The organism is Psychrobacillus faecigallinarum, assembly GCF_014836595.1.
Lineage (GTDB): Bacteria > Bacillota > Bacilli > Bacillales_A > Planococcaceae > Psychrobacillus > Psychrobacillus faecigallinarum.
In genome coordinates this window covers 1-57,671 of record NZ_JACSQO010000012.1, presented here as the reverse complement: position 1 = coordinate 57,671, position 57,671 = coordinate 1, and the positions used below count along the sequence as shown (strand labels likewise).

The window sequence follows — 57,671 nt, the reverse complement described above, 5'->3', positions numbered from 1 at the left end:
TCATGCTAATTTTGGGGCCAGTCATTGTGCTAGGCGGAGTTTTATTAGGGGAAAATCTTTTAATATACTTAGGTTCTTTACTATTTTTATTTGGAGCTATCTTTTTTATCCTGAAAATCGAGCTTTTGGAATGGAATGTTAAGCCACTAGTAATATGCAAATATATGATTATTTTTGGAATGATTATTGTGGTGAGTACAATTATAGGATTGCAAAATGAAAGCTTAAGGTACTTTGGGTTCATTCAGTTAGTATTAGGCGTTATTTTTGCCTTGATTGAAAGCGTGAAGGAAATAAAACCGCCTGCTAAGCAAATGCCATCTAAAGCAAAATAATATATTTTTTCTCCGAATGAGGGTACGCTAAATGTGTAAGGAAAAATGTGTACATAAGGAGAGATTCGCATGCAAGCAATTAAAGGGAAAACGGCATTGATTACTGGTGCAGGTCGAGGCATCGGTCGTGCAACAGCCTTAGCATTCGCTAAAGAGGGGATCAACCTTGGACTTTTGGGAAGATCAATAGAAAATTTAGAGGCAGTTGCAAGTGAATTGCAATCGTACGGTGTGAAGGTTTCTTTAGCTACTGCAGACGTTTCCAATATGGAATCTGTGAATGCTGCAGTTGAGAAAATTCGTGGCGAGCTAGGTCCAATTGAAATTTTAGTAAACAATGCTGGGATTTCAAAGTTTGGCAAGTTTCTTGAAGTAGACCCAGAAGATTGGGCTAAAATCATTCAAGTGAATGTCATGGGTGTTTACTATGTAACAAGAGCAGTATTACCAGATATGATTGAAAAAAATGCAGGAGATATTATCAATATTTCTTCTACTGCTGGCCAAAAAGGTGCTCCAGTCACAAGTGCTTATAGCGCCTCAAAAGCAGCAGTTATCGCACTAAGTGAATCATTAATGCTAGAAGTAAGAAAGCAAAATATCCGTGTAGTAACATTGACACCAAGTACTGTCGCAACAGATATGGCAGTTGAATTAAATCTTACAGATGGCAATCCAGAAAAAGTTATGCAGCCAGAAGACATTGCTGACTTCATGGTAGCCCAGCTGAAGATGAATCCAAGAATTCTACTGAAATCAGCTGGATTATGGTCAACTAATCCATAAATCTTAAATGAAGATCGTGATGAAAATCACGATCTTTTTTGTTTACGACAATATTGATATGGATTACTATAATCCCCCAATAGATTACGACAATACAGGCTTGAATTACTACAATCGCCCAATGGATTACTACAATCATTGCTTGGATTACGACAATCACTCCTCGAATTACTACAATCCCCTCAAAGTGAATTTCATTAAAACTATTTCTTTATTAATGTATAAAAAAAACATAAATATGGAATATTCTGATTCTATCTAGCATATAAATAAGTAGGTTTGTGTTTTTCTATAAAAGGGAGGAGACTTAAGAGCTAAATTATGTTCAAGCAACCTATTCCATAGGGGAAATTAATAGACAAGCATAGGGAAGATAGATAAAAAATATGAGATTACAAAATGGGGGACAATCTTGGTTAAATTAAATAAGCTTGGGATCATCTTGACTTCATCTGCATTGACCGTTGGATTATTTTCTACTACTGCTAGCGCGGCAACTACGGGATTGGGGCAGCCGGATAAACCGTTAGTTCAGGTAGCATCTTCAGAGGTTGTTTATACGAAGGAAGATTTGATTAAAAAGTTTCGCTCGTATTTTCCAAAGCAATTTGATTCATTAAAAAGTAGTGACTTTCAAATGAGTAGTGGCAGCTATTACTTCCCAGAGGATGAGACAACTCGATACAATCTAAGCTTTACTCAAACGGTTGAAGGAAAAAGAGTATATGGCAACGTGGGATTTGTTGGTGAAAATTTAGACATCGAACATTACTCGTACTCACCACCAATTGGATCGGATGCCTTATTTCCAGCGAAGGTTTCCAAGGATGAAGCAAGAAAATTAGCAGAAGACTTCGTTAAGAGTTTGTTGAAGGAAGACTCATACAAGTTAGAAAGTGATAACAATTATTATTATCCAACTCGCATTTTAACAGAGCCTATTAATTATTCCTTCTCCTTCTCAAAAACCAAAAATGATATTTCAATATCGGATAACCGCGTGGAAGTGACGATTCTTGGAAATGGTCAAATCACTAATTTTTACAAATATCCATCCAAACAAGAAAAGAACACTTTTGACGAAGTAAAAAACATTAAGTCTGAAAAGGATATATTAAGTAAATTAAAAGAAAATGTTAAAGTAGAGCTTCAATATCAGGTGAATGTGGATTACCAGTCAGGAGAGCGCACGGTTAAGCTGATTTATCAACCAACGGGTAATTTTATTGGGGTCCATGCTTCAACTGGCAAATGGTTAACTGCAAATGGATTGACAGATAAATTTCCTTCAAAGACAAAGGTTACAAAGATTGTAGAGAAACCTCTACCTGCAAAACAAAAGGGAATAACGGTAGAGGAAGCTAAAAAAGTTGCAGAAAAGCTCCTACAAAATAAATCAGATAAATTGAAGCTAAGCATCCAATCAATTGATGAGATTGAAAATTATAATGGTCAGACTGTTTACAGCATTCAGTACATGTATAACCACAAAAATGGTGGAAGTGGTGCTAGTATTGAGATTAATAAAGCTACTGGAGAAATTGTTCAATATCATAATATGATGGGATATTTACTTCAAGAGCTAGGAGAAAAGCAAGCGGTAGCAAAGCCAATTTCTCAAAAGGAAGCCTTAGCGAAAGCAACAGCTTTTATCAAAGAATGGATTCCTTCTTCCTTGCATAACTTTAGCATGCCAGTTGACGAGCCATACTATGATGAAGGAATGGGAACATATAACTTCTCCTTCCCTCGAGTAGTAAATGGAATACTAGTAAATGGAGATATGATTAATGTAGGTGTTTCTGCAGATGGCTCACTAAGCAGCCTATATGTAAATGAACAAAAAATAGATGAGTGGCCTTCTGTAAAGGATGTACTTCCTGAGAAAGAGGCAATGGCAATCTTAAGTAGTTCTTTAAAGGTAAAGTTAAATTATACAAAGCAAATGCAAAAGAAGGATAATAAGCATTATGATTTACTGTATGTGCCTGTCTACAACGATAGCCTTTACAGTACACTAGATGCTAAGACCGGTAAATGGAGCAGCCTATATGGAGAGCAAAGCTCAGTGGTTGTTTCACACCCGACTGCTGAGGAAGAACTCAATTACTTAATTAGCACGAAGATTTTAGATGTGAAGGATGCCAAAACCTTTAATGGAGATGCTGCTATTTCAAAAGGTGATGCACTTAAAATTCTGATGAATTCTCTCACCTACTTCTATGAGGGAAGATATTATTATGAAAATGAAGCAATGGAGCAAACGTTTGATAATATCGATCCAAAGCATCCATTATATCAAGTAATTGAAAGAGCGGTTGGATCTGAAATTCTGAACGTAGAAGGCAAAAAATTTGATGTAGACTCACCAGTAACAAGAGAAGAACTTTCTACATGGTATATTAGAGTACTCGGCTTAGAGCATGCTGCAAAGCACTATGATATATACAAGGTAGACTTCGCTGATACAAAAAATATAAATCCTGATTACATTGGATATGTCGCTCTAGCAAATAAATACGGGCTATTTGAGACATCTAAAAATCAATTTAATCCTAAGCAAGAAGTGACATATGCGGAAATGTCGGTTTCTACTATTCGTCTAGCTCATGAGATTGCTAAAAAGGGAAGATATATTAATTATTAAATAATGCGAGCCCTCGTGTAAGCGAGGGTTTTTATTGTGGTCAGAGGTTTAAAATATTTACAATTGGGGTTGTTATAAAATGAATAAATGGATTACTTTTGATTTGGATGGAACCATTATGCAAAACCCTTTTGTTAGTCATGTGTTTCCAGAGATACAGCGTATCATCCATGAGAAAAAGAGAGATTCTGTAGATTGTGTAGAAGCATTTATCCTAGAGCATCAAACTCTATTGAGCCAGGGAAAATTTGTTGAGGCATATGACTGGGAACAAATTGTGAATTCATATACTAATAGCATAAACCTGAACCTCCCGATTAATGTGGAAGAGATAGTGAAAAAATATTGTATGCCAACCTCAATCTATCTCTTAGAAGAAGGAATTATAGAAGTTCTGCAGGAGTTAAAGCGAAGGGGATATTCACTGGCAGTTATAACAAATGGTTATTTAAAGTATCAGCTGCCTGTATTGGATGCTTTAGGGCTTACTGCATGTTTTGATAAAATAATTACCCCTGATACAGCTGGCTATGCTAAGCCAGATACAAGGGTGTTTAAGGAGCTTCAAGCAGTTGTAGCACATATAGGAGATCGAATTGATCACGATATTATTCCAGCAAACCAGACGGGAGTAAGGACTGTATGGATCAATAGGAGCCTACCAAACCACTTCAAGCAAGTAAAGTCCAATGCAAGAGCGGGATCTGAAGGAATGGAGGATATTCTCCTAGCTAAGCTCGCAAAGGAATCAAATAATAATGTAATATCTCTCCCAAGCGAAGCTATCCCAACACACGTAATTTTTAGTATTACTGAGCTTTTGGATATTTTGACATAAGCCTCACTGTATTTGAAAAATTAATTAATTGCACTTATTAACAAAGATTGGTAATTTATATATTAGAAAATTAGAGTGGGGAGTAAGGGATATGGAGCAATTCATTCAACCGATTCAATACAACATCCTAAAGGAACAAGCAAAAAAGTTAGTGAATGGGCTTGGAGTTACTAAGGATAAAGCAGTTATCAAAGCTTTAAAGGAACTTGTCCAAGAAAAAAACAGTGAGGCCTTTACGGATTTAAACAAAGAACAGAAGCTATTAATCGATAAAATTTTAGACCTAGAGAACAAGGAACAGTTAGAAGCCTTTTTAAAAGAACTAAGAACTTTAGTAATTCCTTTTCCAGAGGTTTCGGAGCATACGATAAAAAAATTCTTTCCAAAGGATAAAAAACTAAAGGCCCCTAAACAAAGCGTAGAAGAAAGAATTGGTTCAGTCTATTTCTGTATCACCGATAATGGTACTAATCGAAAGTATATAATATACGAAAAAGATGGCCAATTACATGGAAGACGTGGAACATATGGTAACCAAGTGAAGAAAGGAATTTGTGCCATCTGTAATCACCTCGAAGACGTCACTATGTTTATGGTGAGTTCGAAAAAAGGAAATGAAGGAACATTTACGAAACAAGGAAATACCATTTGCGTGGATAGCATACGATGTAACGAAAATATTACAGACGCCTCTAAGCTAACAGAATTTTTAAGTGGTTTGAAATAATTTGAAATGCTCTTTGATGGAAGAAACTTTGTCAAAGAGCATTTTTTAGATGAAGGAGTAAGAGAAAAGATAATTCTTTTTAGGAGTTGGCATGAATTTCATTGCCTGCTCCTTTTTTCTGTTCTTTAATGTGGGACTAGACAATATACATGGTGTATAGGAATTATTGAGTGTGATAAAAGAGGTGCAAAGGGGATAAAAAGTATGTTTTCTAGGTTTTTTTCTAAGCAGAAGTTACGCATCTTCGCCCCTGTAAGTGGGGAGGTACTTTCTTTAGATGATGTTCCAGATCCGGTGTTTAGTCAAAGGATGCTAGGAGATGGAGTAGCCATCATGCCAAGTGGAGGAAATATTCATGCTCCTTGTAGTGGGACAATTATACATCTTGCTAACACAAAGCATGCTATTGGTCTACGAACAGACGATAATACAGAGCTTCTGATCCATGTTGGATTGGAAACTGTTTCCTTAGGGGGACAAGGCTTTACTGCTTGTGTAAAAGCAGGGGAAAAGGTGGAAAAAGGTCAGCTGCTACTAAAGGTGGATTGGGATTTTCTACAGGAGAATGCCGCCAGTCTGGTGACACCTCTTGTCATAACTAATAGTGCAGAAAAGACTGTTCAATTAGAACAAGTACAACATTGCGAACAGGGGAAAACGGTTTTGATGACCACTTTCTCCAATTGAACAAATTAAAAGAAATTTGGAGGTGAGCAGAGCTAGTTAATTGTTTTGGCTTAAGCAATCATTTTAAAGATTCCCTAAATCTATAAGGAGAATAGGAGATGTTAAACAATGAAAAGCTATATTCAAAGGCTCGGTCGTTCATTAATGCTTCCAGTAGCTGTATTGCCCGCTGCGGCTATATTGCTGGGGGTAGGTTATTGGCTGGATCCAACTGGCTGGGGAAGTGGTAATGTAGTTGCAGCTTTCCTTATTAAAGCAGGAGGAGCAATTTTAGATAATTTAGCAGTCCTGTTTGCGGTCGGAGTTGCAATTGGACTTTCCAAGGAAAGAGACGGCGCAGCAGCGCTTAGTGGTTTGGTTGCATTTTTAGTCGTAACGACTATGCTATCTCCAGGTACAGTTTCCTTGCTCCAAGGAATTGATGTAGGCGAGGTAGATGCATCATTTGAAAAAGTGAATAATGCATTTATAGGGATACTTTCAGGAATTATAGCTGCAGCTATGTTCAATCGCTTCAGTCATGTAAAGCTGCCGGACTTCCTTGCTTTCTTCAGTGGTAAGCGAATGGTGCCAATCGTTACTTCGTTTGTGATGCTTGCTGTTTCCGTAGCACTATTCTTTATTTGGCCAATTGTTTACGGAGGATTGGTTTCATTTGGAGAAACTATCAGCGGATTAGGTGCAGCAGGAGCAGGGCTGTATGGATTCTTTAATCGCCTTTTAATCCCAACCGGCTTACATCACGCGTTAAACGCTGTTTTTTGGTTTGATACGATTGGAATAAGTGACATTAAAAATTTCTGGTCGAGCTCTGGTGTCAAGGGCGTAACAGGAATGTATCAAGCGGGCTTCTTCCCAATTATGATGTTCGGTTTACCAGCCGCCGCTTTGGCTATGTACCATACTGCTAAAACAAAGCGTAAAAAACAAGCTGCCTCTTTAATGCTTGCAGCTGGATTTGCCTCATTCTTTACAGGCGTAACAGAGCCTCTTGAGTTTGCCTTTATGTTCTTAGCACCAGCATTATATGTGGTTCATGCAGCTTTGACAGGTTTGTCTTTATTTATTGCAGCTTCCTTCCAGTGGACAGCAGGCTTTGGATTTAGTGCTGGATTTATCGATTATTTCTTAAGCTTGAGCATTCCAATCGCAAATCAACCTTATATGCTGATTGTCCAAGGGCTAGTATTTGCGGTGATCTACTACTTCTTATTCCGTTTCTTAATCGTCAAATTCAATTTGAAAACTCCAGGAAGAGAAGATGATGAAGTTGAACAAGTTGAGGAAATATCAACTACTGACAATAAATTTGCAACGATGGCGACTAAAATATTCGCTGGTCTTGGTGGCAAGTCAAATGTATCATCAGTAGAGCATTGTGCTACTCGCTTACGCGTTGAAGTTAGAGATATGGACCAAGTGGATCAAATGAAAATAAAGTCATCAGGTATACATGGTATTAATGTTGTCGGTCCGAAAAGCATTCAAGTAATTGTTGGAACGAGCGTGCAGTTTGTCGCTGATGAAGTAGATAAACTTCGAAAATAAAGGTTGAAATTTGGCGTATCCAGTAAATTAGAAGTTGATTCACCTAAGTGTCTAGATGAGTAAACTCACATAGTAATAAATTGAAGACTGGCCGACTTCCTTTTGGGTCTGCCTCTCTTTTTTTCTATAAACCTAACGGGGGTGAGACGATGAAAAAGCGTTTTAAAATTACAGCTCAGGAAGGTATTCATGCTAGACCGGCTGCGTTATTAGTTTCAAGTGCTGCGTCTTGTCGGTCATCAATGGAATTGAGTTTCAATGGTAAGTCAGTAAGCTTGAAGTCAATACTTTCAGTTATGACCTTATCTATTCCTGTAAATTCAACCATTACTATTTCTGCTGACGGCGACGATGCTGCTGAGGCACTAGAAAAGCTAGCTGAAGTCATACTTTCTCATGGGATTGGTGAACTATGCGAGAGTTAAAAGGGATTCCAGCTTCAACTGGTGTCGCGATTGCAAAGGCGTATAGCTTTGTAGAACCAATTCTTTCATATGATCAAAACCATATCCAGGAGGCAGAAATAGAGGTAAATAGACTTAAAAACAGCATTGCTAGTACAAAGGAACAGCTCCAGTTAATATATGCAGCAACTCGTCAACATTTGGGAGAAGAAAAGGCTGCTATTTTTTCTGCCCAGCAGCTCGTTTTAGAGGATCCTGTTTGGATTGCGGCTATTATTGAACAAATCAATGAAGGGAAAAATGCAGAGACAGCTTTAACTGAGATTACAGACATGTACAGGGCGATGTTCCTCGCACTAGATAATGATTACATGAAAGACCGAGTTATAGATATTCAGGATGTCTCAAAGAGACTACTTGCCGACTTATTAGGAGTAAAATTGCCTGATTTGAGCTTGATAGATTCTGAAATAATTATAGTAGCAGAGGACTTGACTCCCTCGGTAACTGTTCATTTGAACAAGCAATATGTTAAGGGAACTATCACTAACATTGGGGGCACTACTTCTCATTCAGCAATATTGGCTCGTTCATTAGGAATTCCAGCAATTGTAGGTACAAAAACAGGGACCTTAGATATCGAAGATGGTACATTGCTTATTATAGATGGTGAAGAGGGAAGAATAATAATCGATCCACCAGAAGACGTAAAAATGTTTTATCTTACTAAACAAAAGGTATTAGAAGAAAGAGAAGAATTGTTGAGAAATTACTTTTCCATGTCTAGTGTTACGATGGACGGGCATCAGGTTCATCTTGTTGCAAATATTGGAGCTCCTGAGGATGGAGAAACAGTTCTTTCTGAAGGTGGGGAAGGTATTGGTTTATTTCGCACCGAATTTATGTACATGAATCGCAATAGACTACCAGATGAGGAGGAACAATTTGAAGCTTATCAAGCTGTAATTTCCAAGATGGAATACAGACCTACCGTGATTCGAACAATGGATATTGGTGGAGACAAGGCATTGCCTTACTTAGAGCTCCCAAATGAAATGAATCCTTTTTTAGGTTATCGAGCTATCCGGATTAGTCTAGATAGGCAGACAATTTTTCGTACACAGTTGCGAGCTCTCTTAAGGGCAAGCAAATTCGGAAAGTTAAAAATTATGTTTCCTATGATTTCCACACTGGAGGAGTTTAGGACTGCGAAGTCAATTCTATTTGAAGAAAAAGAAAAGCTTTTAAATGCAGGAGTTATTGTATCGGAAGACATAGAAGTTGGGATGATGGTGGAAACGCCTGCAGCTGTAATGATTGTGGATTTATTCGCTCAGGAGGCTGACTTTTTTTCTATCGGAACAAATGACTTGATACAATATATGTTTGCGGCGGATCGTTTGAATGAACAAGTATCCTATTTATATCAACCATATCATCCTGCAATTTTAAGAGCAGTTCAAAAGGTTGTAGAGGCAGCACATCTTAACGGAAAATCGGTAGGTGTTTGTGGAGAAATGGCTGGTGAGCAAATTGCTATACCTCTTTTACTTGCATTAGGCGTGGATGAGTTGTCGATGGATCCTTCGGTTATTTTGAAAGCTAGGTCACAAATAGCTAAATTGAATCACGAAGAATTAAGGAAGCATATGCAGCACATATTAACATTGGCAACGGATAAGGATGTAACAGAATATGTAAAATTACATCTCCTGTAATCTTACTTCTTTTCTTTTGCCTCTAAATATGTAATGATGAAATATCAGGTGGAAAAACTTGAACAGATTAGATCATTGTTAGGAGGAGATTGGAATGGAAGAAAACACTGGTAAAGTTGAGATTGGCGATATTTTTACTGTTATAGATGAAAATGACCAAGAACAAGATATTGAGGTATTAGGTTTGTTGGAAATTGAAGGAGATACTTATGCAGCTGTTGGCTTTGCGGATGAAGTACAAAAAGAAACAGATGAAGATTTCGATGTATTTTTCTTACGTATTGAAGGCGAAGACGAGCTAGCTAACATTGAAAGCGATGAGGAATTTGAAAAAGTATCTGCGGCATTTATGGCTGCTGAAGCTGAATAATTTTCTTTTCTGCCCCCACTTAAACAGTGGGGGTTTTTTATTTATAAAATTATTGATAATAGTACCTTTCAAATAGCAGTATTAACTATACTCTATCCAAATATTGTTTATTCACTTATTGGATTAACTTATCATAATCCCCACGGAAAGCGTCCGCCTAAAGCGTAAATCAAATTATATAATAGAAATTATGAAAAATAATTCTTAAATGTAATTTCTTGCAATTTGATACAATAAAAATAGAATTGTATATATTTTCAATTGTTTAAGGAGGAGAACCGATGAAACATGCACTTGTAATTGGTGGCACAGGAATGCTAAGAGAAGCAACTCTACGACTTCAAGAAAAAAAATTCAATGTAACCGTGGTCGCAAGAAATCAAACAAAGATGCAAAAACTTTTAGAGCAATCCTCTGGAGCACACACAATTACACCTATATATGTGGACTATAGCAATGAACAGCAATGGGAAGAAGAGATACAAAAGCTTATAAAGGAAAAAGGAGAAATTGGTGTAGTTATTGCATGGGTTCATTCATATGCAAGCAAAGCTTTACCAACTTTAATAAAAGCAATGTCTAAGTGGGAGCACAACTGGAAACTCTATCACATATTAGGGAGTAGTTCGAATGTGGAAGAGACTAGAAACGGCCTTCCAATTTCACAAAATTGCTCGTATTATCAAGTCCAGCTAGGTTTTATGCAAGAAGGCAATACATCCAGATGGCTAACACATTCAGAAATTTCGAAAGGTGTAATAGAAGCGATTACGAGCGATCAAGAAAAACGCTCATTTCAAATAGGTCAGATAGAGCCGAACTGAGAACATAAAGCATAAAAAAACAAAGAAGAAAGAGAAGAAGTGTTATGTCTAATAACTCTAATCAAATACGAGCAGACCTAGTTCCAGATTGTCAAAATTGTTTTGGACTATGCTGTGTCGCTTTACCATTTGAGGCTTCCTCTGATTTCGCCTGCAATAAAGACGGAGGAAGACCTTGTCAGTATTTACAGTCTGAATATCGTTGTGCTATTCATAGTGAGTTAAGAAACAAAGGATATCGTGGCTGTACGGTTTTTGAATGCATTGGAGCAGGACAGAAAGTATCTCAGCAGACCTTTAAAGAAATGGATTGGAGAGATAATCCTAACATAGCTAATCAAATGTTTCTTGCCTTGCCAATTATGCATCAGCTACATGAAATGCTTTTATATTTGTCGGAAATTCTTTCTTATGATAAAACATCTTCTTTACACAAGGATGTCCAAGTATTGATAAATAAAACAGAAGAGTTAACATCCTTGGAAATAGAAAGTCTTTTAACGGTGAATATTCCTTTATATAGGGTGCTTGTAAATGAAATCTTGATAAAAGCAAGTGAATTAATACGCTATGAAGCAATGAGAAATGGCAGCAAAAACAAAAAAAATTCCCAGCTTTCAAAAAGAGGAGCAGATTTAATTGGGGCTAAGCTTAAGCGTGCGAATCTAAGTGGTGTCAGTTTTAGAGGCGCATACCTTATTGCTTCTGACTTACGGGAAGCAAATTTACGAGAAGTCGATTGGATAGGAGCAGATTTAAGGGATGTAGATTTAAGTGGAGCCGATTTAACTGGTTCGTTCTTCCTCACTCAAATGCAAATTAATGCGGCAAACGGAGATATTTCTACTAAGCTACCCGACAGACTAAAAATTCCTACTCATTGGAGAAAATAAAATTGTTTGAAGAGTATAATTTGAGATTGATTGATAGGGTTACCATGTTAATGTTATGTCGGTGCAGTATATAGCTTTATTGGGATGTATCAATAAATATACAAACAAGCCTTTTAAAAAAATAGCTGCTGTTAGAAAACTAATGATACGATGCATAAATCATTGAAGAAAGGTGATGATAAATAGAAAGAAAGGATGATCCATATGGAAGATTATAAATTTGCGGAACTAGATAGCGAGCAATTAAAAGAGCTAAGTGAATTGGAAGAAAGGCTTGGCGTTACTTTGATCGCTTATAATGCTGCTTTACACGAACCTACTATTATAAGTGATCAATCATCTCCTATAACTTAATAACATGGTAAATGAAGGGAACATTTTCTAACTAGAATTTGTTCTTTTTTTATATAAGTCAAAGGATATAATATTTTTTTAGTAATAAATAGAACGTATGTTTCATACAATGCTGTAAAAGGAGGAAACGGGCTTGCGTATTTTGGTATTAAAAGCTTTAAAATATCATCAATTAGTAGAGATGATTTATATAAATGAAAATGGGGAAATTAGCAAAAGAAGAATAAAGGTAATAGGTTTAAAAGCTGATTCATTTCAAGCATATTGCTACTTAAGAAAAACAAAGAGAACCTTCAAAATGAACAATATTTTGGCATTTGTCCCTCTAACAGAAAAAGAAAAGTATGTAATATAAGAAATGCTTAAACGATAGTATAAATGGCTTTCAAAAAACAAAAACTAGAAATAGGAGCAATTAAAAAAATTGCTCCTATTTCTAGTTCTTACTTTAAAAAAGTAGAGTGCATATTGAATGCACTCAGTCAATATTTGGATATAAGTGAAGCGTTTACGTTTGTTTGTCTATTTCCGTCATCGTTTGATAGTGTAACGGGCAGGTCAAAAATTTGGTTTCTTAAGGTTAATAATGCATCTCTATTCAAGAAAACAATTGCCAGACCGCTATTTTGCCTTGTACTACGTGTCTCATAGTATTTTGGGATTGGTTTTCCATTAACGAATATTGCAGTCGGTTAATTTTATTTACTTTAACCGATTAAGCTCTGCATTATCCTCTTTAGACTATGCCTGCTTAAATCTGTTTAATGTTGTGTAAGAAAGACTTAAGTAGACCTCTTATTAGGAACTGTTCGTTCCGGGAGTATAAGCAAGCATGTGTAAAGTAGAATAACACAGCCTCATTTTTTTCCTTAACATCAGTAGCCGCAGAAGTGCCAGTAGTTCCTCGACTACCTTTGAAACAGCAGCAAGGATAATTATCACATCCTAACAGCATTTCCATTAAAGGAACTTGTTAATTCATTTTCACCCCCTCTATCACATCCTATTATTTTTTAATGTGTTGATAGAGGTCAAAGGACTACTTGTCTAAATTATTTTAAAGAATAAAGACCTTTTTTAATAAACTCCATACATTAGTTTATATTTTTTGATATTTCCTTATAGAAAGTACCACTTTAAATTATTTAAAGAACTAATCATTTTATGCTTTTATGCTCTTTGATAAATTCTTTTTGAAACATTTACTTACTATTCCTTCCTCTTCCCTATATTTAGAAGTCGTCGAGTGTAATGGTATTGCTTTGACATAAAACAATACATATAATAATATTCTTTTATAATAGATGGAAAATTCGGTAAAAGGAGGGCGTGTAATGGACATCACAAAAGAGTACGCTAGAAAGCTAGATAAAGAGGACACCCTGAAAAAATACCGTACAGAATTTTATATTCCTTCTGGAACTGTCTATATGGATGGGAATTCATTGGGGCTGCTTTCGAAAAGGGCTGAATCAGCAGTATTATCTCTTCTCGACTCATGGAAGAATTCAGGCATTGATGGTTGGATGAAGGGACAGCATCCTTGGTATTATTTTGCGGAAAGGCTGGGAGGGATGTGTTCACCGTTAATTGGTGCTATGGATGAGGAGGTCATCATTACCGGTTCTACCACCTCAAACCTTCATCAATTGATAGCTAGCTTTTATAAGCCCCATGGCAGCCGAACGAAAATATTAGTGGATGAATTGAATTTTCCTTCCGATTTATACGCGGTTAGTAGTCAGCTGGCGCTTCATGGATATGATCCAAGCGAGCATATGAAGATAGTAAGAAGCCAAGATGGCATGCTATTGGAGGAAGTGGATATTATCCAAGCAATGACAGAGGACGTGTCATTGATTGTTTTGCCGAGTGTACTTTACCGCAGTGGACAAATATTGAATATGAAGCTGTTAACAGAAGAGGCTCACAAAAGGGATATTTTAATTGGTTTTGATCTTTGTCACTCCATCGGAGCTATTCCACATGCCATGGATGAATGGGAAGTTGATTTTGCCTTTTGGTGTACATATAAACATTTAAATGGAGGACCAGGGTCAGTCGGAGGATTATATGTTAATCGTAAACACTTTGGAGTTGGCCCAGGACTTGCTGGTTGGTTTGGGTCAGATAAGGATAAGCAGTTTGACTTAGACATTAAAATGACGCCTGCTACTCAGGTCGGCTCATACCAAATAGGGACACCACATATTTTGAGTGCAGCCCCATTGTATGGTTCTCTTCAAATATTTCAGGAAACTGGCATAGCACGAATTAGGGATAAATCATGGAAACTAACAGAATATATGCGTTGTTTAATAGATGAACTGCTAAGTGAATATGCATTTCAGAATGTCTCTCCACTGGAGCAGGAAAGAAGAGGAGGACACTTATTTCTAATACATGAGGAAGCGGCAAGAATTTGTAAGGCATTAAAGGAAAAAGGCGTAGTTCCTGACTTCCGTTCCCCTAATGGCATTCGTTTGGCTCCGGTTGCTCTCTATAATACCTTTGAGGAAGTATGGGAGACCGTTCAATTTTTAAAGGAGATTATGGAAAAAGAGGAGTATTTGAAATTCGAAAATAAACGAGAAGTAATTGCCTAGGAAGGAGTGAGGAATTGTCCGAACAATTTGCTAAACAAGAGGATAATAATTCAAATGAAAAGGGGATTCATACTAACTTTCAGCAGGATATGACCTACGGTGAATATCTTCAGTTAGATACTATTCTGGCTAGCCAAAAAACCTTATCTACTCATCACGATGAAATGCTATTTATTATCATTCATCAAGTAAACGAGTTATGGATGAAGTTAATCCTACATGAGCTAACTAGTGCTATACAGGCTATTCAAGCTAATAATCTACAATCCGCCTTTAAAATGCTAGCGAGAGTAACGAAAATACAATCACAACTTATCCAAGCATGGGATGTGCTGTCTACATTGACCCCTGCTGAGTATTTAGAGTTTAGGGATCATTTAGGTAAGTCCTCTGGATTTCAGTCATATCAATATAGGCAGATTGAGTTTGCTCTTGGCTATAAAACAGCACATATATTGAAAATTTATGAAAAGGACACGAAGCTGCATGAACAGCTAGAGAAGGCATTTCATGCACCGAGCATTTATGATGTCTCGATTGAAGCTTTGTCGAGGGGCGGTTTTTTCATAAATCCTGCCCTTCTGAATAGAGATTATTCTATAACGTATTCTGGAGACAAGTCAGTGGCAGATGCATGGAAGACTGTGTACCAAAATGTCAATCAGTATTGGGATCTTTATCAATTGGCTGAAAAGCTTGTTGATATTGAGGATTGGTTACAGCAATGGCGTTTTCGTCATATGAAAACAGTGGAGAGAATAATAGGCTTTAAGGTTGGGACTGGTGGTTCATCAGGAGTCAATTATTTGCGCAAGGTACTCGATCATCGATTTTTTCCGGAGCTTTGGGAACTTAGAACTGACTTATAGGAGGAAGAAAGATGTCTAAAAGATGGATAGACATTACACAACCGTTAACGAACCAAATTGCAACATGGCCGGGAGATACTCCTTTTCATTTTGAAGTGGCTCACACAAAGGAGCAGACAGGCTCTGTTAATATAGGTCAGATAACAGCTAGTGTGCATACTGGAACTCATGCGGATGCACCTTTTCATTTTAATAGTAGTGCGGCTACGATCGAACAGTTAGATGTTAATCATTACATTGGACCAGCCAAAGTAATAGATGTAACTGGAATACCATGGGTTGGTCAAGAAGAGTTAATGAATTTTGACCTAGATGGAGTTAGGCGGCTAATCTTAAAAACAAAAGAAAAGGTTCAAGTTGAAAAATTTCCAGAGGATTTTACCTTGTTAAAAGAAGATATTGGTGAGTTTCTACAGAACAAAGGAATATTCCTGTTAGGCTTAGATATTCCCTCAGTAGATGCAGCTGATAGTAAAGATTTACCGATACATCATACGCTATATAAGAATGGGGTACACATTCTAGAGAACTTATATTTGCAGGATGTATCTGCTGGAGACTATGAACTGATCGCTTTGCCATTAAAAATTGTTGGAGCAGATGGAAGTCCTGTTCGTGCTGTTTTAAGAAAAATGTAAGTGGATAATGTTTATATGTAGTAAAAAAAGGATGGATAAAGCTGTTCCGCTTTTATCTATCCTTTTATTTTCTCGTAACGACAGTAAAATGTATGAACAATGGATGGCTGATTTCCGCTTTAGGTGGGCGCTTTCCGTAGGGTGAGCGATAAGCCCACTGAAGTCGTAGTCAGTCGCTACAATCATAGAGTGTAGCAAGAAGAAAGTAAGAAGGTTGCTTAATTATTTAAAGATTTTTCTTAACAATCCTGACTTAAAATTTATTAGGAAATTGTTTTACGACTCCATTTGATAATGTATCAGCTAGCTGGATGATATTATCTAACCCCTTATCTAAAGCAACAATAGATGCATCCCAATCTTTTGCCAGTCTTGCCGTAACATCCTCTGTTATTAAAGCTAAATGCATTTCCAACATTTCCTTTAATTCTTCTTTTGGCCAATTTGGGTTGGCTTTGCTAAGGAACTCGGCTATGTCGTCAGCATTTTTATACCACTCTTTATTGTATTTTTCCAAATCAGCTTGGTTACCTCTTTTTGCCGCATCCACTACGTTTCCGGCGATGAGGATATGGTCCTTTAACAGCGCAGTCAATTTATTGCCTGCAGCTTCTCCATAATAAGTCTTGAAAGCATTCCCAATATCCTCCTGATTTTTTAATAACCTCGCTAGTACATTTTCTTGATCGTCCAGACCTTCCAAAGCGCTCACAATATAAAGTCTAGTCCACATGACATGTTCTGTCCAAAGCTTTCTTAAGTCACCCTTCAATTGACATGCTTCTTGGCTAAAACACTGTTCTTGGGATCCGGTTTCAGCTTTTGTAGTTAATGGTGAAACAATCAAAGCAATAGACATAAACAATAACGCTAACTTCAAAGAATGTTTTTTCATACTATCTGCTCCTTTTTAAAGAATTAGAAAAATGTCTTTATTACTTTGGTTTTTTTCTCTAATTTTATCCTTCTTTGCAAAAAGAGTACTTAAGCTTTATTCTTAAGTACTCCTTTTGCTATATTTAAAAGAACTAACCACCAAGGGAATCCTGATAGTTAATCACTTCGATCAGAAATAACTTCAATTATAAATGCAAAAATTATAGACCTTATTCTTCAGTTGTTTTTTCTCTATCCAAATTTGACAATCCTGTAAACTATCAGAGAAAATCACCTAGAAGAGTGAGAGAAATCATACTCTATCCTGTATTTTCTGTTTATACTTAAGATAACATAGTACGTAAGAAGAACAGAGGAGTGAGCTTTTTGAAAAAGATAGTTGTAGTTGGTGGTGGAATTACTGGACTTTCTGTGATGCATTATTTGCATCTGCTTAAAAATGAAAAAGCTTTAGATATGGAAATGACTTTAGTGGAATCGAATGATTATCTTGGAGGAAAAATCCATTCAGTTTATGAGGACGATTTTATCATGGAAGTTGGTGCAGACTCCATAGTAGCACGTCACGAATCAATATTGCCCCTTGTGGAGGAACTTGGTTTACAAAAAGAGCTAGTATATAACGCAACAGGAATTTCCTATATTTATACTAATAATGAGTTGCATGCAATACCAGCAGACTCAGTTTTTGGAATCCCTACAAGTGTGGAATCGCTAGAAAGTAGTTCACTTGTTTCTGGGGAAGGAAAGCAGGAGGCACTGAAGGACTTAGAGCTAACTAACGAAAGCTTTACAAAAGAAGACTCAATTGGTTCGTTTTTAAAATACTTCCTTGGAGAAGAACTAGTAGAAAAACAAGTAGCTCCAGTATTATCAGGCGTATATTCAGGTGACTTGGACAAGCTAACATTAGAAACAACTTTACCCTATTTAATTGATTATAAAAATAAGTATGGCAGCATCATTAAAGGGCTTGGGGCCAATAAGGAGCAATTCCAAAAATCTGCTAACAAAAAATTTATTTCATTTAAAAACGGTTTATCTACACTCATTAATCAAATAGAAGATGAATTAAAGGATTCTAAAATTATAAAAGGTGTTCATACAAAAAAAATTGAGAAAAAGGGGGGAAGTGAGTACAGCGTATATCTGTCAGACGGACAAATAATAGAGGCAGATTATGTAGTGCTGACCACACCTCATCAAGTTGCACAAGAAGTGCTAAATAATGAACAACTGAATGAGGACTTCAGCAAGTTTAAAAATTCTTCGTTAATCAGCATATATCTTGGTTTTGATATATCCGATGAGCAGCTGCCGGCAGAGGGGACTGGTTATATTGTTTCGGAGAACTCAAATGTGAAATGTAACGCTTGCACATGGACTAGTCGGAAATGGGAGCACACCTCAAAGAATAACAAGCTATTAGTCCGTATGTTTTATAAGAGCACTAATCCAGAGTTTTCAAAGATGAAGCATATGAGCGAGGAAGAGCTTGTAGAAGTGGCAATGCAAGATATTCAACATAGCTTGAAGCTTGATGGGAAACCTCAAGTAGTTGAAGTAACGAAATGGAATGATTTAATGCCAAACTATCATATGGCGCATGCGGAGGCTATCAAATCTATTGAGAAAAAAATGTCTACATTATTTCCTCAAGTCATACTTGCTGGTTGCTCATATTATGGAGTTGGTATTGGACCTTGCATTAAGAATGGGAAAGAAACAGCAAAACAAATTATTGAAAAATTAAGTTGAACACTTTAAAAAAGGACGTTTGTTAGAAGGAGGAATCCTTCTACAAATGTCCTTTTTAAGTTATTATTCGTACATACTTTAGAAAACTCTAGAACTCCAGTATGAATAGTAGTTAGCGTACAAGTGCTGAGCCGTTCTTTGCCTTTTTCAGTTGAACGACAATAATAATGCTTATAATCACGAGTAGAAACCAAGAGCTAATCTTCCCAATATGAACGATGGACCACACTTGTTCTTGGTTAGGATATTGCCAAGCACCTAAAAAGGTAGTGATATTCTCAGCGATCCATATGAAAAAACCAATTAACAAAAAGGATAAGACGATTGGCATTTTATAAACCTTTTCCTTTACTCGAAAGCTGACGACAGTCCGGAAGAAAACAATAAGTAAAAGAGCCTTTAAAAACCAGCGTATATCGAAAAAGTAATGATGTGTAAAAAAATTAAAATAAATAAGAGCGCCAATAATTGTAGCTGAAATAGAAGGTGGCCAATGATAGATATGTAAGTCGAACCTTCGCCAAGCTTGACAAATATAACTTGCGACACTTGCATACATAAAACCGCTATAAAGCGGTACTCCCCCAATTTTGCTGTATGCATTCTCTGGATATGACCAAGATCCCATATAGGTTTTAAAGAGTTCCAATGCTAAACCTATTACATGAAATAGACAAATGACTTTAAACTCATCCCATGTCTCTAACTTTGAAATTAGCATAAATATTTGGCCAACTATACAAATAATAAGTATGAAATCATAGCGGGGCAGGTATGGTATAGAGACTATCTTAGAAAGAGCTAAAGCTCCAAAAATAATGACAGGAAATATGCATGAAATTGCTTGTAAATAGCCAAAATGTATAAAGTTTTTCACGTTCTCGCTTACCTCCTCTATGTAGAATTTTTTAAAGTTGTTATGTATTTTGCATGAAAGTAAACATGCATTATAGAAGGAGACGAAAAGTAATAATGTAAGTTTCCAAGGTAATAATAGTATATAAGGACTATGTTATTTGTATATTACTTAGAAAAAACTCCTACCTAAAGAATGAAATATGAGGTATAATATTCATCGTGAATTGGAACTATATAAAATAGCCATTTTAGGGGAAAGTTCGATAAAGGAGAATATGTGTGACTACTGAAAATATTAATGTAGATAGAAGAGTGAGAAGAACAAAGAAGATATTCAAGTCTCATTTTATAGATTTAGTGAAAGAAAAAGGATATAAAAATGTTACGATAACTGATGTTGTAGACAGAGCAGACTACAATAGAAGTACTTTTTATATATATTATAAGGATAAAGAAGATCTTGCCGAGGAGCTTGTAAAAGAAACTTTAAAGGATCTAGAATATGCCTTTCACAGTCCATTTTTAGGAAGTTCGGTAGTTGATTATGGTAAAATTATTCCTACCTCGAATGCTTTCTTCAGACATTTATATGATCATAGAAGGGTGTACAGTCTTTTATATATATCAGACACTATACCAGGCTTTCAAGAGAGTTTTTTAAATAAATTTAAGAAAATATTTTATGGTATTACTTATTTAGACCAGTCTAATGAAGTCATCGGGATTAAGCATTTTAATACTTATAAAATGTATGGGTCGTATGGAGTAATATTAGAGTGGCTAGAGGGAGGGTGTATAGAAACACCTGAAGAAATAGCAGATACACTTTTAGAAATATTTAAAACATCGGAGAGTGCCTTTAAGCTAGAAAAGACAGCTATTAGAAAATAGCTGTCTTTTTTGCTATATAAATATAGGACTTCTATATCTATCGCTCACTAAAGTATCTTTTATGAGCAAAAAAGTGGGCTAGTAACTAATGTCACTACCCACCTCTTTGGAAACTATATATTATATTTTCTTTTCTTTCTCAGAATCCTCAAGCTTTTTATCATCTTTTTCTTCATCATTGATGATGTCTCTTGTAGAAGTTTTAAATTCTTTTAAAGTTTGACCAACTGCTTTTCCTAGTTGAGGCAGTTTGGAAGGACCGAAGATAACTAAAGCTATAATTAAAACGAGTATTAGACCCGGGATACCTATATTTGGCATATTGTTTCCTCCTTGTCTGTAATATAAATGTTGACGCATGTTAACTATAACACATCATTACAGAAAAATGGTCTCTTCTAGCTTCGATTCGTTGACTAATCTATACCTATATAAGAGATTACACTAATTCTTTTGATTTTGTCGCTGATACTAATTGTCCGCCACCGTTTTTAAGGTATTGTACCATACCTTCTGTTGCTCTATAAGTAAGGGCAGCAGCTGTTGGGGTTGGATTAGTCGGTCCAAAGTGAGGGAAAGCAGAAGCTCCACACACAAATAAGTTTTCAGCATCCCACATTTGAAGATAGTTGTTTACTGCAGATGTTTCTGGATTGTCTCCCATGATTGCTCCACCAGCGTCATGCTGGAATGTGAATCTTCCGCCAAAATGTTCGGCCATAGGGATTACATCTATAATGTCAGCACCCATTTCTTTTACTACATCTGCACATTTCTCTACTAGGAATTCGTTACGCTTATGGTCCTCCGCAGTATAGTCGAATGTAACACGGATTAATGGATCACCATTATCGTCTTTATAAACAGGATCTAGATCAAGATAGTGATTTTTATTCGGTAAAATGGCTCTTTGAGAAACAACGGTTACATTTCTATGGAAGTAATGTAAAGAGTTTTTCTTGAATTCTTTACCCCAAGTTGGTGTTCCAAAAGGAGCAGGATTGTTAGCAATTGGTTCATTACCGAATAAGTGCATTTCAATTTGTCCACCATGGATAAACTCAACTCCATTATGGTCGAAATTATCTGCATTGAAATCGTTAAATGCAGAACCTAAAGAGCCAGTACCGATGAAGCTATTGAATTTCTCTTCTTCAAAGTAACCGATTGCTCCAGTAATAGTATGGTGATCTGTGTAGTTCTTCCCGATAACCCCGGTACCTGTTTTCGGATTATAAGGCTTCCCGATACCAGACAAAAGAAGTAGGCGGACGTTATTAAATGTATAGCTTGTTAATGCTACTACGTCAGCAGGCTGTTCAAATACTTCACCAGTTCTGATGTCCTTATACAATACTCCAGTTGCTTTGCCATTCTCATAAAGTACACGAGTTACTAAAGAGTGGGTACGCAATTCAAAGTTACCTGTTTTCTTAGCAGTAGGTATAACTGTAACGATTGGATCTGCTTTAGCTCCGTATTCACAGCCATAGTTACCACAGAAAGAGCAGTACTGACAAGCGTTTAGTGTTTCCCCATCTGGATTTGTATATGATTCGGATACGTTTGCTGTAGGAACGACAAATGGGTGATGTCCAAGTTTTTCAGCAGCTTCATGAAACATCTTCATTTGTTTTAGTTTCTTTAATGGTGGTGTTGGATAGTCAATTGAACGGGGACCCGCTAAAGGATCTACCTCCCCAGAAATACCAGCCATTTGTTCAAACTTGGAATAGTAAGGTTCTATTTCATCATAGGTAATGCCCCAGTCTTGAATAGTTACATCTTTTCCGATTTTACCTTCTCCATATTTTTCAATGGTTTTACTGCGAATTTCAAAATCGTAAGGGAAGTAGCGATAAGTTTGTCCACCCCAGTGGGCACCACCGCCGCCAGTTCCAGTACCAACAACTAATGCTGACTCATCGCGAACTGGACGAGCTTCGTCATTTAAAGTGTTTCGAAAAGTAATAGTATCCTTGTTTAATTTTTGCATTAACTCTTTACGAACGTTGTACTTTAATTCATCATGTCCGTGCAGATAATCCTCAATAGATCTTTCAACTCCACGTTCAAGACCGACCACTTTATAGCCTGCTTTTGTTAGCTCAGCAGCAACTATTCCGCCTGTCCAACCCATACCAGTTGTTACAACGTCCACCTTTGGTAATTTTGTAACCATAACCTTAGTAACCTCCATTTTTTAAATAGCTTAGTGTTTATGTCCACCTAGACTTACAGGTGGTATTGATACGAATTCTTCTTTATCTAAATAGGCAGTGTACGACATTTGAGCTCCTGGGAATTCTTTCATCTTCCAGCCTGCCATATCCTTATTTCCTCCATATAGTGGATCAGCGAAACATCCTTGAAGTGTTGCAGATCTTAATGAATTAAAGAATACTGCAGAGTTGATAAATTGCATTTCTACTTCACCCATTTGGAATGCAGTTAAGATAGCAATTTGTTGTTCTTCCGATAGATCTTTGAATAGTGCTCCTTCATGCTGCTTCTCTGAAACCTCGTTTAGCTTGCGAACTCCTTGTAAAAAGATTTCACTGTTATCTAAAGGAATTTCTCCAGCCTTAAATGGACCTTTTCTATAGTCATCGGCATTACTTCCCCATGGGCTAGCTAATTGTTTATCGATAAAATACGGTGCTCCTAAAGCAATTGCTCCTGGGCCATGCTCATCTTCTGGATAGATAAGCTCAGTAGCAGCTGCAAGTGCGTCGAAATCCTTTTGACGAACAAAAAACTGGCGTGTCTCACTATAATCAACTGACTTATGAGCTGTTTCGACTCCAGATTTAGTAGTACTTTCTTTTCCGCCAACTAAGCTACCAATAGCTCCACCTAGTACTAAGCCTCCGACTGTAAGCCCTGAGTTTTTGATAAACTTCCGTCTCGAAGAACGTTTATCTAAAAAAGTTTCTTTGTTTTCTTGTTCTGACATATTTGTAAACCCCCTATTATAATTTGATTAATGGAATATTGAATGCCAATTGTAGATTAATAAAAATAAGCCTGTAAAAACTAGCAAACTGGCAATGAAATAGATTTGTACTTTTTCTGCCCAGCAAAGAACAATAATAGCTAAACCAATACCTGCGCCTAGTAATGCAAACCATGGGAAAGAACTATTAGAAAAATGAAGAAAAAGTGCAAAATCTGCTACTAAAAATAGAGCAAGTAGTACGTTATTTAATAAAAATAGTTCTTCTCTATTATAATTAGACATTATTATCCTCCTATATAAGACAAAATTTTCTTTAATATACTATTTCACAAGAACTATGTAACGAAAGAATTTTATCAATAATAAATATAATCTACAATCATTAATAAACTGATATTTGCCTACCTACACAACAGATTCTTTCTATTTGTCTAATTTTTAAATATAATTAATTATAAATTCGATTATATTGCCAATAAATTCAAAAAATACATCTTAGGTCTTAGTTGATTTCCTCCTGCAGACTGTTCAGTAAATCCTCTTAAATAAGAGATGATGAAGGAACAAAAAGAGAGCATCTTGTTGATGGGGTGGAAAAGTGGAGAAGACGGTCTATATTATATTAAGTGACACAAGTACATGGTTTTCTAAAATGATTGGAATGTATACGGGAAGAAACAGAAATCACGCGTCGATTGCCTTTGATGAGCAATTGAATGAGATGTATAGCTTCGGTAGAAAACAGAGATATAACCCAATTAATGGTGGCTTTGTTCAAGAAAACGCGAGGGGCGGGGTGTTTAAAAACGCCAACTGTTCTATTTTTCAATGCAAGATATCTTTAAGTGAATTTGAGCAAATGCAAAACAGAGTACTTGCATTTCGGGAGGAACAAGATAGGTATAAATATAATTTGCTTGGTTTGTTTGGAATTGCCCTTCGATTGAAAATTCATCGGGAAAATGCATATTTTTGTTCTCAATTTGTAGCTACGATTATGAATGAATCTTCTACTTTAAGCATAGACACTCCTACTTATTTAGTTCAACCACATCATATTGCAGAGCACCCAGCGCTTCACCAGATTTATGAAGGGCACTTTCAGTATTATTTTTTAAATAACAATTTAGGTGATGCATCTAAGTGGAAGGAACTTGCATATTAGCTACTTCCTTTCTCCTTTGCTAGAATATTTACTTTTACTTTTGGACAGAATGAAGACGAAGTAAAGTTTAAGCTTAGGAGGATGAAAGATGGCAAAGGATCATTCTAAAAATGAAACTAACCGCGAGACAGAGGATACACTGACAAATAGACAGGGGCATCCAATTACAAACAACCAAAATATAAGAACGGTTGGAAACCGTGGCCCAGCAACATTAGAGAACTATGATTTTATCGAGAAAATTAGCCATTTTGACAGAGAGCGAATTCCTGAACGTGTCGTTCACGCTCGCGGAGCTGGAGCACACGGGTATTTTGAAGCGTATGGAGCAGTCGGGGATGAAGACATTGCAAAATATACTCGGGCGAAGATATTTCAAGAAAAAGGTAAAAAAACTCCGCTTTTTGTACGTTTTTCATCGGTTATTCATGGAGGACATTCCCCTGAAACATTGAGAGATCCACGAGGTTTTGCAGTAAAGTTCTATACAGAAGACGGCAACTGGGACCTGGTTGGTAACAATTTGAAAATCTTCTTTATCCGTGATGCGATGAAATTTCCAGACATGATTCATGCTTTTAAACCAGACCCTGTTACTAATATTCAGGATGCAGAAAGATTTTTTGATTTTTGTGCAAGCTCACCTGAGTCATTCCACATGGTCACATTCATTTATTCGCCTTGGGGTATTCCCGCAAACTACCGTATGATGCAGGGTTCTGGGGTAAACACATACAAATGGGTTAATAAAGAGGGAGAGGCAGTCCTGATAAAGTATCATTGGGAGCCAAAACAAGGAATACGCAATTTAACTCAAGCAGAAGCTGAAGAAATTCAAGCAAAAAACTTTAACCATGCTACGCAAGATCTATACGATGCTATTGAAAAGGGAGATTTCCCTGAGTGGGAGTTAAACGTTCAAATAATGAGTGATGGTGATCATCCAGAACTAGATTTTGATCCACTAGACGACACCAAGCTATGGCCTAACGATCAATTCCCTTGGATGCCGGTTGGAAAAATGGTTTTAAATCGAAATCCACAGGACTATTTCACTGAGGTGGAGCAGGTGGCGTTCGGTACAGGTGTACTAGTAGATGGCTTGGATTTCTCAGATGATAAAATGCTTCAGGGACGAACATTTTCGTATTCAGATACACAGCGACATCGTGTTGGAGCTAACTACTTACAGTTGCCAATCAATTCTCCAAAGAAACGTGTTGCAACCAATCAAACTGGCGGACAAATGGCATACCGTTTAGATAGAGGGCCCTTCCAAAATCCTCACATAAATTATGAGCCTTCAATTTTAGATGGCTTGCATGAGGCTGAACAAACTGGCAAAGAATATACTCCGATGATTAAGGGAAACTTAGTTAGAGAGTCGATAGATCGTCAAAATAATACGAAACAAGCAGGAGAAACTTACCGTAATTTTGAACAATGGGAGAAGACAGAATTGTTGTCTAATCTAATAAATGATTTATCTAAATGTGATCAAAGAATCCAAGACAAGATGATTTCCTTGGCAGAAGAAGCGGATGAAGAATACGGAAGACTTCTAAGAGAAGGTTTAAAAAATGCACCAAAAGGTGGCTCTAGTCAGCATCCGCTTGGAGATGTAGACGGTGAAAAAGCCCCACAGCAAGCAGTAGAAAATAGCCACGAATCAGATCCGTATTAATTAGAGAAAGACACATTAAATAGTGCTCAGGCTGTAGAGATTCAAAGAAATTTGAAAATGTCTACAGCCTTTTCCTATTTATAATACATAGTAGGAAAACGTCAATTTTAAGGTTCAGTAGCTAGACTACCATAGGCAGAGCTAAGTCCGACTAACTATCAATTTAAAATAGTGAACGGGACTTGTGATTTATACTTAGGTTTTCATTGAGCAATGATTTTAATAGTCCGAATATTGTTTAATTTGTTTTAGTGTAGTAAAGTAATATAAAAGCAAGTGGTTTACTAGGTAAAGTTTTAAGGCCCGACAAATAAGGAAAGTAATAAATAAACGATAAGGAGCTGCTAATATGTCAAAAATTTATATTATCCATGAAAATGATGAGTGGACAATTCATTTAACCAAACGATTAGAAGAGCTGGAGTTGCCTTATGAGACCTGGCACTTGGACAAAGGAATTGTGGACTTGACAATAGAGCCACCAAATGGCGTTTTCTATAATCGTATGAGTGCATCTTCTCACACTAGAGGACATAGATATGCACCAGAATTGGCAGGTGGCGTACTTACGTGGTTGGAGCACCATGGAAGAACAGTATTCAATGGAACTAAAGCATTAAATCTAGAGTTGAGCAAAATCAATCAGTACACTGCGCTAGAGGCAAGTGGTATTCGAACTCCGAAGACAATTGCTGCTGTTGGCAAGGAGCATATCGTTTCAGCAGCAGAAAAATTAGGGAAAGTCCCTTTTATCACTAAACATAATAGAGCTGGTAAAGGATTAGGGGTGCAATTGTTCCAAACAATCGATGCATTAAAGGAATATGTATATGGGTCACTTTTTGAAGATCCAGTGGATGGCATCACACTAGTTCAGGAGTATATCCAATCGCCAGAATCATATATTACTAGAGCAGAGTTTGTAGGGGGAAAATACTTATATGCAGTTAGAGTAGATACCTCGGAGGGCTTCGAGCTCTGCCCGGCAGACTCCTGTCAAATTGGTGATGCGTTCTGTCCAGTTGGGGAAGAGCCAGAAGTTAAACCAAAATTTGAGATTAAAGAAAATCTAGATGAAGGTTGGATTGCTCGTTATGAAGCCTTTCTACAAGCAAACAATATTGACGTTGCAGGCATCGAATTTATTCGAGATAGTAACGGAGAAGTTTACACGTATGACGTCAATACAAATACAAATTATAATGCGGATGCAGAAGAAAAAGCAGGCAAATATGGAATGCTAGAGCTGGCTAAATTTCTAGGAGCTACACTTGAGAGCTTGAAGGCATTTAACTAATGAAGAAAAGGCTGGGACATGAGTAAATTCAAGCAACGTAAAAATGCTGTGAGTTGAATCTGGTAATAATCCCCAACGAGAAGGATACTTCTTTCTGAGTGAAATTCGTTTTGGTAATTATTAATTTCACTACAGATGTCCTCTTTTTACTTAAAATATATACAGTTTTCACTTGGTGTCGAAGAAATTGTTCGGAGCGATGGCCGCGACTCTTAGGGGACAAGCGCGTGTGAGAGACTACAGGCTCGACCCGTGCCCCCAGGAAAGCGTCCGCTGTAGCGGAGAACACCGATGCTTAAATTTTTAAGGTGGGTTTTGTCCCAAGCTCATTTGGTTTTTAGAGAGAGAAATCTTCCTTTAAAATAGAGTAAATCTTCAAATCCTCATGGTTACCTCTTACCTTCATCCCTTTTCACATAACTCCCTCATAGGACATGCCGGCTTTTTCCATAACGCGGGAGGAGCCAATGTTTTTTATAAAGCATCTAGCCTGTATTCTTATTAAATCCATATGGGTAAATCCAAAATGGATTAACTCCCTTGCAGCCTCTGTTGTTATCCCTTGTCCCCAGTATTCCTGAGAAAGGACATAGCCAATTTCGGCGCTATTATGTTTTGCCTGCCACCCTACATAGTCGATTGTTCCGATTAGCTTACCGTTTTCCTTATATTCAATGCCCCATGGGGAGATACCTTTGTTTTCATACTGCCTCAGAACAAAACGTATGAATTCCTTTGTATCTTCAATCGTATGGTGCGTATCCCAAGTCACATATTTGGAGACTTCGGGATTGGAGGCATATGTATACATATTCTTTGCATCCTCTAGCGTTATTTTTCTTAGAACTAGCCTCTGCGTTTCTAATCGAGGTAGATCCCCATAGATTGATTGAACTTCCACTATAATCCACCCTCTTTTTTGTTAGTTCTTTCCATTATAAATTTTATTTTAAAAAAGGAAAGCAATATTTAGATGAGTTAATTTCATAATTCCTATTATTATTAAGAAACACGAACAATCGAGAAGAGAATAAAGAGTAAAATATAATTGATTTCCGCATTAGGCGGACGCCTTCCGTGGGGGTGAGCGATAATCCATTACTGCCCTCTACGCCCACGTTTGTGATGTCTTATCTTTCTCAATCATCCCACTGGTGTTGCCGCCTGTCGCTCCAATCACTCATTGACAAAAATTCGTGTTTTACGGGTAAAGTGCTATTTATGAAATTAACTAAGATATAATAGTAGTAACAGAAAATTTAATAGAGAAGAGTGGGAGTATGAAAAAACTTGAGATTATCTTATTCGATTTAGACGGAACAATTTCTGATCCTAAAAAAGGTATAACAGCATCTGTCCAATATGGACTAGAAAAGATGGGAATTGTGGAGCTGGATCTTCAAAAGCTAGAATGCTTCATAGGCCCACCCCTACAGGTTTCTTTTGCTGAGTATTACGGATTTGATGAAAAGCAATGCCAACAAGCCATTGAGTTTTATCGAGAGAGATTTAAAAAAACTGGCATGTATGAAAATGAACTTTATGAGGGAATTGAATTGTTACTGGAAAGATTGAAGGCAGAAAGAAAAAAGCTTGTAATTGCCACCTCTAAGCCTACCGTTTTTGCAATTGAGATTTTAAAGTACTTTCAAATCGATGAATATTTTGATTTGGTGGTAGGTAGTGAATTAGACGGAACTAGGTCAGCTAAGGCAGAGATCATTCAATATATTTTAGACCAGTTCGAAGATTATACAACTGACAGCTTTGTCATGATTGGAGATAGAAAGCATGATATTATCGGTGCTAATTTAACTGGCATCGATTCTATTGGAGTAACATATGGATATGGTTCGGCAGAAGAGTTAGAGAATGAGAATGCCACTTTTATTGTGGAGAGTATAAGAGAATTAGAGAAACTACTTGTCTAAACAATATTAGAGGAAAGAAGATTGGCAAGGAAACAAATTATAAAAATAGTTAGGGGTGTAGAATAATGAGTTTTGTTGCGTTGTTGATTAGTCTTTTAGTAGTTATCTTTGGTATAGCCATTTTAGCGGGTATTATTTATCTATTGATGAATGCGGCAAAGAAATAATACTAAGAGTTTTACTGTTTAAATAAGAAAAGCCTCAACGTCTATGTCTGCACATCGATAGGCAAATATAGGCGTTGAAGCTAGACTAGAGCAGGCTGATTGTTAAATTCTAATCGGCCTAACCATTAATATTTATATGATTGTCCGCCATCAATTGTAATTACAGAAGCATTTACAAACTTAGACTCATCCGACAACAGGAATGCCACAACGTTTGCTACCTCTTGAGGTTTACCGAAACGTTTCATAGGATTGGCTGAAACAAATTCCTTACCTGCTTCTTCCCAGCCTTCTTCACCACCGATTTGTTTTAAAGAAGCTTCAACCATAGGCGTCATAATAGCACCTGGTGCAATCGCATTAATATTAATACCGAACTGACCATATTCAATTCCTGAGTTTCTAGTAAGACCGACTACACCATGTTTACTAGCAGAGTAACCGGATTGATTGCCGACTCCACGAATACCACCCACAGAAGCAGTATTTACTACAGAACCAGCTCCATTTTTTTTCATCTCAGCTAGCACATATTTTAAGCCATAAAATACTCCGTTTAGATTAACGTTTACTACCTTGTGGAATTCATCAATACCGAAATCCTCTGTAAGGTTTTGTTTACCTTCAATCCCAGCGTTGTTGAAGAACCCATCTATACGCCCAAATTTGTTTACTGTTTCATCCACATAGTTTTTCACAGCTGCCTCATCTGCAACATTTGCCGTAACTAGAAGCAATTCTGCCTCTGGCGCCACTTCAAGAATTAGCTTTTTTGTTTCCTCTAAACCATTGCTATTTAAATCGACTAATGCCAGCTTAGCGCCATCTTTCGCTACAGTTACTGCCGTTACCTGGCCTAGACCTGAACCAGCTCCAGTAATAATTATTACTTTATCTTCAAAGCTTTTACTCATGATTAATCTCTCCGTTTCTTTTATCTTTGATTCGTATATCTCGAATACAAGATAAATATATACCATAAATTTTTGTAAATCAATAAATTTGCTCAAAGTATATTGGCACACAATTAGGACTTATATACATTTGCCTCTTTGTTAATTTACAGACCTTTTAGGTTCCTTTTATAATAAGAGAGTTATACAATGATAGAAAAGTTAACCTGATCTTTTTAAATTGGGTTTTTATTCAATACAAAGAAGTTGTCTTGCTTTCGTGCTATATTTTTCAATAGGTGCACTAGGCGTAGACTCCGGTGAAATCAAGCATATTTTGCTCTGTATGCTTTTGAGTAAGTACATATATAGAAAAATTAACACTGCAAGGGCGCCATGCGCTTTTCTTATTGGGAGGTACTAAAATGAAGTTAGTATCGTGGAACGTAAATGGGTTAAGAGCCTGTGTAAACAAAGGATTTTTAGATTACTTCCAGGAAGTAAATGCTGATGTCGTGTGTCTGCAAGAGACGAAGCTTCAAGAAGGTCAGATCCTCTTAGAGCTAGAAGGCTATGAGCAATACTGGAATTATGCATTGAAAAAAGGGTACTCGGGAACGGCTATCTTCACTAAGATAAAGCCTCTTTCCGTTAAATATGGTGTAGGTGAATTTGAAACGGAGGATGAGGGACGTATCATTACGATGGAGTTCGAGGATTTTTACTTGGTAAATGTGTATACCCCAAATGCCAAACGTGATTTAACAAGACTCCCTTATAGATTAGAATGGGAAGACGAAATGCGTACATACTTAAAGCAGCTGGATACAGTAAAGCCCGTCCTCATGTGTGGAGACTTGAATGTTGCTCACGCCGAACTAGATTTAAAAAATGCTAAATCTAATAGAGGAAATTCAGGATTTACTATAGAGGAAAGAGGGAAAATGACCTCCCTTTTGGAGGAAGGGTTTGTAGATACATTCCGGTACTTCCATCCTGACAAAGAGGGTGCCTATACGTGGTGGTCCTATATGAGTAAGGTAAGGGAGCGTAATATTGGTTGGCGCATCGATTATTTTATTGCTTCTCAAAAGTTAGTTCCTAGACTAAAGAGCGCTTCGATTGATTCGCATATTTTAGGCAGCGATCATTGTCCTATTTTGCTAGAAATTGAAGATAAATAGTCGTGACAACCTCGTGGAATACTCAATATATTATGAGAAAGGATACAATCCCTGAATAAAATAGAGTACAATGTTTTTAAAATAGAAATTCTGGAGGTACCAATAGATGAATACTTTAGCTGTCCAATTAAATGAAAAGATGCAAAAAGAAAATCCAGCAATTTTTAATATGTTATCCGATTTAGGCAAGGATTTATACTATCCCAAAGGAATATTGAGTCAAAGTGCGGAGGCTGGGAAAAAAGCGCACCGCTTTAACGCTACAATTGGAATAGCTATTGAAAATGGAGAGCCGATGCATTTTCGCCACATCCAAAATAAAGTAGATTATAATCCAAGTGACATTTATCCATACGCTCCGCCGCAAGGAAAGGAAGCACTTCGTTCTGCTTGGAAGGAAAAATTACTTATCGATAACCCCTCTCTTCAAGGAAAAAACTTTGGATTGCCAATTGTTACAAATGCATTAACCCATGGGTTAAGTATTGTTGCTGATCTATTTGTGAATCCGGGAGATGTGTTAATTACTCCTGATCATTATTGGGGTAACTACAATACAGTCTTTCAAGTTAGACGAGGTGGCAGAGTAGAAACATTCCCTCTATTTAACGGAGATGGGGGCTTTGATGTAGAAGGTTTCCGTACAACACTATTGAAGCAAACAGGAAAAGCAATTGTCGTGTTAAACTTCCCGAACAATCCTACTGGCTTTACTCCATCTATTCAAGAAGGAGAAGCAATAGTGGAAGCCTTGAAGGAAGCGGCAGATGGAGGCTTGAATTTAATAGTACTATTAGATGATGCTTACTTTGGTTTATTCTATGAGGATTCTATTAAGGAATCTCTTTTTGCTCTGCTTGCAGGTGCTCATTCTAATATCTTACCTATCAAAATAGATGGGGCAACAAAAGAAAATTATGTCTGGGGTCTTCGCGTTGGGTTTATCACCTACGCAGCAGGGCCAGATGTTTTAGATGCATTGGAGCAAAAAACTAAGGGAATTATCCGAGGTACAATCTCTAGTGGTTCTCACATTTCACAAACGATGATCCTTGAGTCTCTTCAGTCAGATGAATTCCCAAAGGAAAAGCAAGAAAAATTTAACATTATGCAAGGTAGAGCCATTAAAACAAAAGAAGTACTCGCAAATGAAAAATTTGATGCTTACTGGACATACTATCCATTTAACTCTGGCTACTTTATGTGCCTAAAACTTCACAATCTAGATGCAGAAACGCTTCGTTTACACCTATTAGATCAGTATGGAGTCGGTGTTATTGCTAGCAATAAAACGGATATCCGTGTAGCCTTCTCATGTGTAGAAGAAGAGGATATTGAAGAGCTCTTCAACCTCATTTATAAGGGCTGCCAAGATTTAACTAAATAATCATTTAAGTAATGCTGGAACAAAACACACCTAACAAAATCAGAAGCCTCGGAAATTTTACTATTCGTAAAATTTTCGGGGCTTTTTTATCTACTTCTCTGCCGTTGATTTCTGCTACGTTGGACGCTTTTCAGGGGGCATGGATCGAGCCCCCGCGCGTTTGTCCACTAGGAGGTCGCTCCGAACAACTAGGATGTCCATCATATGTAAAACAAAAGCTTTAAGAGGAAGAAATGGATGCGAGTGATTATCAACGTAAAATAAAAGAGTAGTCAATCTTGGGTTTCATGCAAGCTCTTTTTACGAAAAGAAAGCATATGCTTCCATGCAATTACATACCTTTGTCCGCCTTTAGCTAGGTGAAAATCTACATAGGAAAATAGGCTTGAGAGGAGATAGTTTACTAGGCTGGCACTTTCTTAACTTTAGAGAGATTTGAATAGTCATGGCCCGATAGAACAGGAAATTCTATTAACGTTACCTCACATTTATTTGTTAAATATGTGACTGTATTTCCTTTTGAGAGAATTAAAAATAATTTCTGCGCATATTTTGTAGTGTATTGAATCTATTTTCTTTAGTAGTTCGGAATAATAAAGGGGGGAAAGGAAATGCGTAGAAGAAGAGAATCATCAGTCATATCTCAAATATTTGTAGGTAGCTGTATTGCCATGGTCGTGATATTTGGGCTTTATCTTATTGCAGACAAGAACAAGGAAGAAGTGCAGCCTGTTGTGCCACAAGAAGTGGAAGTCGTACAGGAGACCAAAACAGAAGAGCAGAAGATAGAAGGAAAGGTGACACCAAGTCCATCTAATCCAAATATAAAAGTAGAATATTCTTCTAAGGAATGGGTGACTCATGGGGGAGATTACTATAATAGGAGGTATTCTATTCTCGATCAGATTACATCTGAAAATATTGGAGATTTGAAGCCGACATGGGTAACGAGCTTAGGGTCTGGGGCAGAGCCAAAGTATTCGGGGGAGGCAACTCCATTAGTCGTTGATGGAATTATGTACGTGGCGACTGGAGCAAATGACATTTTTGCTCTAGATGCAAAAACGGGAGAACAAATTTGGGCCTACGAACCTGATATTAGTCAAGAGATGGATACCGTTTGCTGTGGCTGGACAACAAGAGGTTTAGCCGTAGGAGATGGTAAAGTATATGCTGGTTTACTAGATGCTCGTCTAATCGCACTTGATCAAAAAACCGGGGAATTGCAGTGGGAAACAAAAGTGGCAGAATGGGAGGAAGGCTATACCGTTACTAGTGCACCTCTTTACTATAATGGTAAGGTCTATACCGGTGTAGCAGGTGGAGAATACGGAATTCGTGGTCGTGTAATGGCATATGATGCTGATTTAGGATACGAGGTATGGCGATTCTATACGATACCGGGACCAGGAGATATAAATGGCGATACATGGCCGGACAATGACTCATGGTTGACTGGTGGAGGCCCTGTATGGAACACTCCAGCTGTTGATCCAGAGCTTGGATATATTTACTTTGCTACCGGCAATACGGCTCCGGACTTAGACGGTAGTAATCGAGAGGGAGACAATTTATACGCTAACTCAGTTGTTGCGATAAATGCTGAAAATGGAGATTACGTTTGGCACTTCCAGGAAGTACATCATGATATATGGGATATGGATCCAGCAAACCCTGTTGTTTTGTTTGACGTAGAGAAGGACGGGGTTATGAGAAAGGGACTAGGGCAGGCAGGAAAAACTGGCTGGGTGTATTTTTTAGATCGGACAGATGGGACACCTCTTATTGGAATTGAAGAGAAGCCAGTTCCGCAACTGGCAGAACAAAAAACCTCTCCAACACAACCTTTCCCAGTAGGTGATGCTTTTGTGCCTCAAGGAGTTTTCCAGGAGGACGTGGATAAGGATCTAGGAGATGAATTTGAAGGTCAAATAGGAGACATTTTTACTCCTTTCTGGGAGGAGCCGATTACGCTTAAGCCAGGTCCAGCAGGCGGAGCAAACTGGCCACCTTCTGCATATAATCCTGATACTGAATTGTTCTATGTGTTAGGGAATGATAATTATTTTTCATTTGCAAGACAAGAAGAAGAAGCTTTTGAAGAAGGCTCAATGTATATCGGAAGTATAATGCAGCCAGTTTCTAATGCGCCGGTTAGAGGAACAGTCACCGCGTTAGATGTGAAAACAAATAAAATTGTGTGGCAGCAAAACTGGGATGCACAAGCATATAGTGGGGTTTTAACTACTAAAGGGAACCTTGTATTTGTAGGTCATAACGATGGAAGACTCATTGCTTTTGACGCAAAAACAGGCGACCAATTATGGGAGTACATGATGGATGCAGGAGCCAATGCTCCTTCGATCACCTATGAAATAAATGGTGAACAATACATTTCAATTTATGCAGCAGGTAATGCTTTAGCGGGCTCGAAGCATGGAGATAAAATCTATACCTTTAAGCTTGGGGGCACTTTACCAGAAGGGCAAGTGATCGATGGCTCTGTAAAAGAAAAGGTAGACGTTACTGAAGAAACGGAAGGCGAGACGGTTAGCTCTGATTTTGGCCTTGGAGTATACACAAATAGCTGTATAGCTTGTCACGGAGATCAAGGTGCGAATGGACATAATGGGCCGAATCTACAGGATAGTAAATTCGCGGAAAATAGAGAAAACGTAATAGAGCGAATCACTAATGGAGGAACTTCTATGCCATCCTTTAAAGATACATTAACGCAGGAGGAAATTGACGCCGTTGCCGATTATGTCTTGACGGTCATATCCCCTTTAGGTAAATAATAAGATAGGCCACTTAGCCAGTCCTGTTTTGGGCTGGTTTTCTTGTGGGGTAAAGGATTAAATGGTTTTGAGTGTTCAAAAAGGAAAAAAATTTATTTGTAATTTTATAAATAGTAGTTTGCTACCTATGCATTAATATCTATTACATATTGATTGAATCGACAAGAGGAAGATAGATAAGTCATCCTAAAAACGAAGCGTAAGCGACGGGGATCCGCGGTAAGTATCTTAACTAAAGCGGAAATCAGCTATTCCTTTTTCTCAGAAACCAAGGAGCTTTATCCTCGCTATTCTAGTGGTTAATTTTCATGCAAAAGGGTAAATAGTGTATACTAAGTTCAATAGTTATGAGAAGGAGATCATCATGAGAAAAAAATATCCAGATGACAGTTTAGCATTACATACTGATTTATATCAGATAAATATGGTAGAGGCCTATTGGGCTGATAATATGCATGAGAGAAAAGCAGTTTTTGAATTATTTTTCCGTAAACTTCCTTTTGGAAATGGGTATGGAATTTTTGCTGGTCTTGAAAGATGTCTCGAATACTTAAGAGACTTCCATTTTTCAGAAAGTGATTTAGAATATTTACAAAATGGGCTTGGGTATCGTGATGATTTTATTGAATATTTAAAAACTGTTCGCTTTACTGGCGATGTTTATTCGATGAAGGAGGGGGAATTAGTATTTCCTAATGAGCCTATTATTCGAGTCGAGTCAACTCTTGCTGAGGCACAATTAGTGGAGACTGCACTATTGAACATCGTAAATTACCAAACGTTAATCGCCACTAAAGGGTCACGCATCAAGCAGGTGGTCAAGGATGAAGTAGCAATGGAATTTGGTTCTAGAAGAGCTCAGGAAATGGATGCCGCTATATGGGGAACCCGTGCTGCATTTATCGGAGGAATTGAAGCAACTAGCAATGTTCGTGCCGGAAAAATGTTTGGTATTCCAGTCGCTGGAACACATGCACATTCAATGGTGCAGGCATATAAGAGTGAATACGATGCTTTTCTTTCATATGCGAAAAGACACAAGGATTGTGTATTCCTAGTAGACACTTATAACACCTTGAAAACAGGTGTACCAACTGCTATCAAGGTAGCTAAGGAGCTAGGAGACAAAATAAACTTTATCGGTATTCGTCTAGATTCAGGAGATATTTCTTTCTTATCGAAGGAAGCAAGAAAAATGTTAGATGCTGCTGGATTCCCAGATGCCAAAATAGTTGTATCAAATGATTTAGATGAGTATACAATTTTGAACTTAAAAGCTCAAGGTGCCAAAGTAGACAGTTGGGGAATCGGTACTAAACTCATCACAGGTTATGATCAGCCTGCACTAGGAGCAGTATACAAAATTGTTTCTATAGAAAACGAGGCCGGAGAGATGGAGGATACTATTAAAATCTCTTCTACAACTGAAAAGGTGACTACTCCTGGCCAAAAAAGACTCTACCGTATCATTGATAAAGAAAATGGTAAAGCAGAAGGTGATTATATTACGATGCATGACGAGGATCCTACCCACGAGGAACGTCTAAAAATGTTCCACCCTGTTCATACGTTCGTTTCTAAATTTGTCACGAACTTTGAGGCAAAGGAATTACACGTAAAGGTTATAGAGAACGGGGCAGTCATATATGAAAATCCAGAGCTCACCGAGGTTCGTCAATATGCTCATGAAAATCTAGATTTACTTTGGGAGGAGTATAAACGATCTCTGAACCCAGAGGAATACCCAGTCGATTTAAGCCAAAAGTGTTGGGACAATAAAATGCGTAACATTCGAGAAGTGAAGGAAATGGAACATAATTTTATAGCACATAATGGAGGGAATTAAAATGTCTGAAAAACAGAGAGAAATTATCGAAGCCTTGAAGGTGAAGCCTGAGATTGATCCGAAAGAGGAAGTTCGTATAAGTATCGATTTTATGAAAGACTATTTAAAGAAGCATCCATTTTTAAAAAGCATGGTATTAGGTATTTCTGGAGGACAGGATTCTACACTAGTTGGTAAGCTTGCCCAGATGGCAGTAGATGAGTTGAATGAAGAGATGGGCGCAGGTACTTATACATTTATCGCTGTAAGCCTGCCATACGGTGTCCAATTTGATGAATCTGATCGCCAGGATGCATTAAGCTTCATCCAGCCAAGCAAGCGTGTAACTATTAACATTAAAGAAGCAGTAGATGCGAGCGACCGTGCATTGAAGGAAGCTGGCATCACCTTAAGCGACTTTGCTAAAGGGAACGAAAAGGCGAGAGAACGTATGAAGGCACAGTATTCTATAGCAGCAATGCATAATGGAATTGTACTTGGTACTGACCACGCTGCCGAAGCAGTCACTGGATTTTATACAAAGTATGGAGATGGTGGAGTAGATTTAACTCCTCTTTTCCGTTTGAATAAAAGACAGGGTAAACAATTGTTAAAACATCTAGGAGCACCGGAGCATCTTTATACGAAGATTCCGACTGCAGATTTAGAGGAAGATCGTCCTGCTTTACCAGATGAAGTTGCTCTAGGTGTAAGCTATGATGACATTGACGACTATTTAGAAGGAAAAACGGTATCACAGGAAGTAGAAGAAAAGATTGTTGGCTTCTACGACCGTTCCGAGCATAAACGACAGCTACCAATAACTATCTTCGATGACTTTTGGAAGTAATAGAAGCATGGAATTTCTAGAGATAGAAATTTCATGCTTTTTATTGCGTTTATCAAAGGGGAACTATTTTTAGTTATCTTTTTATTAAAACTATATATTTAATTGCTCTACCTACTGAACGTATCCGCCTATTCTTCTTTTGTTCGTATATCATTAACTAAATTGAAATTATGAAATAGATTGAGTTCCAAAATATATCCTTTTTAAATGAGTGTCGTCTAAATTAAGGTACAGCTTTATAAATTTTAAAAATAGGATTAAGAACTGGATACTAAATTCATATATTATAAATTTTACAGCAGAGATTTTAGACAGTTTTAAGCTAGATTTTGGATTCAAAAAAATTGGCAGAATATAACTCTTTATATAGGATAAGTAATTTTTAAATTGTTTTATCCTTTTATTTTCGTTATGCTTAGAGTGTATTATAAAAATTTTCTAACTAATCATTTAATGATAGTTTTGGGGGAAACCATATGAAGGATCAAGCACAGATTCAAGCAATTATTACTAACATAGAGAAAGTTATGATAGGGAAGAAAAGCATTGCGGAATTAGCAGTCATCTCACTTTTGGCAGATGGACATGTATTACTAGAGGATGTACCAGGAGTGGGTAAAACTATGATGGTACGAGCTCTCGCTAAATCTATTGGAGCAGAGTTTAAGAGAATACAATTTACGCCAGACTTATTACCATCAGATGTATTAGGAGTATCTATATATAATCCTAAGGAAATGGAATTTGAGTTTCGACCTGGACCTATTTTAGGAAATATTGTGTTGGCTGACGAGATTAATCGTACATCGCCAAAAACACAATCTGCGTTATTGGAGGGAATGGAAGAATCATCAATAACAATCGATGGTATTACTATGCCGCTACCAAAGCCATTTTTTGTTATGGCAACCCAAAATCCTATAGAGCATGAGGGTACATATCCATTGCCAGAAGCTCAGTTAGATCGCTTTTTGATGAGAGTGAAAATGGGCTATCCACATCCAAGTGAAGAAATTGAAGTGTTAAATAGATTAGAGCATGCCTCTCCTATTGACAGCCTTCAACCAGTCATTTCGTTGGAAGAGCTTATTCATCTTCAAAAGCAAGTGAAACATGTTAGCGTGGATCAAACCATGAAGGGCTATATTGTAGACCTTGCTAATAGAACTAGAGTTGATACATATATTTACCTAGGGGTAAGTCCTCGTGCTTCTATTGCTCTAATGCGTGCTTCACAAGCGTATGCATTGTTACAGGGGAGAGACTATGTTATTCCAGATGATATTCAGTATTTAGTGCCATTTGTTTTTGGACATCGTGTGATCCTTCGACCAGAGGCAAGATATGATGGTATATCCTCTGAGGAAGTACTTTCTCGTGTTGTAAAAAGAACTTCTGTCCCTATAAAGAGGAAGGTAAACGGATGAATAGTTGGTTAGAGGGATTTAAGAAACTTAAAGGTATTGGTGGAGTCCTCCTTCTATTAGTGGTCGCTTTTGTTTACGCAATGTTCCAGGGAGGATTTGTGAGCTGGTTTCTTTTTTACCTCATTGTCCCTATAGCTCTATATTCGGTGCTCCTGTTTTTTTATCCTCTATCCAAATTAGAGGCCGAGCGGACGATTGAAACACGAAAGGTATATAGCGGAGGAAAATTCTCTGCAACAATCAAGGTGACAAGAAATGATAGCTTTCCCTTGCTGTTTGTTTGGTTTGAAGAAAGAGTGAGTAATTCACTTTTGCATACAGGCTCTAAGAAACAGCTCATCTTTTGGGGTATGAAAAAAGAATTTACCTGGACATATGAAATTGAACATATGCCTCGTGGGGAGCATGTATTAGAAGGAACATCAATCGAAATAAGCGATTTGTTCGGATGGGTGAAAAAAAATGTATTTATTCCTAATACTAAAACCTTACTCGTCTTTCCAAATCTAGTGGATATGGTTTATATTCCTATCGAAACTAGGTATGATCAGGGAGCAGCGGCCTCAAGAATTCAGGTTATGAAGGATACTTCTATGGCTACGGGGGTTCGCTCCTATCAGCCCGGGGACCGAGTATCCTGGATACACTGGAAGTCATTTGCTCGTACTCAAACCCTTAAAACAAAGGAATTTGAGGATCGTCAATCACAGGATTTGTTTATATTAATCGATCGGACTTTGTCTCCTATGTTCGAGGACGTGGTAGATTTATCTGCATCTATTATGCAGGCGATTGTCCGTCACCAAGCTAGTAGCGCTTTTCTATCTATAGGGCAGAATCGTTTTTTCGTACAGAATGTAGAAAATGAGGAACAGCTTCATAGAGTGCTTTATCATCTAACGAAGGTACAGCCAGATTTAGACAAGCCAATCGATCAAGTAATATCGCAAGAGCCTACTTTGGCTCAAGCAACTTCATTGTTATACATTACTAGCGAGTTAACACATGAGTGGGTTGATGGGATACAACGAAATGCTGGAAACCTGCGAGTGTGTCGTTGTTTTGTCGTGAAAAATAAAGACGAAAAACCAAATAAAAATGAAAATGCCCTCTACCAGTATGCGAAAAGTAGAGGAGTTGAAGTTCATAATATTACGAAGGATCGTTTTGCCCAAGCGTTTATGGAGGTGAATCGCTCATGAAAGAAAGCTACCAGCAGAAAATAGTTTCTCTTCTCATTTATATATTTACTTGTCTTTTGATGGTGGAATGGTTAAAGCCGGTAATGGAATTGACAGATACAGACCATTTGTCATTGTTTGTCTTTTATTTGGCCATCTCATTCTTCTTTTACTTTATTAAATTGGATTGGAAGCTTGCTATACCTATTAAGTTATTATTTATATGTTGGATAATAGTTTATATATACACTGATTACTCCTTTTTCTCGAAGGTTTCTTTAGATTATCTTGGTGTAGAGCTTCTACATAACTTGTCTGCTATTTTTAGTCAAGAATGGGGAGCGATTACTGATCCATTCCGTACGTTTTTATTTTTTGTATTGCTTTGGATGACGACCTACTTATTAAATTATTGGATTAGAGTTCGGAAGACACTTCTGCTATTTTTTATCCTCACGGTATTATTTATAACCATTTTGGATGCATTTAGCCCGTATAGTGGTAAAGATTCCATAGTCACTACTCTAATATCTGGATTTATAATTATGGGATTATTGTACATTCAAAAGCTATTGGTAGAGAATAATATATCACTTAAAGGTACTTTTATTACTGCTTCCATCGGCAGCTTAATACTGCTGCTTGCAATTAGCGGTATCACAGCTTATGCTTTGCCAAAAGCAGGACCAATCTGGCCAGATCCTGTTCCTTTTTTCACTACTTCTACTCTTGAAGTGGACGAGCGTGAGGGAGGAGTGAAAGGTACAGGCGGCATAAAGAAGGTTGGATATGGAGAAAATGATGAACAGTTAGGTGGTGCCTTCCAAAGCGATGATACGCCTATTTTTTGGGCAGATGTAAATACACAACAATATTGGAAGGTAGAAACAAAGGACACATATACCTCTAAAGGGTGGATTCAGTCGGAGAGTGAGGTAGAGCTTCAAAACTTTGGAATTGGAGAGATATTTGAAAGCGATATACCACCAGGAGAAGATAATTTAACAACAGATGCCAACATAGTTATGGCACAAGATTTTCCGTTAATCCTTCAGCCATATGGCATTAAAAGCATACAAACAAATGAAGAAGCAATGTTTACACGAAACCCATTAAATCAAAAAATTTCGGTTCTTAATAGCTCTAATTCTAGTCTATGGGATTACAATGTTTCATTTAGTGAGCCTACGTACAGCCTGAAAGCGTTGCGTGCTACTAATACAGAGAGCTTGAATTCATTATCTAGTGATTTTGATAGATATTTGCAGCTACCAGATACATTGCCAGATAGAGTGAGAGAGCTAGCAGTTAGTATTACACAAGACAAGTCAAGCCTCTATGATAAGGCGAATAGTATTGAAAGATATTTTAGATCAAATAGTTTTAGCTACAACCAAACAATGGCTGCAATACCTGATAAGGACACCGATTACGTAGACCAATTTCTGTTTGATACGAAGGTAGGGTATTGCGATAACTTTTCTACATCTATGGTAGTTTTACTTCGTTCTATTGATATTCCAGCACGTTGGGTGAAGGGCTTTGCACCTGGGGATCGTACGAATATGGAGAATTTGGGAGATGTCTATGAGATAACGAACAATAACGCACACTCATGGGTAGAAGCTTATTTTCCAAATGTGGGATGGATAACGTTTGAGCCAACGATCGGCTTCTCTTCAAGCGCTAATATTGTATACGATGTTGAGAAACAGACAGACGAACTACTAACGCCAGAAGAACAACAGGAAACTCCTAAGAGCGAAGGATCTAAAAAAGAGGATGAAGTGTCTTTCAGCTTTACAGCTTTTTTACAAACCATTATAGACTGGATAAGTAAGAAGAAAGTGACAATCCTTTGGTTTGTCATTATCCTTGGAATCTTAAGCTTATTTGCCTACATACACCGAGGCAAATGGTTGTCAAAGGTTTTAATCCCAACATCAAGGCTGCGAAAAAATGACTGGAATTCCTTCGAAAAAATGTATCATCAGCTGCTACGGCAATTGAGTCGTCGCGGCCTTGTAAGAGAGCAAGGTCAAACCTTGATGGACTTTGCACGAAAAGTAGACAAGGACTTTGGCGATACTCATATGATAAGGCTAACTAAAGCGTATCAACAAGGATTTTATGGTAACAATAAAACTGAACTCAATTACGCGTCAATTAGAGAAAGTTGGGAATATTTAATCAATCAGCTAAGCGGTTGATTTTAACCTCAACAACCTGTAAACTGAAGTCAAATTAAATTGACCAGTTGCCCTCGTATATGTCCGATAATATGGTTCGGATGTTTCTACCAAGTTACCATTAATAACTTGACTATGAAGGTGAATGCAGTCATGCCTTTTTTAGGTGGCGGCATTCACCTTTTAATGTAGTAAGCATAAACGCGTAGAAAGAGGATACTTTCGCACGCGTTTTTTTGTATACGTAGTGAATTGGCACAAATATTAGAAGAGGTGGAATGCATATGTCTTCAACTCCATTGTTGAAAGAGCAAGAAAAGATTGTTGTTCTAGATTTCGGTAGTCAATACAATCAACTAATCACACGTCGTATCCGTGAATTCGGAGTTTATAGTGAGTTACATCCTCACACAGTAACAGCAGAGGATATAAAAAAAATGAACGCTACAGGAATTATTTTCTCTGGTGGTCCAAATTCTGTTTATGACACTAACGCTTTTCACATTGACAAAGCAATCTATGACTTAAATATTCCGATTTTGGGAATTTGCTATGGAATGCAGTTGATGGCTTATCAATTTGGTGGAAAAGTAGAAAAGTCTTTTACAAGAGAATATGGTAGAGCTGAAATAGATATAAAGAATCCAACGACATTGTTTGGTGATCTTCCTTCTAACCATGTAGTGTGGATGAGTCATGGAGACCATGTGACAGCAGCTCCAGAAGGTTTTGAGGTAATCGCTACAAGTCCATCTTGTGACATTGCAGCAATGGCTAATGTTGAAAAAGGCTTATATGCAGTACAATTCCATCCAGAAGTTCGTCACTCTGTATACGGATTAGAATTACTTCGCCAGTTCGTATTTGATGTTTGTAAAGCAAAAGGTGATTGGTCAATGGAAAGCTTCATCGAGATGGAAATTGAAAAAATCCGAGAAACAGTTGGAGACAAAAAAGTTCTATGTGCACTAAGCGGCGGAGTAGATTCTTCTGTAGTTGCAGTGTTAATCCATAAAGCAATTGGTGACCAGCTGACTTGTATGTTCGTTGACCATAATCTACTTCGCAAAGGCGAAGCAGAAGGTGTAATGAAAACCTTCACTGAAGGCTTCAATATGAACGTTATTAAAATTGATGCTCGTGAGCGTTTTATGAGTAAATTGGCTGGAGTATCTGATCCAGAGAAAAAACGTAAAATTATAGGTAATGAATTTATCTATGTTTTTGATGATGAGGCTTCTAAGCTAGAAGGTATGGATTTCCTAGCACAAGGAACTCTTTATACAGACATTATCGAGAGTGGTACAGCTACTGCTCAAACGATTAAATCTCACCATAATGTTGGTGGACTTCCAGAGGACATGCAATTCAAGCTAATTGAACCTCTTAAAACTTTATTTAAAGATGAGGTTCGCGAGTTAGGTTCAGAGCTTGGCTTAGCGGATGAAATCGTATGGCGTCAACCATTCCCAGGTCCTGGACTAGCTATCCGAGTATTAGGAGAAGTAACAGAAGAGAAACTAGAAATCGTGCGTGAATCAGATGCAATCCTACGCGAAGAAATCGCTAAAGCTGGTTTAGAACGCGATATCTGGCAATACTTCACTGTACTTCCTGATATCCGTAGCGTCGGTGTAATGGGAGATGCAAGAACTTATGACTACGCAATCGGTATCCGTGCAGTAACATCTATCGACGGTATGACCTCTGACTGGGCACGTATCCCATGGGACGTTCTAGAAAAAGTATCTGTTCGTTTAGTAAACGAAGTAGCACACATCAACCGCGTACTGTATGACATTACGAGTAAACCACCAGCTACGATTGAGTGGGAATAATACTTTATACCTATAAAAGGTGTAAAGGCAGTCATACCAATGTCTAATGCAGTTGTTAATCCCTAAATATGTGATTAACGTGCAACTATTCATATGTTAAATATAAGACTCTCTTTTTAGTTATTTATAACAAGTAACTTTTAAGGGGGTCTTTTTGTTTTGGTTAAAATTAGTGAGTTGATTGATGACTTTAAAATTAATCAGCAAATACAAGGGCGTAAAGAAAAGTATATGGAGTTAACTACATATCGCTTAAATCGTTGGCTTACCTTCATGGTAGAGGAATACAGTATTACAGAAATTGAAGATGTAACACCGCGACATATTAAAGAATATATCCGCCATTGTTTAAGTTTAGGCGTTGAGAAAGCGATAACGATTAATAGCAGCATAGCTACATTAAGGGTGTTCTTTAATGGGCTAGTAGATGAAGAATGGATTGATGAGTTTAAAAATCCTATGCGACGTATTAAAAACTTGAAGGAAGAAAAGCGGATCATTAAGACGTTTACAGATGAAGAAGTAAAAAGAATACTGTGTGACGTTGAAGAAGAAACCAAATGTACGCGATAAGTTAATTTTAATTATGCTATTTGATACTGGAATACGTGTTAGTGAACTATGTGATATTAAAGTAAGTGATGTTCCATTTAAACATATTACGATTAATGGTAAAGGATCTAAGCAGCGGCAAATTTATATATCACAGATCATGCGAAAGTATATGCGGAAATATGAAGAACTAAAGAAACACCGTTTTAAACGTAAGCGTAAAGCCGAAATAGAGGGCTATTACTTTTTAGATCAATCAGCTATGAGGTTATCACGTTCGCGGATAAATAAGATTCTAAAGGAACATTGTAAAAATGCCGGCGTGAGAAAAGAGGTTAGATGTTCACCACATGATTGCCGCCATTACTTTGCACATAAGTAGCTAAAAAACGGATTGGATATTTACAGTTTAAGTCGTTTAATGGGGCATTATGATACTCAAATTACATCGAATTATTTAAGAGGTTTGGTAACAGAAACAATTCTTGAAATAGGGAGGATTAAATCACCACTTAATAAAGTGAGGATTAAATAGACAAAAAAAGAGAAGGTGCAACTAACACCTTCCCACGTCCTAAGTGTTTTGCGACACGTTAGTACAAATCGTTTTAACCTTGTAAATTAAATACGAATTTCAATGCCTTTATTTTACTTGAAAAAAAGTAAATCTGTAAAGGTCTAGTTTCCTATTGCCTTTTTTAGGTAAAATTCTTTGGTGGAATGCCTACTCACACCAATCAAAAATAAACTTGAAAGGTTATGACTTAACCGCTGCAATAACTAAGTCTAGGATACAATAAAGTACTTCCTTGTTAGTGCAAGTATCTGAATGGTGTTAGCGACCATTAACGGCTAGGAGTGGAAGATCTGATTAGTTACGGCTAAGCAGTATTCACCGTTGATTGTAATTGTTGCCGAGTTCCTCGTAACAGTAGGATAAGCATTTACGCTACGTGTAAGGCAAGTATAAAGGATTACAAGCACTATCCGGGGGCAGAAGTAGATAGTAGGTGAATTGTTCGAAAGGACACATAACAAGGGCATACATATACGGATACCTCAAATGACGGATTCATGTACATACATAAGCAAATGGCTGTCTATGTTTTAGATTCTATTAGATTAGTTTCTAAAATATAGGCATTCATTTTTTGCACCAAGCCGTTGTCCTCAACTCTGGACTCATGGTAAAATTTTACTGAATAGGGGTGTTGTTATGGAAAAATTAAAAAGTACATACTTAGTAGATAAACAAAATTTTATTGATAACTTGTTTGAGTTGTTTCAAAGCAATCCAGGAAATTTTAAAAGAAATATAGTCTTTCAAAGTTTTTTTAAAGATGTAATAAGTATGGATTATACAATAAATGATTTTACCTTTTTAACTGATGTTGTAGATGGAATATTTGAGAAATCAACAGAGTTTCCACCAAAATTTTTAAATGATATATATATAATTTATGGAGTTTATGAAAGTTTATATTTTAATTTATCGACTAATACGGACAGACTAAATGCGAATCAATTTATTAAAAAACCACTTGATATTCAAATTCAGACATTATTAAGCTATTTACAAGATCAATATACACTTTCCAAAACAGATAAATATAGTCCAATTAATAAAAATATACTCACAGGATTTGATGAATTTGTTGCGAACAAATCACATGAATTTGAAAGTATAGGTCATGAAGTAAAAGTCTCTCTAAATGAAATATTAGATACTTTAGTAGAAATTATCAATTTGATTATACCTTTTTTATATTTCAAAAAAAGAAGTGAGAAATTAGGAAGCCCAATAGTTCAAAATAAAATTTCTCCATATAATGATGGAGGATTTGAAGAATTACTATATGTAACACAACAACGCTTAGTTCTAACTACTTTATGGGAAAAATTTAAATACGAAGACTGGGGATTCTTCATTGAGAAGACTACAGAAACTAATGAGAATATATTTTGTTATGTACCAAAGATAGAAGAAGTTGAATTAGCTAACTTTTACGGTGTGAATAGATTAAATTATCAAATTAACTCCAAGGCCTTACTAACAACTAAAGCACAGGAAAGTGATGTAAGAAAAGCCTATGAACTTATAAAGAAATTATCAAAATATGGGACATTAGATCTTATTAATAATTTAACGGAAGTAGAATATAACACAATTAAGGTGATAGCAAAAAAAAAAATTGACATTGAACTGAAATTTTTAGATGAATACTATTTTAAATTGTCTAAAAATGAAGTTAATGTGGATTTGATTTTAAATTTCTTAGAATTTATGATAACTATTAGCCTTATTAGCGAAGATAAAAAATATCCAGAAGAAGGTATTGATGGTGATTTTAGTTTCTTAGTACCGAAAATACGGAAAGACAAGTTAGCTAAATCATTTTCAATAATTAAAGGTTATTCAGAAGAACTTTCTTTAAGGGTAATAGATATTTTTGTGTATGGTTCAACCTTAAATCGAGGATACGACTTATTTTCTAAACCTTTAGTACATATTGATAACCAAACTGTAATATATACGCCGTATTTATTTACTCACTTAAATATACAAAAAGCTGTTCAAGAATGGATTAAACAGTGTGGTTTTAAAATTGCAAAAAAAGGTTTTGGATTTGAAAAATCAGTAACAAGAATACTTGAAAAGAACAAATATTTGAATATAGAAAGTAATATTAAGTTTGCGGCTTCTGATGGGAAGGAAATTGAATATGATTTAATTGCTAAAATGGGTAATACAACTATTATCATAGAATTTAAGAACATGTTCCAACCATATACAGGGAAAGACCATTTTAAAAATATGGATATTATTAAAGAAGGAATTGAACAATTAAATAGAAGAGAAATGATTTTAAAACAAGATTTTGAAATTATTAATGAAAAATTGAGATTTGATTTGGATTGTCAAAGTAATATCATAAAGATTCTTTGTACAAATGTTTATAATTACACTCCTTTAGAGTTAGATGGAGTATATATAACGGATGTTTCAACATTAGGTAAGTTTTTCACGAATCCTGAAAGTTATTATGGGGGATTTGGAAAAAAATCAGACACTCACGTCTTAATAAAATATAGTGATGCTTGGAAAGGTGATGTACCAGACGAAGAAGATTTAATTAATTTTCTAATGGAACCAGAATCAATTAAGCATTTAAAAAATAAAGTATCTAAACAATTTAAACCGGTTTATAGAACAGAACTAACAGATCGAAATATTGTTTATTTAGATCACTATTTTGAAGAAAATCCTTATATACCTAAAAGCAAAACAGAACCAAACACTGGTGGAAGAAAAAAGCCTTGTTTTTGCGGAAGTGGTAAAAAGTATAAAAGATGTTGTGGTAAAAACAAATAGAAAATTGTACTTTATTGTGCAAAAATAAATTTAGATATAAATAGCAATACCAATACCATATATATATAGGATATGTACAAAAATCAAATTAAATATGCACAATAAAAGAGGGGGCTATTAAACCTCCTCTTTTTGCTGTTTATATTCCTTTATGCGACGTTTAAAAGTAGCGATACTACACTTAGCGTATTCTGCTGCTTCAGGCTGCGACAATTCACCGCGTTCAACCATTTCAATTGCATGTGATAATGCACCTTCAATTTTATATGTCTTAGACTTCCTACCGAACTTAACACCTTTTAACTTAGCTTCTTTAATACCATCTTGTGTACGTTCGATAATCATTGATCGTTCAAATTCTGCAAATGCACCTAGTACATTAAACAATAACTTAGTCATAGGATTATCCATATTTTCTGCTGTAAAGATCCCCATATTTAAAATGTTAACAGTCACACAAGTGAAGTTAGATCTGTTACACTCTTTTCTAATTGTGAAAGGGAACGTGCGATCCGATCCGCTTTAGTGACTAATAATGTATCCCCAACATAAGGGTATAAAGAGGTGTATCTACTACTATCTAACGTCTTCTCTATATACAAATTACTTCAAAAACTTTTTGTAGCAAATACTTTATCATGATACTCTATTTAAAACGGATAATTTTGGAGGATTTTATGAATCTGATATTTGTTTGGATTGAGGAATATAAAAAAATAAGAAACTTTCAAACTAATTTTGGTAGTAAGTATATTATTGAATTTAAGGAAAAACAAATTAGTGTTAAACCTAATAACCACTTTGTTGAAGATTTTTTTGAGGTAGATAAAAGTGATATCAATATTCATATGTCTGCGATAGTTGGAGAGAATGGTACAGGGAAATCCACTTTACTAGATTTTATCCTTGAATATATACAAAAAGGTAGTTTTGAGAATGGATATATAACTATATTTGAAGATATGGGGAAACTTTATATAGATACTAATATTGATGTCAGAATTGAAGATAAGTCAAATATAGTTTCTTTAAAAGATGAATCTCTTGATCCTATCTTGGGAAATTTAGTTACTATATTTTTTTCTAATGTGTTTGATGTACGTTATTTTGATAATAAGAATAGAAATATAGAGGTTTATGAAAACGAATTAAAAGATTTTGGAAATCCTAGATTAAAGGATCTCCCAAGTATTATGAATATAACAACAAATGAACTATTAGCTACCTATGACAATGCCGCGATGGTATTAGATGCAGATTCTACAAATCAAATATTCTTTTCTAATGAGTATCTAGATACTTTAGAAATAGGTAAGATGTTAGAACTCCCAAATAAAATCTTTATAAAAAATGGTAAACAAAATATAAATTTATCCATGCTATCTGAAAAATTCGAGAAATTTATAAATGACTTTTCGTTTGATGATGTTGCTAATATGTATTTTAATTTTCAACCAGATAATGAGTTAATTGATACTCTAACTTTAGATATCCTAAAAAATTATTGTATTGAAGTAGCTAAGGTTTTGAGAAAGTATCCAGATTTACATGAAGACATGGTTGAGGAAGCATTTTTCTACGGATCCAATGATAGCGACATAATTAAAATCATTTATAAAGGAATTCTTAAAGTATTAAAACTTTTGCAAGTAAAAAACTTATCGGAAATAAAATCGAAGCTAAATAGCATAGGTGAGAAATATACAACGCTTTTAGAATTAACCAGAGAGATAAAAATTTATAAAGGTTTAAATGAAACCCATTATTTAATTAATGATGAAGCTACTTCTAAATTCATTAAATATTATAGAGAAAACTTTTACTCCCAAGGATTAATTAGCTTACATTGGTCTGATATGAGTAGTGGACAATTGGGGCTGTTAAATCTTTTTGGTAGATTTTATAATGCATTACATGAAGTAGAAGAAGATTTATTATCGAGTTTAAATGAAATGGATCTCAATGAAGAATACTTTGAAATGGAAGATGATTTAGAAAAATTCACAGTATCTGACAAATTAAAAGACTATAACTATTTATTATTACTTGATGAATGTGATTTATATTTTCACCCTCAATGGCAAAAAGATTGGTTATATTACTTTTTAAGATTGATTGAAATTTTATTCAAAGGAAATGTACAAGTAATTTTAACTACACATTCACCTTTTGTCTTATCAGATTTTCCAAATAGCAATGTGACATTCTTATCTAAAAGTTCACTAACAAAAAATGATTTAGAAGGTAGTATTAGAACTTTTGGTGCTAATATTAATGAATTGTTTACGAATTCATTTTTTATAAGTGATGGATTAATGGGGAAATTTGCTAAGAATAAAATAAATGGTTTTATCAAAGAATTTTTAAATGCTACTCCAAATGAAGTAGATGCAAATAAAGAGAAATATAAGCAGTTCATAGATTTAATAGGCGAACCATTAATAAAAAATAAGTTATTACAAATTTATAATGAAAAAGTTGTCCTAGCTTCAAATAATTCAATTGAATACCGTATTAAATATCTCGAATCTGAATTAAATAAAATCAAGAATCGAAGTGATAAAATTGATTGAGTTAAATTTGACAGAAGAGATTATTTCTAGACATACAGAATTTATTTTTGGAGAAGAAAATGTAAATAAAAATGGTAGAATTAACAAAAAACTCGAGGCAGCTTATTGTAGTGAAAGAAGTAAATTAGGTAAGGATGTATTTAAGTTTGTAATAGACCGTTTTAAAGAAATAGTATTAAGTGATATAGAAACATTATATAAAATTAAAGAAGAGTACACAGAGGTATTGAATAGAATATCTACTGAATCTACTAAGAAAAGGGTACATAATAAACTTAAGAAAATGTTTCATGCTGAATATAAATACTTTTATAGCGATTCTGTATTTAATGCATATCAATTACAAGCTTTATTAGATATCAATATTTGCCCTCTATGCGGTACCCAATTTATATTTTTATATGAATCAGAAAGTGGAACAACAAGAGGTACTTTAGATCACTTCATAGATAAAGGAAAATATCCGATATTTGCGGTTTCTATTTATAATTTAATTCCTGCTTGTAAAGTTTGTAATTCAGATTTTAAGAGAACACGTACAGTTGATTTAGAAAATTACTATACTCCTTATGAAAAAGGAGTTATAGAGTATATCAAATTTCGTAAAATGTTAATCCCGAATGTAGAAGAAAAAATTGTACCCAATATTATTGAACAGTTAAAAATTGAAGACGAGGCAGAGATAGACTACGTGTCAGCACTATTAGGTATAAATGATGATTTTAATATTAAAGTGGATTATTCTTCAGCACCTCCCAATATTTTCAATAAGATTGAGGGGAATATAAAATTATTTAAAGTTGAAGAATTATATAATATATATCATAAAAAATTTGTCCGAGAACAAATAAGAAAAGCATATGTTTATAATTATATTTATAGAAAACAACTGATGTATAACTTTAGTAACCTATTTATCACAGAAGAAGAAGTTAGGGCTTTAATTGTCCCAAATATTGATGATGATAATAAATATATACTGAATAAACTAATTAGAGATATTGTATTAGTTGAAACAGAGAGTTTTTCAATTTAAATTAATCCTTATATTTATTGATATTTTATTGTGAATTTCGTGCTACTATTTAAATGTTGTAATTACTAAAAATTTGAATTTTAAATTTATCATAACATAGATATTTGGCAATACTTCTGCGTACTACCAGACATCCGTTCAGTAGGCGTAATGGTCGATGGCCGTACGTACGACTACGCAATTGGCATCCGTGCAGTAACATCTATCGACGGTATGACCTCTGACTGGGCACGTATCCCATGGGACGTTCTAGAAAAAGTATCTGTTCGTTTAGTAAACGAAGTAGCACACATCAACCGCGTACTGTATGACATTACGAGTAAACCACCAGCTACGATTGAGTGGGAATAGTACTCTTCAGTAATATAATCTAAACAGGTTAAACGTAGTCATATCCATGTCTAGCCTAGTATGTTAAGAACTATCAGTGATTAACGTACAACTATTTATATTTCAAAAATTAAACTCTCTTTTAGTTATTTATAACAAATAACTAGAAGAGGTTTTTTGTTTAGTTAAAATTAGGAACTTGATTGATGACTTTAAAGTCGTTTAAAAAATAATAAAATTTTTAAAAATGCGAGTCATTCTATTTAACAAATGGTCTATACAGTGAAATGAAGGAAACAGTTGGATTTTATACATCTCAAGCCCTAGCTTTAAATATATCTCAGGTCCATTAACAGGAGTTCATTCGCACTGTAAGATACAAATATAAAGAAGTAAGTACTGGAACGAAAGTACATAAAATAAAATGTTTGATTTTCGATTGCTATCAGCAATTGTGATGAAAGATAAGGAGTGAGAATATGAAAAAGCTTTGGTTCTTTTGGTGGATTGCTAACACTTTTTGGGTTGTCATTTTTGCAGTAGGTACGGCTTTCGTTTGGTTAAGGGATGTTGATGGTGCAGGTGCAATTCAAACACTTGAGGCAAAATTAGCAGCATTTATAGTTTTATTAATCGCCTTTATACTTCCCTTAATAATTCAAGTTGTATGGCTAATTGTTAACTTGGTAATCAACAGTAGTAAAAAAACTAAAATTCAGCAGGTATAAAAGGGAATTATGTACTTAAGAAATTAGCAAAATGAATTTCCAAACGCGATTATAGAACAAAAAACTTAGATTTTTAAACGACTTTATTGTTATATTTTTAGTGTAGCAAAGTACCTTTCATCAAAAGTTAAACGATTATATTTTAACCCCGTTCTAAATTTAGAAAGGGGTTATGTTTGTTTGTTCTTTTAAAATTAAATAACTTTATTGTCATTTTACATTAAAATGAAACAGAAATTTTTGGTCGTAAAGATAAGTATAATGAATACCATTTGGCTAAGAATTATTTTAATAAGTTTTTACTGATATATACAAGGTTAGGCAGTACACTAATGAAGTAAAAAGGTTTAATTCAGTAAAGTAAGGTATATTATATTTGTTGAATAGATTCTCTTTAAAGACAAGAAAAGAAGGTGAACAAAGTGGGAAAATACCAATTGGATACCAAAGGTAAGGCAGTTGTGGCAAAGTATCATGAAAAACACAAGCCTGCCAAATTTGATAAAAAGCAGCAACTTGAAAAAATACGTGCGGAGTATTTGAAAAAGAAACAAAAACAAACAGATAATTAATATGAATGAAAACATAGGAAGACTAAAATCTCCCTATGTTTTTCTTATTCGAAGTCCTTTTTTAAAAATTGAAGATAGAGTTTATTATTCTCCTAAATTTCAGATTCGGTGACAAAAAAACTCGTCATCAGATATCCCATTCGAAACGACATAGCCATTATTCAAACTAATAACGTTGTAAACAGGGGGTTCACCAGGCTACAAATGAGGACAAGAATTACACGATCTGAACGGGTTTTTCTGTTTTGATAAAAAGCGTTATATATAAATGGTTGGCGCGTGCTTTATGATATTACGAGTAAGCCACATGCTACTATGAGTGGGAATAGTATAAATAAAACCTTGGACTGCCTATTTTATAGGTTTTCCAAGATATTTTTATTCTAAGAAATATAGGTCTATTTTACTTTGAAAATTATTTTGCTTATAAGCAGAAAACGAACTATTATTTGGTTATATTAAATAATGTTCGTATTTAGTATTGATTTCGGCATAATTCGGTGTTATATTACATATATAATTTAATTATGTCGTCGTATAACGTTGGGAATAAGGCCCAAAAGTCTCTACCGAATCACCGTAAATGATTCGACTACGATGAGTGAGCCTATTTATATTCACTTATTGGGGATAGTACATGTATACGACCGAAAATGGTTGTATACTTTTTTTCGTTATCGCGACAAAAAATGGAGGAACTTATGAAAAAGTATTTTCGTTTTGAGGAATTAGGAACTAACTATCGCCGCGAGATTATTGGTGGATTAACAACGTTCTTAGCTATGGCTTATATCTTAGTGGTAAACCCTATGACGTTATCACTAGAATCAGTGCCTGGATTACCTGAATCTATGTATATGGATAAAGGGGCAGTCTTCACTGCTACCGCAATCGCAGCAGCATTAGGTTCTATTTTAATGGGTGTCCTGGCTAAATACCCGATTGCCTTGGCACCTGGTATGGGTCTCAATGCTTTCTTCGCTTACACTGTAGTACTGAAATTCGGAATTCCATGGGAAATCGCTTTGACTGGTGTTTTTGTAGCCGGGGTAATCTTTATCTTACTTTCTTTATCAGGTATTCGTGAAACTATTATTAATGCCATCCCATCTGAGCTTAAATATGCAGTAGGAGCAGGGATAGGCTTATTCATAACCTTTGTTGGTTTACAAAATGCAAAGATTATCGTTGGTAATCCTGATGTGATTGTTGCGCTTGGTGATTTAGCTGACCCAAATGTTCTATTAACAATTTTTGGTCTTATTATAACAGTTATTATGATGGTTAAAGGCGTTAAGGGCGGAATTTTCTACGGTATGTTGATTACCGCTATCGTAGGTATGATCTTTAAGTTAGTAGAAGTTCCTCATGCGATTGTTGGAGAGGTTCCAAGTATGGAACCAACTTTCGGGGCAGCACTCAAACCTATTTTTGAAAACCCAGCATCTTTAATGACATCACAATTTTTAATTGTAGTACTTACCTTCTTATTTGTTAACTTCTTTGATACAGCTGGAACATTAATTTCCGTTGCGAACCAAGCAGGGTTAATGAAAGATAATAAATTGCCTCGTGCAGGTAAAGCTTTACTAGCAGATGCTATTGCTACAACTGCCGGAGCTGTTGCTGGTACCTCAACTACTACATCTTATGTAGAATCTACAGCCGGTGTTGCTGCAGGTGCTCGTTCAGGGTTTGCGGCAGTTGTTACTGGGGTTCTCTTGTTATTATCATTGTTCTTCTATCCTGTATTAGATGTAGTAACTTCTTATGTAACTGCACCAGCATTAATTATAGTGGGTGCACTTATGGTTTCATCTTTAGGAAGTATAGAATGGACGAAATTTGAAGTAGCAGTTCCAGCATTCTTTGTTGTAATTGCAATGCCATTAACTTATTCAATTGCAACTGGTATAGCAATTGGTTTCATATTCTATCCAATCACGATGATTGTAGCTGGAAGAATAAAAGAGATTCATCCGATAATGTATGGGCTATGGGTAATATTTGTCGCCTACTTCATATTCTTATAATTTTCAAGCTATCGAGAGGGGCCAAGTGCCTCTCTTTTTTTGTATTTCAAGAAGAGGGATATAAAGAGATAATAGAGAAATAGTTTATATAGTAGAAACTCGAAAAGATAATGGGGGGAAATTGTAGTGATGCAAATAAGAAAAGCAACACCTTCAGATGCAGAGGGTATCGCAAGAGTTCACGTAGAAAGCTGGAAATCTACTTATATAAACATTGTTCCAGAGGATTTCCTAAAAAACCTTTCCTATGAAAAAAGAGTAGAGTATTGGTATTCTGCTATACCGGATGGAGAAGTATATGTAGCGGAAAATGAAGAAGGAAAAGTGATTGGTTTTGCTTCTGGTGGCAAGGAACGAAGTAGGAAGTACTCTAAGTATAATGGAGAGTTATATGCCATTTATATTTTGCAAGAGTATCAGGGGAAAGGTGTCGGAAAACTACTGATTAAACCAATAGTAAAAGCACTAAAGTACCAGGGAATCTCATCTATGTTAGTGCTTGTGTTAGAGGATAACCCTTCGTGGAAGTTTTATGAAAAGCTTGGTGCAAAGAAGATTGATTGTATAATAGTTGAAATTGGTGGAGTGCAGCTTAATGAGCTAGTATACGTGTGGGAGGATATTGATCTTCTAGCTTATGAATAAATCAGGAATTAAAGCCGTCTAAAGCGCATGGAGAGAGGGATTAGAAAGTCTAAAAGGTTTTAAAAGACTTATCAGAATAGATTGTTATTATATTTTCGCTTATTTTATTAAAAATACTGTTGACGAATAGTTAAATAGGGTGGTATAGTTATCAAGTTCTCATTTTTACTTCTGATTTCAAAAAAACAACTTAAAAAAAGTTGTTGACATTGATGGTTAGATTTGATAAGATAATAAAGCTGTCGAAACAAAACGACACAATGAACATTGAAAACTGAACATGCAAAACGTTAAGACATATAGCGTCAAACAACTTCGGTTGTATTGAAGCAAAACAATTTTTGACATCATTTAATGATGATGCCAGCAAAACAAAATGAGCTTTTTAAGTTCTCTATTATGGAGA

The 57,671-nt window shown here is 36.0% G+C and carries 49 protein-coding genes, 3 pseudogenes and 2 riboswitches (1 of these 54 running past the window's edge); of the genes and pseudogenes, 42 read left to right on the top strand and 10 right to left on the bottom strand.

All coding sequences use genetic code 11. The annotated features are described in order from the left end of the window. Together H9650_RS18045 and H9650_RS18040 are read left to right on the top strand one after the other, a co-directional pair. A protein-coding gene (locus H9650_RS18045) for a hypothetical protein (protein WP_191697850.1) crosses the window boundary here: on the top strand, positions 1 to 335 show its 3' portion. 190 nt of this gene lie to the left of the window's left edge; the window shows 335 of its 525 coding nt (coding positions 191-525); the start codon falls outside the window, past its left edge; its stop codon occupies positions 333 to 335. A 69-nt stretch (positions 336 to 404) separates the two neighbouring features. Continuing rightward, complete coding sequence (locus H9650_RS18040; RefSeq protein ID WP_144540746.1) at positions 405 to 1,121, top strand: 3-ketoacyl-ACP reductase; 717 nt, start codon at positions 405 to 407, stop codon at positions 1,119 to 1,121. Here H9650_RS18040 and H9650_RS18035 read toward each other — a convergent pair. After that, the gene (locus H9650_RS18035; RefSeq protein ID WP_154309915.1) at positions 1,111 to 1,281 is read right to left on the bottom strand and encodes a hypothetical protein; all 171 of its coding nucleotides are present in this window, start codon (positions 1,279 to 1,281) and stop codon (positions 1,111 to 1,113) included. The genes H9650_RS18040 and H9650_RS18035 overlap by 11 nt on opposite strands. Positions 1,282 to 1,533: 252 nt before the next feature. Here H9650_RS18035 and H9650_RS18030 point away from each other — a divergent pair, with 252 nt between their 5' ends. From H9650_RS18030 to kynB, 15 genes are all read left to right on the top strand, one after another. Next, complete coding sequence (locus H9650_RS18030) at positions 1,534 to 3,768, top strand: PepSY1/2 domain-containing protein (RefSeq protein ID WP_144540749.1); 2,235 nt, start codon at positions 1,534 to 1,536, stop codon at positions 3,766 to 3,768. Between the two features lie 79 nt (positions 3,769 to 3,847). Continuing rightward, the gene (locus H9650_RS18025) at positions 3,848 to 4,606 is read left to right on the top strand and encodes an HAD family hydrolase (RefSeq protein WP_144540752.1); all 759 of its coding nucleotides are present in this window, start codon (positions 3,848 to 3,850) and stop codon (positions 4,604 to 4,606) included. A 91-nt stretch (positions 4,607 to 4,697) separates the two neighbouring features. Next, the gene (locus tag H9650_RS18020; protein ID WP_144540755.1) at positions 4,698 to 5,333 is read left to right on the top strand and encodes a FusB/FusC family EF-G-binding protein; all 636 of its coding nucleotides are present in this window, start codon (positions 4,698 to 4,700) and stop codon (positions 5,331 to 5,333) included. A 204-nt stretch (positions 5,334 to 5,537) separates the two neighbouring features. After that, positions 5,538 to 6,020, top strand: a complete 483-nt coding sequence (locus H9650_RS18015; RefSeq protein ID WP_144540758.1) for a PTS sugar transporter subunit IIA — start codon at positions 5,538 to 5,540, stop codon at positions 6,018 to 6,020. 108 nt (positions 6,021 to 6,128) lie between these two features. Then, a complete protein-coding gene (gene nagE, locus H9650_RS18010; protein WP_144540761.1) occupies positions 6,129 to 7,568 on the top strand; it encodes an N-acetylglucosamine-specific PTS transporter subunit IIBC in 1,440 nt (479 codons plus the stop codon). Positions 7,569 to 7,717: 149 nt separating this feature from the next. Beyond that, positions 7,718 to 7,993: an HPr family phosphocarrier protein gene (locus H9650_RS18005; RefSeq protein ID WP_144540764.1), complete on the top strand. Its 276-nt coding sequence runs from the start codon at positions 7,718 to 7,720 to the stop codon at positions 7,991 to 7,993. Continuing rightward, on the top strand, positions 7,981 to 9,690 hold the full coding sequence (gene ptsP, locus H9650_RS18000) for a phosphoenolpyruvate--protein phosphotransferase (RefSeq protein ID WP_144540767.1): 1,710 nt from the start codon (positions 7,981 to 7,983) through the stop codon (positions 9,688 to 9,690). The genes H9650_RS18005 and ptsP overlap by 13 nt, the downstream gene beginning before the upstream one ends. Positions 9,691 to 9,784: 94 nt before the next feature. Further along, positions 9,785 to 10,060: a DUF1292 domain-containing protein gene (locus H9650_RS17995; RefSeq protein WP_151112651.1), complete on the top strand. Its 276-nt coding sequence runs from the start codon at positions 9,785 to 9,787 to the stop codon at positions 10,058 to 10,060. 281 nt (positions 10,061 to 10,341) lie between these two features. Continuing rightward, positions 10,342 to 10,884 carry an SDR family NAD(P)-dependent oxidoreductase gene (locus H9650_RS17990; protein WP_144540773.1) on the top strand — a complete coding sequence of 181 codons (543 nt, stop codon included), beginning with the start codon at positions 10,342 to 10,344 and terminating at the stop codon, positions 10,882 to 10,884. Positions 10,885 to 10,928: 44 nt separating this feature from the next. Next, positions 10,929 to 11,777, top strand: coding sequence for a pentapeptide repeat-containing protein (locus H9650_RS17985; protein WP_191697849.1), 849 nt, complete (start codon positions 10,929 to 10,931; stop codon positions 11,775 to 11,777). A 204-nt stretch (positions 11,778 to 11,981) separates the two neighbouring features. Further along, the gene (locus H9650_RS17980; protein ID WP_191697848.1) at positions 11,982 to 12,131 is read left to right on the top strand and encodes a hypothetical protein; all 150 of its coding nucleotides are present in this window, start codon (positions 11,982 to 11,984) and stop codon (positions 12,129 to 12,131) included. A 133-nt stretch (positions 12,132 to 12,264) separates the two neighbouring features. Further along, complete coding sequence (locus H9650_RS17975) at positions 12,265 to 12,486, top strand: transcriptional regulator (RefSeq protein ID WP_191697847.1); 222 nt, start codon at positions 12,265 to 12,267, stop codon at positions 12,484 to 12,486. A 979-nt stretch (positions 12,487 to 13,465) separates the two neighbouring features. Next, positions 13,466 to 14,737, top strand: a complete 1,272-nt coding sequence (gene kynU / locus H9650_RS17970; RefSeq protein WP_191697846.1) for a kynureninase — start codon at positions 13,466 to 13,468, stop codon at positions 14,735 to 14,737. A 14-nt stretch (positions 14,738 to 14,751) separates the two neighbouring features. Then, entirely contained in the window at positions 14,752 to 15,606 is an 855-nt protein-coding gene (gene kynA / locus H9650_RS17965; RefSeq protein ID WP_225216159.1) for a tryptophan 2,3-dioxygenase, read from the top strand. Between the two features lie 11 nt (positions 15,607 to 15,617). Continuing rightward, complete coding sequence (gene kynB / locus H9650_RS17960; protein ID WP_191697845.1) at positions 15,618 to 16,244, top strand: arylformamidase; 627 nt, start codon at positions 15,618 to 15,620, stop codon at positions 16,242 to 16,244. Positions 16,245 to 16,497: 253 nt separating this feature from the next. Here the strand turns inward: kynB and H9650_RS17955 are convergent, their stop codons facing one another. After that, complete coding sequence (locus H9650_RS17955; RefSeq protein WP_191697844.1) at positions 16,498 to 17,139, bottom strand: glycosyltransferase; 642 nt, start codon at positions 17,137 to 17,139, stop codon at positions 16,498 to 16,500. Between the two features lie 368 nt (positions 17,140 to 17,507). On the opposite strand from H9650_RS17955, the gene H9650_RS17950 reads away from it, so the two are divergent. Next, positions 17,508 to 18,899 carry a protoporphyrinogen oxidase gene (locus tag H9650_RS17950; protein ID WP_191697843.1) on the top strand — a complete coding sequence of 464 codons (1,392 nt, stop codon included), beginning with the start codon at positions 17,508 to 17,510 and terminating at the stop codon, positions 18,897 to 18,899. 112 nt (positions 18,900 to 19,011) lie between these two features. Here H9650_RS17950 and H9650_RS17945 read toward each other — a convergent pair whose 3' ends face one another. Further along, a complete protein-coding gene (locus H9650_RS17945) occupies positions 19,012 to 19,776 on the bottom strand; it encodes a DUF817 domain-containing protein (RefSeq protein WP_144540791.1) in 765 nt (254 codons plus the stop codon). 260 nt (positions 19,777 to 20,036) lie between these two features. On the opposite strand from H9650_RS17945, the gene H9650_RS17940 reads away from it, so the two are divergent. After that, a complete protein-coding gene (locus H9650_RS17940; protein WP_191697842.1) occupies positions 20,037 to 20,648 on the top strand; it encodes a TetR/AcrR family transcriptional regulator in 612 nt (203 codons plus the stop codon). A gap of 120 nt (positions 20,649 to 20,768) precedes the next feature. Here H9650_RS17940 and H9650_RS17935 read toward each other — a convergent pair whose 3' ends face one another. The 4 genes from H9650_RS17935 to H9650_RS17920 form a co-directional block, all read right to left on the bottom strand. Then, positions 20,769 to 20,969 carry a twin-arginine translocase TatA/TatE family subunit gene (locus H9650_RS17935; RefSeq protein ID WP_144540803.1) on the bottom strand — a complete coding sequence of 67 codons (201 nt, stop codon included), beginning with the start codon at positions 20,967 to 20,969 and terminating at the stop codon, positions 20,769 to 20,771. A 118-nt stretch (positions 20,970 to 21,087) separates the two neighbouring features. Next, positions 21,088 to 22,830 carry a GMC family oxidoreductase gene (locus tag H9650_RS17930; RefSeq protein ID WP_191697841.1) on the bottom strand — a complete coding sequence of 581 codons (1,743 nt, stop codon included), beginning with the start codon at positions 22,828 to 22,830 and terminating at the stop codon, positions 21,088 to 21,090. A 30-nt stretch (positions 22,831 to 22,860) separates the two neighbouring features. Beyond that, positions 22,861 to 23,604 (bottom strand): gluconate 2-dehydrogenase subunit 3 family protein, encoded by a 744-nt coding sequence (locus H9650_RS17925; RefSeq protein WP_191697840.1) that lies wholly within the window; start codon positions 23,602 to 23,604, stop codon positions 22,861 to 22,863. A gap of 27 nt (positions 23,605 to 23,631) precedes the next feature. Next, positions 23,632 to 23,889, bottom strand: a complete 258-nt coding sequence (locus H9650_RS17920) for a hypothetical protein (protein WP_191697839.1) — start codon at positions 23,887 to 23,889, stop codon at positions 23,632 to 23,634. Positions 23,890 to 24,205: 316 nt separating this feature from the next. Here H9650_RS17920 and H9650_RS17915 point away from each other — a divergent pair, with 316 nt between their 5' ends. The 3 genes from H9650_RS17915 to H9650_RS17905 all read left to right on the top strand — a co-directional run bounded on the left by H9650_RS17915 (position 24,206) and on the right by H9650_RS17905 (position 27,753). After that, a complete protein-coding gene (locus H9650_RS17915; protein WP_191697838.1) occupies positions 24,206 to 24,772 on the top strand; it encodes a hypothetical protein in 567 nt (188 codons plus the stop codon). A gap of 88 nt (positions 24,773 to 24,860) precedes the next feature. Continuing rightward, positions 24,861 to 26,456: a catalase gene (locus H9650_RS17910; RefSeq protein WP_191697837.1), complete on the top strand. Its 1,596-nt coding sequence runs from the start codon at positions 24,861 to 24,863 to the stop codon at positions 26,454 to 26,456. A gap of 349 nt (positions 26,457 to 26,805) precedes the next feature. After that, the gene (locus H9650_RS17905; RefSeq protein ID WP_191697834.1) at positions 26,806 to 27,753 is read left to right on the top strand and encodes an ATP-grasp domain-containing protein; all 948 of its coding nucleotides are present in this window, start codon (positions 26,806 to 26,808) and stop codon (positions 27,751 to 27,753) included. A 337-nt stretch (positions 27,754 to 28,090) separates the two neighbouring features. Here H9650_RS17905 and H9650_RS17900 read toward each other — a convergent pair. Then, positions 28,091 to 28,654 (bottom strand): annotated as a pseudogene (locus tag H9650_RS17900) (GNAT family N-acetyltransferase). 379 nt (positions 28,655 to 29,033) lie between these two features. Between H9650_RS17900 and H9650_RS17895 the strand changes: the two are divergent. Next, complete coding sequence (locus H9650_RS17895; protein WP_191697832.1) at positions 29,034 to 29,684, top strand: HAD family hydrolase; 651 nt, start codon at positions 29,034 to 29,036, stop codon at positions 29,682 to 29,684. A gap of 292 nt (positions 29,685 to 29,976) precedes the next feature. Here the strand turns inward: H9650_RS17895 and H9650_RS17890 are convergent, their stop codons facing one another. Further along, positions 29,977 to 30,765: an SDR family oxidoreductase gene (locus tag H9650_RS17890; protein ID WP_191697831.1), complete on the bottom strand. Its 789-nt coding sequence runs from the start codon at positions 30,763 to 30,765 to the stop codon at positions 29,977 to 29,979. A 404-nt stretch (positions 30,766 to 31,169) separates the two neighbouring features. Here H9650_RS17890 and H9650_RS17885 point away from each other — a divergent pair, with 404 nt between their 5' ends. From H9650_RS17885 to H9650_RS17835, 12 genes are all read left to right on the top strand, one after another. Next, the gene (locus H9650_RS17885) at positions 31,170 to 31,928 is read left to right on the top strand and encodes an exodeoxyribonuclease III (protein WP_154309930.1); all 759 of its coding nucleotides are present in this window, start codon (positions 31,170 to 31,172) and stop codon (positions 31,926 to 31,928) included. A gap of 106 nt (positions 31,929 to 32,034) precedes the next feature. Further along, positions 32,035 to 33,315, top strand: a complete 1,281-nt coding sequence (locus H9650_RS17880; RefSeq protein ID WP_191697829.1) for an aminotransferase class I/II-fold pyridoxal phosphate-dependent enzyme — start codon at positions 32,035 to 32,037, stop codon at positions 33,313 to 33,315. Positions 33,316 to 33,926: 611 nt separating this feature from the next. Further along, on the top strand, positions 33,927 to 36,113 hold the full coding sequence (locus H9650_RS17875; RefSeq protein WP_191697828.1) for an outer membrane protein assembly factor BamB family protein: 2,187 nt from the start codon (positions 33,927 to 33,929) through the stop codon (positions 36,111 to 36,113). A gap of 364 nt (positions 36,114 to 36,477) precedes the next feature. Next, the gene (locus tag H9650_RS17870) at positions 36,478 to 37,959 is read left to right on the top strand and encodes a nicotinate phosphoribosyltransferase (protein WP_144540839.1); all 1,482 of its coding nucleotides are present in this window, start codon (positions 36,478 to 36,480) and stop codon (positions 37,957 to 37,959) included. A 1-nt stretch (position 37,960) separates the two neighbouring features. Further along, positions 37,961 to 38,788 (top strand): ammonia-dependent NAD(+) synthetase, encoded by an 828-nt coding sequence (gene nadE / locus H9650_RS17865; RefSeq protein ID WP_144540842.1) that lies wholly within the window; start codon positions 37,961 to 37,963, stop codon positions 38,786 to 38,788. A 476-nt stretch (positions 38,789 to 39,264) separates the two neighbouring features. Next, on the top strand, positions 39,265 to 40,215 hold the full coding sequence (locus tag H9650_RS17860; protein WP_191697826.1) for an AAA family ATPase: 951 nt from the start codon (positions 39,265 to 39,267) through the stop codon (positions 40,213 to 40,215). Continuing rightward, on the top strand, positions 40,212 to 41,417 hold the full coding sequence (locus H9650_RS17855) for a DUF58 domain-containing protein (protein ID WP_151112689.1): 1,206 nt from the start codon (positions 40,212 to 40,214) through the stop codon (positions 41,415 to 41,417). The genes H9650_RS17860 and H9650_RS17855 overlap by 4 nt, the downstream gene beginning before the upstream one ends. Beyond that, on the top strand, positions 41,414 to 43,606 hold the full coding sequence (locus tag H9650_RS17850) for a DUF4129 domain-containing transglutaminase family protein (RefSeq protein WP_191697824.1): 2,193 nt from the start codon (positions 41,414 to 41,416) through the stop codon (positions 43,604 to 43,606). Before H9650_RS17855 ends, H9650_RS17850 begins: the two co-directional genes overlap by 4 nt. Before the next feature lie 33 nt (positions 43,607 to 43,639). Continuing rightward, a riboswitch (purine riboswitch) is annotated at positions 43,640 to 43,741 on the top strand. Positions 43,742 to 43,869: 128 nt separating this feature from the next. Next, a complete protein-coding gene (gene guaA, locus H9650_RS17845; RefSeq protein ID WP_144540853.1) occupies positions 43,870 to 45,423 on the top strand; it encodes a glutamine-hydrolyzing GMP synthase in 1,554 nt (517 codons plus the stop codon). A gap of 159 nt (positions 45,424 to 45,582) precedes the next feature. Continuing rightward, entirely contained in the window at positions 45,583 to 45,996 is a 414-nt protein-coding gene (locus H9650_RS20525) for a tyrosine-type recombinase/integrase (protein ID WP_225216158.1), read from the top strand. Next, positions 45,962 to 46,357 (top strand): tyrosine-type recombinase/integrase, encoded by a 396-nt coding sequence (locus H9650_RS20520; protein WP_318245422.1) that lies wholly within the window; start codon positions 45,962 to 45,964, stop codon positions 46,355 to 46,357. The genes H9650_RS20525 and H9650_RS20520 overlap by 35 nt, the downstream gene beginning before the upstream one ends. Positions 46,358 to 47,191: 834 nt before the next feature. Beyond that, positions 47,192 to 49,348 (top strand): NERD domain-containing protein, encoded by a 2,157-nt coding sequence (locus tag H9650_RS17835; RefSeq protein ID WP_191697822.1) that lies wholly within the window; start codon positions 47,192 to 47,194, stop codon positions 49,346 to 49,348. A 117-nt stretch (positions 49,349 to 49,465) separates the two neighbouring features. On the opposite strand, the pseudogene H9650_RS17830 reads toward H9650_RS17835, so the two are convergent. Next, positions 49,466 to 49,893 (bottom strand): annotated as a pseudogene (locus H9650_RS17830) (recombinase family protein); the annotation flags it as partial. A 132-nt stretch (positions 49,894 to 50,025) separates the two neighbouring features. Between H9650_RS17830 and H9650_RS17825 the strand changes: the two are divergent. From H9650_RS17825 to H9650_RS17795, 7 genes and pseudogenes are all read left to right on the top strand, one after another. Further along, positions 50,026 to 51,921: an AAA family ATPase gene (locus H9650_RS17825; protein ID WP_191697820.1), complete on the top strand. Its 1,896-nt coding sequence runs from the start codon at positions 50,026 to 50,028 to the stop codon at positions 51,919 to 51,921. Beyond that, the gene (locus H9650_RS17820) at positions 51,914 to 52,957 is read left to right on the top strand and encodes a hypothetical protein (protein WP_191697818.1); all 1,044 of its coding nucleotides are present in this window, start codon (positions 51,914 to 51,916) and stop codon (positions 52,955 to 52,957) included. The genes H9650_RS17825 and H9650_RS17820 overlap by 8 nt, the downstream gene beginning before the upstream one ends. 99 nt (positions 52,958 to 53,056) lie before the next feature. Beyond that, positions 53,057 to 53,308, top strand: a pseudogene (locus H9650_RS17815) (GMP synthase (glutamine-hydrolyzing)); the annotation flags it as partial. Positions 53,309 to 53,766: 458 nt separating this feature from the next. After that, positions 53,767 to 54,015 (top strand): DUF3923 family protein, encoded by a 249-nt coding sequence (locus H9650_RS17810; RefSeq protein ID WP_191697816.1) that lies wholly within the window; start codon positions 53,767 to 53,769, stop codon positions 54,013 to 54,015. A gap of 422 nt (positions 54,016 to 54,437) precedes the next feature. Then, positions 54,438 to 54,587, top strand: a complete 150-nt coding sequence (locus H9650_RS17805) for a hypothetical protein (protein WP_186318291.1) — start codon at positions 54,438 to 54,440, stop codon at positions 54,585 to 54,587. Between the two features lie 513 nt (positions 54,588 to 55,100). Next, positions 55,101 to 55,202, top strand: a riboswitch (purine riboswitch). An 86-nt stretch (positions 55,203 to 55,288) separates the two neighbouring features. Then, on the top strand, positions 55,289 to 56,620 hold the full coding sequence (locus H9650_RS17800; protein WP_191697814.1) for an NCS2 family permease: 1,332 nt from the start codon (positions 55,289 to 55,291) through the stop codon (positions 56,618 to 56,620). 129 nt (positions 56,621 to 56,749) lie between these two features. Continuing rightward, positions 56,750 to 57,265, top strand: coding sequence for a GNAT family N-acetyltransferase (locus H9650_RS17795; RefSeq protein WP_191697871.1), 516 nt, complete (start codon positions 56,750 to 56,752; stop codon positions 57,263 to 57,265). Positions 57,266 to 57,671 lie beyond the last annotated feature (406 nt).

Coding starts and splice junctions, on each gene's coding strand:
- H9650_RS18040 (WP_144540746.1), top strand. CDS start 405: ATGCAAGCAATTAAAGGGAAAACGGCATTGATTACTGGTGCAGGTCGA.
- H9650_RS18025 (WP_144540752.1), top strand. CDS start 3,848: ATGAATAAATGGATTACTTTTGATTTGGATGGAACCATTATGCAAAAC.
- H9650_RS18020 (WP_144540755.1), top strand. CDS start 4,698: ATGGAGCAATTCATTCAACCGATTCAATACAACATCCTAAAGGAACAA.
- H9650_RS18015 (WP_144540758.1), top strand. CDS start 5,538: ATGTTTTCTAGGTTTTTTTCTAAGCAGAAGTTACGCATCTTCGCCCCT.
- nagE (WP_144540761.1), top strand. CDS start 6,129: ATGAAAAGCTATATTCAAAGGCTCGGTCGTTCATTAATGCTTCCAGTA.
- H9650_RS18005 (WP_144540764.1), top strand. CDS start 7,718: ATGAAAAAGCGTTTTAAAATTACAGCTCAGGAAGGTATTCATGCTAGA.
- ptsP (WP_144540767.1), top strand. CDS start 7,981: ATGCGAGAGTTAAAAGGGATTCCAGCTTCAACTGGTGTCGCGATTGCA.
- H9650_RS17995 (WP_151112651.1), top strand. CDS start 9,785: ATGGAAGAAAACACTGGTAAAGTTGAGATTGGCGATATTTTTACTGTT.
- H9650_RS17990 (WP_144540773.1), top strand. CDS start 10,342: ATGAAACATGCACTTGTAATTGGTGGCACAGGAATGCTAAGAGAAGCA.
- H9650_RS17985 (WP_191697849.1), top strand. CDS start 10,929: ATGTCTAATAACTCTAATCAAATACGAGCAGACCTAGTTCCAGATTGT.
- H9650_RS17980 (WP_191697848.1), top strand. CDS start 11,982: ATGGAAGATTATAAATTTGCGGAACTAGATAGCGAGCAATTAAAAGAG.
- kynU (WP_191697846.1), top strand. CDS start 13,466: ATGGACATCACAAAAGAGTACGCTAGAAAGCTAGATAAAGAGGACACC.
- kynB (WP_191697845.1), top strand. CDS start 15,618: ATGTCTAAAAGATGGATAGACATTACACAACCGTTAACGAACCAAATT.
- H9650_RS17955 (WP_191697844.1), bottom strand. CDS start 17,139: ATGAAAAAACATTCTTTGAAGTTAGCGTTATTGTTTATGTCTATTGCT.
- H9650_RS17935 (WP_144540803.1), bottom strand. CDS start 20,969: ATGCCAAATATAGGTATCCCGGGTCTAATACTCGTTTTAATTATAGCT.
- H9650_RS17930 (WP_191697841.1), bottom strand. CDS start 22,830: ATGGTTACAAAATTACCAAAGGTGGACGTTGTAACAACTGGTATGGGT.
- H9650_RS17925 (WP_191697840.1), bottom strand. CDS start 23,604: ATGTCAGAACAAGAAAACAAAGAAACTTTTTTAGATAAACGTTCTTCG.
- H9650_RS17920 (WP_191697839.1), bottom strand. CDS start 23,889: ATGTCTAATTATAATAGAGAAGAACTATTTTTATTAAATAACGTACTA.
- H9650_RS17910 (WP_191697837.1), top strand. CDS start 24,861: ATGGCAAAGGATCATTCTAAAAATGAAACTAACCGCGAGACAGAGGAT.
- H9650_RS17905 (WP_191697834.1), top strand. CDS start 26,806: ATGTCAAAAATTTATATTATCCATGAAAATGATGAGTGGACAATTCAT.
- H9650_RS17895 (WP_191697832.1), top strand. CDS start 29,034: ATGAAAAAACTTGAGATTATCTTATTCGATTTAGACGGAACAATTTCT.
- H9650_RS17890 (WP_191697831.1), bottom strand. CDS start 30,765: ATGAGTAAAAGCTTTGAAGATAAAGTAATAATTATTACTGGAGCTGGT.
- H9650_RS17885 (WP_154309930.1), top strand. CDS start 31,170: ATGAAGTTAGTATCGTGGAACGTAAATGGGTTAAGAGCCTGTGTAAAC.
- H9650_RS17880 (WP_191697829.1), top strand. CDS start 32,035: ATGAATACTTTAGCTGTCCAATTAAATGAAAAGATGCAAAAAGAAAAT.
- H9650_RS17875 (WP_191697828.1), top strand. CDS start 33,927: ATGCGTAGAAGAAGAGAATCATCAGTCATATCTCAAATATTTGTAGGT.
- H9650_RS17870 (WP_144540839.1), top strand. CDS start 36,478: ATGAGAAAAAAATATCCAGATGACAGTTTAGCATTACATACTGATTTA.
- nadE (WP_144540842.1), top strand. CDS start 37,961: ATGTCTGAAAAACAGAGAGAAATTATCGAAGCCTTGAAGGTGAAGCCT.
- H9650_RS17860 (WP_191697826.1), top strand. CDS start 39,265: ATGAAGGATCAAGCACAGATTCAAGCAATTATTACTAACATAGAGAAA.
- H9650_RS17855 (WP_151112689.1), top strand. CDS start 40,212: ATGAATAGTTGGTTAGAGGGATTTAAGAAACTTAAAGGTATTGGTGGA.
- H9650_RS17850 (WP_191697824.1), top strand. CDS start 41,414: ATGAAAGAAAGCTACCAGCAGAAAATAGTTTCTCTTCTCATTTATATA.
- guaA (WP_144540853.1), top strand. CDS start 43,870: ATGTCTTCAACTCCATTGTTGAAAGAGCAAGAAAAGATTGTTGTTCTA.
- H9650_RS17835 (WP_191697822.1), top strand. CDS start 47,192: ATGGAAAAATTAAAAAGTACATACTTAGTAGATAAACAAAATTTTATT.
- H9650_RS17825 (WP_191697820.1), top strand. CDS start 50,026: ATGAATCTGATATTTGTTTGGATTGAGGAATATAAAAAAATAAGAAAC.
- H9650_RS17810 (WP_191697816.1), top strand. CDS start 53,767: ATGAAAAAGCTTTGGTTCTTTTGGTGGATTGCTAACACTTTTTGGGTT.
- H9650_RS17800 (WP_191697814.1), top strand. CDS start 55,289: ATGAAAAAGTATTTTCGTTTTGAGGAATTAGGAACTAACTATCGCCGC.
- H9650_RS17795 (WP_191697871.1), top strand. CDS start 56,750: ATGCAAATAAGAAAAGCAACACCTTCAGATGCAGAGGGTATCGCAAGA.